The 54851-nt window shown below is 63.4% G+C and carries 61 protein-coding genes (2 of these 61 running past the window's edge); 32 read left to right on the plus strand and 29 right to left on the minus strand.

The window, feature by feature from the left end; translation table 11 throughout:
- Positions 1 to 2182, plus strand: partial view of a DNA gyrase subunit A gene (gene gyrA / locus SKP52_RS09125; protein ID WP_267128056.1) — the 3' portion only. The gene continues 482 nt to the left of window position 1, outside the view; the window shows 2182 of its 2664 coding nt (coding positions 483-2664); its start codon lies beyond the left edge, outside the window; it ends in the stop codon at positions 2180 to 2182.
- Positions 2179 to 2487 (plus strand): DUF952 domain-containing protein, encoded by a 309-nt coding sequence (locus SKP52_RS09130; protein WP_039574168.1) that lies wholly within the window; start codon positions 2179 to 2181, stop codon positions 2485 to 2487. The genes gyrA and SKP52_RS09130 overlap by 4 nt, the downstream gene beginning before the upstream one ends.
- A gap of 430 nt (positions 2488 to 2917) precedes the next feature.
- Here the strand turns inward: SKP52_RS09130 and SKP52_RS09135 are convergent, their stop codons facing one another.
- Both SKP52_RS09135 and SKP52_RS09140 read right to left on the minus strand, forming a co-directional pair.
- Complete coding sequence (locus tag SKP52_RS09135) at positions 2918 to 3478, minus strand: peroxiredoxin (protein ID WP_039574171.1); 561 nt, start codon at positions 3476 to 3478, stop codon at positions 2918 to 2920.
- 180 nt (positions 3479 to 3658) lie between these two features.
- Positions 3659 to 4039: a glycine zipper 2TM domain-containing protein gene (locus SKP52_RS09140; protein ID WP_039574172.1), complete on the minus strand. Its 381-nt coding sequence runs from the start codon at positions 4037 to 4039 to the stop codon at positions 3659 to 3661.
- Positions 4040 to 4204: 165 nt separating this feature from the next.
- Here SKP52_RS09140 and SKP52_RS09145 point away from each other — a divergent pair, with 165 nt between their 5' ends.
- Both SKP52_RS09145 and SKP52_RS09150 read left to right on the plus strand, forming a co-directional pair.
- Positions 4205 to 5047: a TauD/TfdA dioxygenase family protein gene (locus SKP52_RS09145; RefSeq protein WP_039580445.1), complete on the plus strand. Its 843-nt coding sequence runs from the start codon at positions 4205 to 4207 to the stop codon at positions 5045 to 5047.
- 51 nt (positions 5048 to 5098) lie between these two features.
- The gene (locus SKP52_RS09150; protein WP_039574174.1) at positions 5099 to 5560 is read left to right on the plus strand and encodes a host attachment family protein; all 462 of its coding nucleotides are present in this window, start codon (positions 5099 to 5101) and stop codon (positions 5558 to 5560) included.
- On the opposite strand, the gene SKP52_RS09155 is transcribed toward SKP52_RS09150, so the two are convergent.
- Complete coding sequence (locus SKP52_RS09155) at positions 5561 to 6241, minus strand: lysoplasmalogenase family protein (RefSeq protein ID WP_228383878.1); 681 nt, start codon at positions 6239 to 6241, stop codon at positions 5561 to 5563.
- A gap of 58 nt (positions 6242 to 6299) precedes the next feature.
- Between SKP52_RS09155 and trmFO the strand changes: the two genes are divergently transcribed.
- A complete protein-coding gene (gene trmFO, locus SKP52_RS09160) occupies positions 6300 to 7646 on the plus strand; it encodes a methylenetetrahydrofolate--tRNA-(uracil(54)-C(5))-methyltransferase (FADH(2)-oxidizing) TrmFO (protein ID WP_039574175.1) in 1347 nt (448 codons plus the stop codon).
- Here trmFO and SKP52_RS09165 read toward each other — a convergent pair.
- Positions 7643 to 8110, minus strand: coding sequence for an EF-hand domain-containing protein (locus SKP52_RS09165; protein WP_039574181.1), 468 nt, complete (start codon positions 8108 to 8110; stop codon positions 7643 to 7645). The two genes, trmFO and SKP52_RS09165, sit on opposite strands and share 4 nt — an antisense overlap.
- 136 nt (positions 8111 to 8246) lie before the next feature.
- Between SKP52_RS09165 and SKP52_RS09170 the strand changes: the two genes are divergently transcribed.
- Positions 8247 to 9152: a hydrogen peroxide-inducible genes activator gene (locus SKP52_RS09170; RefSeq protein WP_039574184.1), complete on the plus strand. Its 906-nt coding sequence runs from the start codon at positions 8247 to 8249 to the stop codon at positions 9150 to 9152.
- Here SKP52_RS09170 and SKP52_RS09175 read toward each other — a convergent pair.
- The 3 genes from SKP52_RS09175 to pgsA are packed head-to-tail and all read right to left on the minus strand — an operon-like array spanning position 9149 to position 10426.
- Entirely contained in the window at positions 9149 to 9592 is a 444-nt protein-coding gene (locus SKP52_RS09175; protein ID WP_039574186.1) for a molybdenum cofactor biosynthesis protein MoaE, read from the minus strand. The two genes, SKP52_RS09170 and SKP52_RS09175, sit on opposite strands and share 4 nt — an antisense overlap.
- Positions 9589 to 9846: a molybdopterin converting factor subunit 1 gene (gene moaD / locus SKP52_RS09180; protein WP_039574189.1), complete on the minus strand. Its 258-nt coding sequence runs from the start codon at positions 9844 to 9846 to the stop codon at positions 9589 to 9591. Before moaD ends, SKP52_RS09175 begins: the two co-directional genes overlap by 4 nt.
- A gap of 7 nt (positions 9847 to 9853) precedes the next feature.
- Positions 9854 to 10426 (minus strand): CDP-diacylglycerol--glycerol-3-phosphate 3-phosphatidyltransferase, encoded by a 573-nt coding sequence (pgsA, locus tag SKP52_RS09185; RefSeq protein WP_039574191.1) that lies wholly within the window; start codon positions 10424 to 10426, stop codon positions 9854 to 9856.
- 144 nt (positions 10427 to 10570) lie between these two features.
- On the opposite strand from pgsA, the gene SKP52_RS09190 reads away from it, so the two are divergent.
- Positions 10571 to 11920 carry an MFS transporter gene (locus SKP52_RS09190; protein ID WP_039574192.1) on the plus strand — a complete coding sequence of 450 codons (1350 nt, stop codon included), beginning with the start codon at positions 10571 to 10573 and terminating at the stop codon, positions 11918 to 11920.
- Positions 11921 to 11927: 7 nt separating this feature from the next.
- Here SKP52_RS09190 and SKP52_RS09195 read toward each other — a convergent pair whose 3' ends face one another.
- The 3 genes from SKP52_RS09195 to nadC form a co-directional block, all read right to left on the minus strand.
- A complete protein-coding gene (locus tag SKP52_RS09195; RefSeq protein WP_039574198.1) occupies positions 11928 to 12152 on the minus strand; it encodes a hypothetical protein in 225 nt (74 codons plus the stop codon).
- Between the two features lie 93 nt (positions 12153 to 12245).
- Positions 12246 to 12968, minus strand: coding sequence for a ribonuclease T2 family protein (locus tag SKP52_RS09200; RefSeq protein ID WP_052208020.1), 723 nt, complete (start codon positions 12966 to 12968; stop codon positions 12246 to 12248).
- Positions 12955 to 13803 carry a carboxylating nicotinate-nucleotide diphosphorylase gene (gene nadC, locus SKP52_RS09205; RefSeq protein WP_039574207.1) on the minus strand — a complete coding sequence of 283 codons (849 nt, stop codon included), beginning with the start codon at positions 13801 to 13803 and terminating at the stop codon, positions 12955 to 12957. Before nadC ends, SKP52_RS09200 begins: the two co-directional genes overlap by 14 nt.
- A 95-nt stretch (positions 13804 to 13898) precedes the next feature.
- Between nadC and SKP52_RS09210 the strand changes: the two genes are divergently transcribed.
- Positions 13899 to 15032 carry an NAD(P)H-dependent flavin oxidoreductase gene (locus tag SKP52_RS09210; RefSeq protein WP_039574209.1) on the plus strand — a complete coding sequence of 378 codons (1134 nt, stop codon included), beginning with the start codon at positions 13899 to 13901 and terminating at the stop codon, positions 15030 to 15032.
- A 37-nt stretch (positions 15033 to 15069) separates the two neighbouring features.
- Here the strand turns inward: SKP52_RS09210 and SKP52_RS09215 are convergent, their stop codons facing one another.
- Positions 15070 to 15516 carry a peptidylprolyl isomerase gene (locus tag SKP52_RS09215; RefSeq protein WP_039574211.1) on the minus strand — a complete coding sequence of 149 codons (447 nt, stop codon included), beginning with the start codon at positions 15514 to 15516 and terminating at the stop codon, positions 15070 to 15072.
- A gap of 156 nt (positions 15517 to 15672) precedes the next feature.
- Between SKP52_RS09215 and mgtE the strand changes: the two genes are divergently transcribed.
- Entirely contained in the window at positions 15673 to 17124 is a 1452-nt protein-coding gene (gene mgtE / locus SKP52_RS09220; RefSeq protein ID WP_187337290.1) for a magnesium transporter, read from the plus strand.
- Between the two features lie 222 nt (positions 17125 to 17346).
- Positions 17347 to 17475 carry an entericidin A/B family lipoprotein gene (locus tag SKP52_RS09225; protein WP_039574212.1) on the plus strand — a complete coding sequence of 43 codons (129 nt, stop codon included), beginning with the start codon at positions 17347 to 17349 and terminating at the stop codon, positions 17473 to 17475.
- 21 nt (positions 17476 to 17496) lie between these two features.
- Here SKP52_RS09225 and tatC read toward each other — a convergent pair whose 3' ends face one another.
- From tatC to SKP52_RS09270, 9 genes are all read right to left on the minus strand, one after another.
- The gene (tatC, locus tag SKP52_RS09230) at positions 17497 to 18306 is read right to left on the minus strand and encodes a twin-arginine translocase subunit TatC (protein WP_039574213.1); all 810 of its coding nucleotides are present in this window, start codon (positions 18304 to 18306) and stop codon (positions 17497 to 17499) included.
- A complete protein-coding gene (gene tatB / locus SKP52_RS09235; RefSeq protein ID WP_039574218.1) occupies positions 18303 to 18692 on the minus strand; it encodes a Sec-independent protein translocase protein TatB in 390 nt (129 codons plus the stop codon). The genes tatC and tatB overlap by 4 nt, the downstream gene beginning before the upstream one ends.
- A 30-nt stretch (positions 18693 to 18722) precedes the next feature.
- Entirely contained in the window at positions 18723 to 18956 is a 234-nt protein-coding gene (locus SKP52_RS09240; protein ID WP_039574221.1) for a twin-arginine translocase TatA/TatE family subunit, read from the minus strand.
- 24 nt (positions 18957 to 18980) lie between these two features.
- On the minus strand, positions 18981 to 19574 hold the full coding sequence (scpB, locus tag SKP52_RS09245; protein ID WP_039574223.1) for an SMC-Scp complex subunit ScpB: 594 nt from the start codon (positions 19572 to 19574) through the stop codon (positions 18981 to 18983).
- Positions 19571 to 20344, minus strand: coding sequence for a segregation and condensation protein A (locus SKP52_RS09250; RefSeq protein WP_039574226.1), 774 nt, complete (start codon positions 20342 to 20344; stop codon positions 19571 to 19573). Before SKP52_RS09250 ends, scpB begins: the two co-directional genes overlap by 4 nt.
- 7 nt (positions 20345 to 20351) lie before the next feature.
- Positions 20352 to 21359 (minus strand): beta-N-acetylhexosaminidase, encoded by a 1008-nt coding sequence (nagZ, locus tag SKP52_RS09255; RefSeq protein ID WP_039574229.1) that lies wholly within the window; start codon positions 21357 to 21359, stop codon positions 20352 to 20354.
- A 107-nt stretch (positions 21360 to 21466) separates the two neighbouring features.
- Entirely contained in the window at positions 21467 to 22201 is a 735-nt protein-coding gene (locus SKP52_RS09260) for an SPOR domain-containing protein (protein ID WP_039574232.1), read from the minus strand.
- Positions 22201 to 23928 (minus strand): arginine--tRNA ligase, encoded by a 1728-nt coding sequence (gene argS / locus SKP52_RS09265; protein ID WP_039574234.1) that lies wholly within the window; start codon positions 23926 to 23928, stop codon positions 22201 to 22203. The genes SKP52_RS09260 and argS overlap by 1 nt, the downstream gene beginning before the upstream one ends.
- A gap of 131 nt (positions 23929 to 24059) precedes the next feature.
- Positions 24060 to 24731 carry a hypothetical protein gene (locus SKP52_RS09270; protein ID WP_039580454.1) on the minus strand — a complete coding sequence of 224 codons (672 nt, stop codon included), beginning with the start codon at positions 24729 to 24731 and terminating at the stop codon, positions 24060 to 24062.
- A gap of 163 nt (positions 24732 to 24894) precedes the next feature.
- Between SKP52_RS09270 and ispH the strand changes: the two genes are divergently transcribed.
- Genes ispH through rnhA form a run of 3 tightly spaced genes read left to right on the plus strand, consistent with a single transcriptional unit; the run spans position 24895 to position 27292 of the window.
- Complete coding sequence (gene ispH, locus SKP52_RS09275) at positions 24895 to 25875, plus strand: 4-hydroxy-3-methylbut-2-enyl diphosphate reductase (protein WP_228383879.1); 981 nt, start codon at positions 24895 to 24897, stop codon at positions 25873 to 25875.
- A complete protein-coding gene (thrB, locus tag SKP52_RS09280) occupies positions 25875 to 26837 on the plus strand; it encodes a homoserine kinase (RefSeq protein WP_039574237.1) in 963 nt (320 codons plus the stop codon). The genes ispH and thrB overlap by 1 nt, the downstream gene beginning before the upstream one ends.
- The gene (rnhA, locus tag SKP52_RS09285; protein WP_039574240.1) at positions 26834 to 27292 is read left to right on the plus strand and encodes a ribonuclease HI; all 459 of its coding nucleotides are present in this window, start codon (positions 26834 to 26836) and stop codon (positions 27290 to 27292) included. The genes thrB and rnhA overlap by 4 nt, the downstream gene beginning before the upstream one ends.
- A 15-nt stretch (positions 27293 to 27307) precedes the next feature.
- Here the strand turns inward: rnhA and SKP52_RS09290 are convergent, their stop codons facing one another.
- Positions 27308 to 28438 (minus strand): NAD(P)/FAD-dependent oxidoreductase, encoded by a 1131-nt coding sequence (locus SKP52_RS09290; RefSeq protein WP_039574242.1) that lies wholly within the window; start codon positions 28436 to 28438, stop codon positions 27308 to 27310.
- Between the two features lie 96 nt (positions 28439 to 28534).
- Here SKP52_RS09290 and SKP52_RS09295 point away from each other — a divergent pair, with 96 nt between their 5' ends.
- The 7 genes from SKP52_RS09295 to SKP52_RS09325 are packed head-to-tail and all read left to right on the plus strand — an operon-like array spanning position 28535 to position 35589.
- Complete coding sequence (locus SKP52_RS09295; RefSeq protein ID WP_039574244.1) at positions 28535 to 29017, plus strand: A24 family peptidase; 483 nt, start codon at positions 28535 to 28537, stop codon at positions 29015 to 29017.
- Positions 29018 to 29071: 54 nt separating this feature from the next.
- Entirely contained in the window at positions 29072 to 30106 is a 1035-nt protein-coding gene (gene cpaB, locus SKP52_RS09300; RefSeq protein ID WP_039574247.1) for a Flp pilus assembly protein CpaB, read from the plus strand.
- Position 30107: 1 nt separating this feature from the next.
- A complete protein-coding gene (locus SKP52_RS09305) occupies positions 30108 to 31574 on the plus strand; it encodes a type II and III secretion system protein family protein (RefSeq protein WP_039574249.1) in 1467 nt (488 codons plus the stop codon).
- A gap of 25 nt (positions 31575 to 31599) precedes the next feature.
- Positions 31600 to 32238, plus strand: coding sequence for a CpaD family pilus assembly protein (locus SKP52_RS09310; RefSeq protein ID WP_039574252.1), 639 nt, complete (start codon positions 31600 to 31602; stop codon positions 32236 to 32238).
- Complete coding sequence (locus SKP52_RS09315) at positions 32238 to 33509, plus strand: pilus assembly protein CpaE (protein ID WP_039574256.1); 1272 nt, start codon at positions 32238 to 32240, stop codon at positions 33507 to 33509. The genes SKP52_RS09310 and SKP52_RS09315 overlap by 1 nt, the downstream gene beginning before the upstream one ends.
- Positions 33510 to 33563: 54 nt before the next feature.
- Positions 33564 to 34535, plus strand: a complete 972-nt coding sequence (locus tag SKP52_RS09320) for a type II secretion system F family protein (protein WP_039574258.1) — start codon at positions 33564 to 33566, stop codon at positions 34533 to 34535.
- Between the two features lie 13 nt (positions 34536 to 34548).
- Complete coding sequence (locus SKP52_RS09325; RefSeq protein WP_052208022.1) at positions 34549 to 35589, plus strand: type II secretion system F family protein; 1041 nt, start codon at positions 34549 to 34551, stop codon at positions 35587 to 35589.
- Between the two features lie 59 nt (positions 35590 to 35648).
- Here SKP52_RS09325 and SKP52_RS09330 read toward each other — a convergent pair whose 3' ends face one another.
- Positions 35649 to 36650, minus strand: coding sequence for a fumarylacetoacetate hydrolase family protein (locus SKP52_RS09330; protein WP_039574261.1), 1002 nt, complete (start codon positions 36648 to 36650; stop codon positions 35649 to 35651).
- Between the two features lie 57 nt (positions 36651 to 36707).
- Positions 36708 to 37121 carry a hypothetical protein gene (locus tag SKP52_RS09335; protein WP_039580465.1) on the minus strand — a complete coding sequence of 138 codons (414 nt, stop codon included), beginning with the start codon at positions 37119 to 37121 and terminating at the stop codon, positions 36708 to 36710.
- A 149-nt stretch (positions 37122 to 37270) separates the two neighbouring features.
- On the opposite strand from SKP52_RS09335, the gene SKP52_RS09340 reads away from it, so the two are divergent.
- The 3 genes from SKP52_RS09340 (at position 37271) to infA (ending at position 39165) form a co-directional block, all read left to right on the plus strand.
- Positions 37271 to 38500, plus strand: coding sequence for a sensor histidine kinase (locus tag SKP52_RS09340; RefSeq protein ID WP_039574264.1), 1230 nt, complete (start codon positions 37271 to 37273; stop codon positions 38498 to 38500).
- Positions 38501 to 38690: 190 nt separating this feature from the next.
- Entirely contained in the window at positions 38691 to 38897 is a 207-nt protein-coding gene (locus SKP52_RS09345; RefSeq protein ID WP_039574267.1) for a cold-shock protein, read from the plus strand.
- Between the two features lie 4 nt (positions 38898 to 38901).
- The gene (infA, locus tag SKP52_RS09350; RefSeq protein ID WP_039574271.1) at positions 38902 to 39165 is read left to right on the plus strand and encodes a translation initiation factor IF-1; all 264 of its coding nucleotides are present in this window, start codon (positions 38902 to 38904) and stop codon (positions 39163 to 39165) included.
- Between the two features lie 25 nt (positions 39166 to 39190).
- Here the strand turns inward: infA and SKP52_RS26040 are convergent, their stop codons facing one another.
- Positions 39191 to 39403: a hypothetical protein gene (locus SKP52_RS26040; protein ID WP_148309066.1), complete on the minus strand. Its 213-nt coding sequence runs from the start codon at positions 39401 to 39403 to the stop codon at positions 39191 to 39193.
- On the opposite strand from SKP52_RS26040, the gene SKP52_RS09355 reads away from it, so the two are divergent.
- On the plus strand, positions 39393 to 39611 hold the full coding sequence (locus SKP52_RS09355; RefSeq protein WP_039574275.1) for a hypothetical protein: 219 nt from the start codon (positions 39393 to 39395) through the stop codon (positions 39609 to 39611). The two genes, SKP52_RS26040 and SKP52_RS09355, sit on opposite strands and share 11 nt — an antisense overlap.
- A 12-nt stretch (positions 39612 to 39623) precedes the next feature.
- Here the strand turns inward: SKP52_RS09355 and SKP52_RS09360 are convergent, their stop codons facing one another.
- Positions 39624 to 40973, minus strand: a complete 1350-nt coding sequence (locus tag SKP52_RS09360) for an aspartate aminotransferase family protein (RefSeq protein ID WP_052208025.1) — start codon at positions 40971 to 40973, stop codon at positions 39624 to 39626.
- Between the two features lie 128 nt (positions 40974 to 41101).
- Between SKP52_RS09360 and SKP52_RS09365 the strand changes: the two genes are divergently transcribed.
- The 8 genes from SKP52_RS09365 (at position 41102) to SKP52_RS09400 (ending at position 50712) form a co-directional block, all read left to right on the plus strand.
- A complete protein-coding gene (locus tag SKP52_RS09365; RefSeq protein ID WP_039574277.1) occupies positions 41102 to 42448 on the plus strand; it encodes a glutamine synthetase family protein in 1347 nt (448 codons plus the stop codon).
- 14 nt (positions 42449 to 42462) lie between these two features.
- Entirely contained in the window at positions 42463 to 43731 is a 1269-nt protein-coding gene (locus SKP52_RS09370; protein WP_039574278.1) for an NAD(P)/FAD-dependent oxidoreductase, read from the plus strand.
- Positions 43728 to 45071, plus strand: a complete 1344-nt coding sequence (locus SKP52_RS09375; RefSeq protein ID WP_148309067.1) for an aspartate aminotransferase family protein — start codon at positions 43728 to 43730, stop codon at positions 45069 to 45071. The genes SKP52_RS09370 and SKP52_RS09375 overlap by 4 nt, the downstream gene beginning before the upstream one ends.
- Before the next feature lie 7 nt (positions 45072 to 45078).
- Positions 45079 to 46470: a glutamine synthetase family protein gene (locus tag SKP52_RS09380; protein WP_039574280.1), complete on the plus strand. Its 1392-nt coding sequence runs from the start codon at positions 45079 to 45081 to the stop codon at positions 46468 to 46470.
- A 106-nt stretch (positions 46471 to 46576) separates the two neighbouring features.
- Positions 46577 to 47683, plus strand: a complete 1107-nt coding sequence (locus tag SKP52_RS09385; RefSeq protein WP_052208027.1) for an ABC transporter substrate-binding protein — start codon at positions 46577 to 46579, stop codon at positions 47681 to 47683.
- A 23-nt stretch (positions 47684 to 47706) separates the two neighbouring features.
- Positions 47707 to 48612, plus strand: coding sequence for an ABC transporter permease (locus SKP52_RS09390; protein WP_039574282.1), 906 nt, complete (start codon positions 47707 to 47709; stop codon positions 48610 to 48612).
- Positions 48612 to 49454: an ABC transporter permease gene (locus SKP52_RS09395; protein ID WP_039574284.1), complete on the plus strand. Its 843-nt coding sequence runs from the start codon at positions 48612 to 48614 to the stop codon at positions 49452 to 49454. The genes SKP52_RS09390 and SKP52_RS09395 overlap by 1 nt, the downstream gene beginning before the upstream one ends.
- Positions 49455 to 49581: 127 nt before the next feature.
- The gene (locus SKP52_RS09400) at positions 49582 to 50712 is read left to right on the plus strand and encodes an ABC transporter ATP-binding protein (RefSeq protein WP_039574286.1); all 1131 of its coding nucleotides are present in this window, start codon (positions 49582 to 49584) and stop codon (positions 50710 to 50712) included.
- A gap of 325 nt (positions 50713 to 51037) precedes the next feature.
- Here SKP52_RS09400 and SKP52_RS09405 read toward each other — a convergent pair whose 3' ends face one another.
- From SKP52_RS09405 to SKP52_RS09420, 4 genes are all read right to left on the minus strand, one after another.
- Positions 51038 to 51976: a DUF808 domain-containing protein gene (locus tag SKP52_RS09405; RefSeq protein ID WP_039574288.1), complete on the minus strand. Its 939-nt coding sequence runs from the start codon at positions 51974 to 51976 to the stop codon at positions 51038 to 51040.
- A gap of 20 nt (positions 51977 to 51996) precedes the next feature.
- Positions 51997 to 53370, minus strand: a complete 1374-nt coding sequence (locus SKP52_RS09410; protein WP_039574291.1) for an aspartate aminotransferase family protein — start codon at positions 53368 to 53370, stop codon at positions 51997 to 51999.
- A gap of 104 nt (positions 53371 to 53474) precedes the next feature.
- Positions 53475 to 54215, minus strand: coding sequence for a gamma-glutamyl-gamma-aminobutyrate hydrolase family protein (locus SKP52_RS09415; RefSeq protein ID WP_039574293.1), 741 nt, complete (start codon positions 54213 to 54215; stop codon positions 53475 to 53477).
- Between the two features lie 42 nt (positions 54216 to 54257).
- Positions 54258 to 54851, minus strand: the 3' portion of a protein-coding gene (locus SKP52_RS09420) for a glucokinase (protein WP_039574295.1). The gene runs 378 nt beyond the window's last position; the window shows 594 of its 972 coding nt (coding positions 379-972); its start codon lies off the right edge, out of view — the gene reads right to left on this strand; it ends in the stop codon at positions 54258 to 54260.

Genomic DNA, 54851 nt, shown 5'->3' on the forward strand with positions numbered 1-54851 from the left:
CATGGCGACCAATATTCCGCCGCATAACCTTGGCGAAGTGATCAACGCGACGCTGGCGACGATCGACAATCCCGAAATCAGCCTCGACGACCTGATGACGATCATTCCCGGCCCCGATTTCCCGACCGGCGCGATGATGCTGGGCCAGGGCGGCGCGCGCCTCGCTTACGCCACCGGCCGCGGCTCGATCATGATGCGCTCGACCTATGTCATCGAGGAAGGGCGTAACGATCGCCAGTCGATCGTCCTCACCGCCATCCCCTTCCAGGTCGGCAAGTCCGGCCTCGTCGAGAAGATCGCCGAGGCCGCGCGCGACAAGCGGATCGAAGGCGTCGCCGATATCCGCGACGAATCGAACCGTGAGGGCGTCCGCGTCGTCATCGAATTGAAGCGCGACGCGACCGCCGAGGTCGTGCTCAACCAGCTATGGCGGCACACCCCCGCGCAGTCGAGCTTCCCCGCCAACATGCTCGCGATCCGCGGCGGACGCCCCGAAATGATGGGGCTGAAGACGATCCTCGAGGCGTTCATCGCCTTCCGCGAGGAAGTCATCACCCGCCGCTGCAAGTTCGAACTCGCGAAAGCGCGCGACCGGGCGCACATCTTGCTCGGTCTCGTCGTCGCGGTCAGCAATCTCGACGAAGTTGTCCGCATCATCCGCGGATCGTCGAGCCCCGCCGCAGCGCGCGACGCGCTGCTGGCGCGCGAATGGCCGATCGGTGATATCGCGCCCTATATCCGTCTCGTCGAAGCCATCGATGGCGAGATGGACGAAAGTTCGAGCTATCGCCTGTCCGAAATCCAGGTGAAGGCGATCCTCGACCTTCGCCTGCATCGCCTGACGGCGCTTGGTCGCGACGATATCGGTAACGAACTCAAAGAGCTGGCAAGCGAGATTGAGGGCCTGCTTGAAATCCTCGCCGACCGCGAAAAACTCTATGTCGTGATGCGCGAAGAGCTGATCGCGGTGCGCGACGAATTCGCCAAGCCGCGCCGGACTGTGCTTGCCCCCGCCGCCGACGGTATCGACGACGAGGATCTGATCGAGCGCGAGGAGATGGTCGTCACCGTCACCCTCGACGGCTATATCAAGCGCACCCCGCTCGAGACGTTCCGCGCGCAGCGCCGCGGCGGCAAGGGCCGCGCGGGCATGGCGACGAAGGACGAGGATGTCGTCACAAATTTGTTCGTCACCTCGACGCACACGCCGGTGCTCTTCTTCTCGACCCTTGGCAAAGTCTACCGCATGAAAGTATGGCGCCTGCCCGAGGGCGGGCCCGCAACGCGCGGCCGTCCGATGATCAATCTGCTGCCGCTTGGGCCCGGTGAGACGATCTCGACCGTGCTGCCGCTGCCCGAGGACGAGGCCGAATGGGGCAAGCTGCACGTCATGTTCGCAACCGCGAAGGGCAATGTGCGTCGCAACAGCATGGACGCCTTCACCAACGTGCCGTCGAACGGCAAGATCGCAATGAAATTCGAGGGCGAGGACGAGGACGACCGGCTGATCGGCGTCGCATTGCTCGACGAAAGCGACGATGTCCTGCTCGCGACGCGCCAGGGTAAGGCGATCCGCTTTGCCGGCGACGATGTCCGCGAATTCCAGAGCCGCAATTCGACCGGCGTGCGCGGCATGCGGCTGGCAGGCGGCGACGAGGTCATCTCGCTCTCGATCCTCCACCGCGTCGGCACAACGATGGAGGAACGCGAAGCCTATCTGCGCGCCGCGCCGTGGAAGGATAATGAGAATGCGCCGACCCTCGACGGCGATCGCATGGCCGAATTGGCGGCGAGCGAGCAGTTCATCCTGACCGTTTGCGCCAATGGCTATGGCAAGCTGTCGTCGGCCTATGAATATCGCCGCACCGGTCGCGGCGGCCAGGGGATCACCAACATCGACAATATCGCGCGCAACGGCCCGGTCGTCGCGAGCTTCCCCGCCACGAAGATACATCAGCTGATGCTGGTGACCGATCAGGCAAAGCTGATCCGGATGGGCCTCGATTCGATGCGCGTCATCGGCCGCGGCTCGGCGGGCGTGCGCCTATTCGACGTCGCCAAGGACGAACATGTCGTCTCGGCGGCGCTGATCGAGGAAAGCGACGAGGAAGACGTCGACGGCATCGAAGGCGAAGCGCCCTCGCCCGAAGCCGCGCCGACGGCGGAAACGCCCTCCGAATGACCGCGTCGACCGCCTTCAAGGTGCTCACTGCACAACAATGGGCCGATTTCGAACGCGAGCGCGTGTTCCGGGGCGCGCCGGTGGATATTGCCGACGGCTATATCCACCTGTCGACCGCGGAGCAGCTCGAGACGACGATCGCCAAATATTTCGCGGACCAATCGGGCCTGATGATCGCCGAGGTTGACCTTGCCTGCCTTGGCGACGCGGTGCGCTGGGAACCGGCACGCGGCGGCGATCTGTTCCCGCATATTTATGCCGAACTGCCGATCCAAGCCGTGATAAGCCTGCAAAAGCGCGACTAGCCCTTAACGTCTATAGGATCCCAGACCTTTACCGCGATGACTGCGTTGGGGTGGTGAGCTGCCGTTAATTCTCCCTGTGGCGAAGCCATGGGGAGGGGGACCGCCGCCGCAGGCGGTTATGGAGGGGCCGCGACGCCGGTGTCATTGCCCCTCCGTCAGCGCTTCGCGCTGCCACCTCCCCATGGCTACGCCACAGGGAGGATATTATTTCCGCTTCCGGTCGTTTCCTGCCATGGCAACCGGATCGGCGATCAATGACACAAATGGGATGGCGAGCTGTTATTCTTTCCCTCTCCCCCGTGGATCCCGGATTTGATCCGGGATCCACGGGGGAACTGAGGTTATAGTCTCCAGATCAGGTCCGGGGGACGATGATTGAGAGGTCAGCAATCGGTCGCTGACCGCCCTTTATCAAGCGGTTCACACAAGCTCAGCGTTGCCCGGCTTTCCACGCGCGCACCGCCGTTATCGTCTTTTCGATATGCGCCTGCGGTTTGCTATCGGTGTAGCTGAGCAGGATCGTCCCGTTCGGCGCGATGACGAACGACGTCCGGTTGGAAATCGCCGGCTGGTTCGGGCGCCGGAGCATGGTGTCATATTTCGCCGCGACCTTCGCACCTGGATCGGCCGCGACGGCAAATTTGTCGCGGCATTCCGATTTGGAGAATTCGGCGACGCGCTCGATGTTGCCGGCGGTGACGCCGACGACGCGCGCGCCCAGTCGGTTGAAATCATCGCTCGATTCGGCAAACAGATGGGCTTCGATCGTGCAGCCCGGGGTAAAGGCGGCGGGAAAGAAATAGAGGACGACCGGCCCCTTCTTCAGCGTCTGCTTCAGCGACAGGCTGAACGGTTTGCCGCCCTGTGCGGCGTTCAGCGTAAAGTCGGGGGCTTTGGCACCCTGCTTGAGCGCCGCGACGCCCTGCGCCGGAAGCACCGCGAGCGACAGGCCGAGACCCAATGATACGGCAAATTTCATCAGCATCTTCATCTGGGTCTCCAACTCGAGCAGCGGAAAGCACCTCCGCCTTGACGACCTCTACGCCCAAATTCGTCAGGAAGCAGGAAAAAGTTCGTCAGGCAAAACCACCCGCCGCGATGTCGCGGAGCACCTTGGCCGCGGCGCGCAAGCAAACGACGGCCAAAGTGCACCCGGACGGCCAGCGCCCGACTAGCAGCGACGACCGCCGCGATCGACCTCGCGACCGATCAGCGCGCCGGCAGCGCCGCCGATGATCGTGCCCGGCAGCCGGTCGCGGTAGCGATCGACCTCCCGGCCCAGCAAGGCGCCCGCGGCACCCCCGACGATCAGGCCCGTCGTTCCGCTGCCGCGCCGGCAATAATAGTTGCGGTCGCGATAATGGCTGCGCCGATAATCGCGACGGTAATCACGCCGGTCGTAGCGCCGATAATCGCGATAGCGATCATTGTCGCGGTGACCATAATAGCCGTGGCGGTGGTGCCGGTCGCGCGCGTCGGCTTCGACCGGCAATGCTGCAAGGGCGCTGGCGCCGATCAACGCGGTCAACGCCAGTCTCTTTAACAGGAACATCTTTCTTCTCCGTTTTGACCCCCGCAGATCAGATTAGGGATGCAAAGATGGCGCCTCGCTGAATTGCCGACGCTCCCGCGCCCTCGCCGCATCGGCTCGGCGAAGGTTCGGGGCGGTCTGCCGCTCCCCATTGACCCCGTGCCGCAATCGACGCAGCATCGCGCCATGACGCTCACCATCACCCCGAGTGGCCAATCCTGCGGCGCCCGCATCACCGGCGTCGACTTGGCGCATCCGCTCACCCCCGAAACCGTCGCCGAAATCCGCGCGGCGTGGCTCGACCATCATGTCCTGTCCTTCCCCGACCAGAAAATGAACGAAGACGATCTCGAACGTTTCACCGGCTATTTCGGCGGCTTCGGCGAAGATCCCTTCATTCGCCCGATCCCTGGCCACGACCATATCATCGCGGTAAAGCGGAAGGCCGACGAGACCGCGCCGCTGTTCGCCGAAAACTGGCACAGCGACTGGAGTTTTCAGGCGCGCCCGCCTGCGGGCACCTGCCTCTTCGGCATCACCATCCCCCCCGTCGGCGGCAACACCGAATTTTCGAACCAGCACGCCGCGCTCGACGCCATGCCCGCCGATCTGCGCGCGCGCGTCGAGGGGCTACAAGCCATCCACAGTGCCCGCAACGGCTATGCGCCCACCGGCCTGTACGGCGCGAACGATCGGGGGCGCAGCATGGACATCCGCTCGGACGACGAGGCGCTCGAGACGCAACGCCACCCCTTCGTCCGCGCGCACCCCGAAACCGGCCGCAAGGGCCTGTTCGGCTGCGCGGGCTATATCATCGGTTTCGATGGCCTCGACGATAGCGAGGGTCTGCCCTTGCTCTACGAATTGATCCAATGGCAGGGGCGCGAAGAGTTCCGATACAGCCACGCGTGGGAACCCGACATGCTCATCATGTGGGACAACCGTTCGCTGCTCCATCGCGCGACGGGCGGTTACGACGGCCATGACCGCCTGCTTCACCGCACGACGATCGCCGCGTGGGAGGGATAGCGAAACTTAGGCGGTAGCCCATGCGTTGCTTCGGGCAGAAGGAGCAACATCATGACTCTCGCCCCCAACACACTCGTCCTCGTCGCCGACGGCCGCAAAGCGCTGTTTCTGCGCAATCAGGGCGACGCACGTCAGATAGACCTGCGCACGACCTCTCATCAAGAACGCGAAGACCGCAAGGACAGCGACATCAAGACCGACGCGTCGGGCCAGTCGCCCGCTCCCGCCGGCACCGGCCTGCCCGGCGGCACGATGGGCGAACCGGATTTCCATCAACAGGAGGAAGACCGCTTCGCCCGCGACCTCGCCGAAAAAATCAACGCGATGGCGCTTGCCGGCAAGTTCGACGCGCTCGTCGTCGTCGCTCCCGCGCGGACGATGGGCGAGCTCCGCCCGCTCTGGCACAAAGAAGTGAGCACCCGCCTCGTCGGCGAACATGTCAAGGAAATGACCGACCGCCCGGTCGCCGACATCGAGGCGCTGCTCGTTGGAGAAGCCGGACCGCCGTCCTGATTAGCCGCGCGCTTCCTTGGCCAGCGTGCCGACGACGCCCCACGCGATCAGCGCCTGCCCCGTAAAATAGAGCGGCCAGACGAGCCACATCGTGATGTCTTTGGACAGCACATCCCCCTCGCCCGCAAAGATGAAGAGATCGCTCGCGAGGAACAGCATCGCGCCGATCCCGGTGCGATAGCGCGGAAAGCGGCTCGTCCATGCGGCGGCCGCCATCGCGGCGACGAACAGCGAATAGACCGCGGCGTGCCACCAGCCCGCCGCAGGGCTCAGCATCGCCCAGACGATGATCAGCGTCGCGGGCATCGTCAGCCAGCCGAGCAAGCGCTGCGACGGCGTCGTCGTGGCGCGCCGGTTAGTCAGATACAGGATGATCGCGATCACATGCCCCGCCGCGAAAGCCGCCGCGCCCACGACAAGCCCTTTCGCATCGAGCAGCCAGTCGCCGAGTGCTCCGAAACCGAGGACGGCCGCGATCAGCCAGCCATTCTTCTTGCGCGCATTCGTTGCCGCCCAAAGCGCCAGCAAGCCGACGCCGCTCGTCTTCCACGCCCAGATCGCCGGACCATCGAGCCGCAGATACACCGCAACGAAAAAGCTGATCCCGCCAAGCAACGCCAGCCACCACAACCATCGCGCCCTGTCCCAGCCCGCTTCGCTCATCATCACCCCCCTTTGCATCTTCTCTCCAACCGGCCTAGTGCGCGGCGCACGCAGGGTAAGTCAACGGATACGATAAATGAGCTACGACATTCACATCATCGGCGGTGGCCTCGCCGGATCCGAAGCCGCGTGGCAGCTCGCCGAGGCGGGGTTTCGCGTCCGCCTTTCGGAGATGCGCGGCGGCGGTGACATGACCCCGGCGCATCAGGGCGACGCGCTCGCCGAAATGGTATGCTCGAACAGCTTTCGCAGCGACGATGGCGACAGCAACGCGGTCGGCCTGCTTCACCGCGAAATGCGCACCCTCGGCTCGATCATCATGCGCGAGGCCGACGTCTACAAGGTGCCCGCGGGCTCCGCGCTCGCGGTCGACCGCGACCTCTTCTCGGGCGGCGTCACCCATGCGCTCGAAAATCACCCGAACATCGCTATCGTCCGCGAGCGCGTCGATGTGTTGCCCAGCGAGGGGCTGACAATCGTCGCGACCGGCCCGCTCACCGCCGCCGGCCTCGCCGCGAGCATCGGCACCGCAACGGGCAAGGATGCCCTCGCCTTCTTCGACGCGATCGCCCCCATCGTCTACCGTGAGAGCATCGACATGGACATCGCGTGGATGGCGAGCCGCTGGGACAAGGTCGGGCCGATCGGCGACGGCAAGGATTATATCAACTGCCCGATGGACAAGGATCAGTATCACGCCTTCGTCCAGGGGCTCGTCGACGGCGACAAGACCGATTTCAAACAGTGGGAAAAGGACACTCCTTACTTTGAGGGCTGCATGCCGATCGAGGTGATGGCCGAGCGCGGCACCGAAACACTGCGCTTCGGCCCGATGAAAGGCGTCGGCCTCGACAATCCGCGCACCGGGCGCTGGCCCTATGCGGTCGTCCAGCTGCGCCAGGACAATGCTCTCGGCACGCTGTGGAACATGGTCGGCTTCCAGACCAAGTTGAAGCACGCAGCACAGGTCGAACTATTCCGTACCATCCCCGGGCTTGAAAAGGCCGAGTTCGCGCGCCTCGGCGGGCTCCACCGCAACAGCTTCATTCGCTCGCCTGAACTACTCGACCGACAACTCCGCCTCAAATCGGCGCCGCATATCCGCTTCGCCGGCCAGATCACCGGCTGCGAAGGTTATGTGGAAAGCGCCGCGATCGGGCTGATCGCCGCGCGCTTCGCCGCTGCCGAACTCGCGGGCCGCGACCTCGCACCCCCGCCCCCCGACACCGCGCTGGGCGCACTGCTCGGCCATATCACCGGCGGCGCCGATGCCGCGAGCTACCAGCCGATGAACGTCAACTTCGGCCTGTTCCCGCCGCTCGCAGAGGACGTCCGTAAGAAGGACCGCAAGCTCGGCTATACTGCGCGCGCCCGCGCGTCGCTCGCCGAATGGATCAAGCAAGCCGACGGGATCGCGGGCTAACAGCTACACTTTGGCTTTGCCGCCTGCTTCGGCGCCGTTGTCGCAAACTCCGCGCGCGTCAAATCGCCCGACTTGTCCCCGTCGGCGCCGGCAAAACGCTGCCCGGTCGCCGCGGCCCATTCCTCGAAGGTCAGCAGATTATTGCCATCCTTGTCGAGCTTGCGGAACGCTGCGGTGCGCGACGACATCAGTTCGACCCGGCTGATCCGGTCGTTACGATCACGGTCGAAGCGGTTGAAGCGGCGTTCCTCTCGCGACGCCTCCTTCGCAGCGGGCAACGCTGGCGGCGACGGCCCACGCTTGGGCGCCCCCACCGCCGCGACCGGGATCGCGGGCAGCGCCGGCGGTGGGTCGGGCACCACTTCTTCCTCGGAGATCTGCGTATAGCCCTTCCACATGAACAGGCCGCCGGTCAGCATCAGCGCGCTCGCGACGCCGCCAATCAGAAAACGGGAAACTGCCATACGCCCCTCCGCGCCATTTGATCGGCGATAGTTATCATGGCGGTCCGGAAATCGGCAACAGACGCCGCCATTATGGCCACGAATTTTAATCGGAAAACTTGTTCAAAACCCTCCCAATAATTGCTATACCCGATCAATGCACAATTACCTGCCCTCGCTGAAACAGATGCAATATCTCGTCGCGCTCCACGAGCACGGCCATTTCGGCCGCGCCGCCGACGCGTGCAACGTCACCCAATCTACCCTGTCGGCGGGAATCCGCGAGCTCGAAACCCTTCTCGGCCAGACGCTCGTCGAACGCACCCGCCGCGTCGTCCGCTTCACCGGGCTCGGCAATGCGATCGTCGAAAAGGCGCACCGCGTGCTGCGCGAGGCCGAGGAATTAGCCGACATGGCCGCCGCGGCCGCCGCGCCGCTCGTCGGCGACCTCCGGATGAGCGTCATCCCGACGATCGCACCCTTCCTGCTACCCGGGATGCTGCGGCTGCTCCGCAAGGAGCGCCCCGCGCTCAAGCTGTTTCTGCGGGAGGAGCCGAGCGCCCAGGCCTGCGAATCGCTGCATCACGGAACAGTCGACTGCGTGCTCCTCGCGCTCCCGTACGCATGCGGCGACGTCGAAAGCGAAGCACTTTTCGACGACGCGCTGTTCGTGGCCTTCCCCGGCGATCAATCGGAAGACCTGCCCGCGATGGTCAGCGCCGACCAGCTCGACCCCGCACAGATGCTGATGCTCGAGGATGGCCACTGCCTGAAGGACCATGTCCTTGCTGCGTGCAACCGCCCTGAACTCCGTTCCGGCGCGCGGATGATGGGGACGTCGCTGCACACACTCGTCCAGATGGTCGACAATGGTCTTGGCATCACGATGCTGCCGCAAATGGCGATCGAGGCCGGGATCCTTGATCACACCGACATCGACACGCGCCCGCTCGATTCGGATCACGACTGGCGCACGATCGCGCTGGTGTGGCGCAAGGGCAGCCCGCGCGCCGAAGAATTCAAAATGCTCGCCGATATTTTCCGCAAGCATAAGGGCGATTAGGCGCCCCATTTCCCCGCCCGCGCCTGGTCGCCCTCGCGCGGTTCGACCCACCCGACGCGCCCGTCGGCGAAGGTTTCACGTTTCCACAGCATCACGTCGGTTTTCAACCGATCGATCAGAAACTCGCACGCCGCCAGCGCCTCGGCGCGGTGCGCGCTGCTCGTGAGGACAAATACGATCGTCTCGCCCGGCGCCATCGGACCGATGCGGTGGATCAGGGTCAGCGCTGACAGGTGCCAACGATCGGCCGCTGCATGCGCGAGATCGGCAAGCCCCGCCTCGGTCATCGCCGGATGATGGTCGAGGAACAGCTCGGTCAGCCCGGCGTCGCCGCGCACGCGCCCGATGAAACTCGCGCTCGCCCCATGCCCCCCCGCATCGTGCAGATCGAGTTCCGTGGCTACATCGATTGCCTCCTGCTGGACGGCAACGCGGATCATCCGCCCGTCACCGGCGGAAACAGGGCAACCTCGCGGGCACCGAGAAGCGGCGCATCGGGGCCCATCATCACCCCGTCGATCGCCGCGCGGATGCGGTGTGGTTCGGCAAAGGCGATTTGTCCTCGTGCATCACGCGCGGCAAGCCATGCGACCAGGGCGCCGACATCGGCGACGCCCGCCGGAAGGTCGACCGTCTCGTCGGCGACCCCCATGCGTTCGCGCACCCAGGCGAAATAGGCGATATTCAGCGCCATCGAACGCTCAATCCATATGCTTCAGGCCGACGCGCAGATAATCCCAGCCGGTAATCAGCGTCAGCACCGCAGCGCCCCACAGCGAAATAAGCCCGACGGTCTTGATCCAGGCAAGCGCGGGCAGCGCGCCCGCAAGGATCAGCGCGCCGAAAGCGACCAGCTGGAACGTCGTTTTCCATTTGGCGAGCTGCGTCACCGGCATCGACACCTGCAACGTCGCGAGAAATTCGCGGAGCCCCGACACGATGATCTCGCGGAGCAGGATCATCAGCGCGGCGATGACATGATAGCCGGTGATATCGCGCGTGAAGACCAGCAGCAGGATGACCGCCGCGATCATGATCTTGTCGGCGATCGGGTCGAGGAAGGCGCCCAGCCGCGATACGATCCCGCGCGACCGCGCAACATAACCGTCAAAATAATCGGTAATGCCCATCAGGCAATAGAGGCCAAAGGCTAACGCATAGTCGATCGGCTTTGGCTGGTGCGACCCTTCGACCACCCCCGGCCACAGCAGGAACAGCAGGATGGGCACCGCCAGAATACGCGACAATGTCAGGATGTTCGGAAGACTGAGCATGATCCGTGATTCTCGCCCCGATAGTGCGCTTATAACAAAATGACCTTTGACCGCATCCGCCCTAGCCGATAAGTCCCCCGGGCGACAACCGAATTGCCCGCAAATCGCGTGGGATCGAACGATGCTGAAGAGATTGGACCCCGCATGACCGGCACCTTTGCGCTGTTGAAGCAACGCCGGTTCCTGCCCCTTTTCGTCACCCAACTGCTCGGCGCGTTCAACGACAATCTGTTCAAGAACGCGATGGTTCTGTTCGTCGTCTATGGGGTGTTCAACGACGAAGCATCTGAAACGGCATTCAGCGCCATTGCGACCGGCCTGTTCATCCTTCCCTTCTTCCTGCTCTCTGCGCTGTCGGGGCAGCTTGCCGACACGCGCGACAAGGCGCGGATCATCCGCATCGTCAAATTCTGCGAAATCCTCATCATGCTCGTCGGCGCGATCGGGCTGGTCCTCGCGTGGTTGGGCTGGGCAGTGCATCTGGTCGCGATCCCGCTGATGCTGCTTGCGCTGTTCGCGATGGGGATCCACTCGACCTTCTTCGGCCCGATCAAATATGCGATCCTGCCGCAACATCTGAAAAGTGATGAAGTGCTGGCGGGGACCGGGCTGGTGGAGGCTGGCACCTATATCGCGATCCTCGCCGGGACCATTTTGGCCGGCGTGATCGACGTTGAATGGGCCGCGATCGGCGTTGTCGTCGTCGCCGCCCTTGGTTATTGGACGGGGACCAAGGTGCCGCCGGCGCCGCCGGAGCATGAAGAAACCGGCATCGACTGGCACATCGTCCGCTCGTCGATCGCGCTCGTCCGCGGCACGATGCACATACCGCGCCTCTATCTCGCGATCCTGTCGATCAGCTTTTTCTGGACCATCGGGGCGGTACTGTTCATCCAGTTCCCGCCGCTGGTAAAGAATATTCTCCACGCCGACAAAAGCGTCGCCAGCCTGTTCCTTGCGGTCTTCTCGATCGGCATCGCGATCGGCTCGGTCGCGGTCAACCGCCTGCTCAAGGGACAGGTTTCGGCACGCTACAGCCCCGCCAGCGTCATCGTCATGGGCGTGTTCGTCCTCGCCTTTTACTGGGTCTGCCGCGACTGGGGGGCGAACGCGGAAGGGCTGCTTTATGACATCTATTCGTGGTCATCGAGGGTGTGGAGCACACCTCCGGCGCGACTCTATGACATCCAAGGTTTCCTCGCACATGACGGGGTCATCCCGCTGCTCGCCAGCCTGCTCGGCATCGCGATCAGCGGCGGCATGTTCGTCGTGCCGCTCTATGCCTTCCTCACGACCACCGTCCCCAAGGATCAGACGGCGCGCACGGTCGCGGCGAACAATATCGTCAATTCCGGCGCGATGGTCGCGGGATCGCTGCTCGCGATCGGACTGGGTTTCGCCGGGGTCGGTGTGGTCGATCAACTGCTGATGAGCGCGATCATGTGCCTGGTTTCAGCCTGGCTCGCGCAAAAGCTGCACCGCGCCTGCGATTGATCGGTTCCTAGATCAAAAACATCATCGCCGCGGTAAAGAAGATCGCGAAGCTTTGAAGAAACAAGCGGAAGTCATTGTTCGAAAAGATCGTTGCGGGTTCGCGATGGGCCGCCAGCGCGGTTCGCAATTCCCGCTGCCAATCCGTCGGAGCGTTCAGCCGGGCGATAACCAGCCGCCGCGAACCATAGTCGCGAACGCGCGTCCGAATGTCGATATGATCCTTCGAGTCCATGCACCCGAAGCTAGGGCGATGTTAACGAGTCGATAAGGTTAAAAGAGTGTTAACGCGGCGTCGTCCCGTCATGGCACGCTTTGCGCAATTGCTTTAACGTGGGGACGTTGCCCGAACGCGGATCTGGCGCCCGTCTTTCGCGCCGCTTTGAAAGGGCTGACATTTGGTGGGCTTCATGCGCGGCCCCAGGCAAAACCGCACTTCGTCCAGCCATCCCTGCTTGTCGGCCGACACCGCGATCATCGGCGCCGTCACCCCCGGATTGACCGACGCAAAGGCCCGGCGGACGCTTCCCGCCGTTTGCGGTTTCGACGCCAGCTTTTTCATGTCAGGAAAGCGGACCGCACGAAACAACAGTTCGGCCGAACGAAAATAGGCTGCCGGGTGCGGACTCATGCACGTCCCATGCTTCGCCCATTCGTGCTGCAACAGCTGCACCGACGGCGTCATGCACAGATGTTTGCGAAGCACCGGCTGCGGCACGATCTTTGCCGGGCGGCACCATTGCGGATAGCCGGCGCTATCCGTCTCCGGCCACAATCCGTGGAGTATCCAACCGAAACGACCGCTCTCGCCCGAACATTGAAAGCGGTCGCGTGCATCCTTCGGATTGCGCACCTCGGCGCAATGCTGCGGCGACCAGCTCATGGCTAACAGATAGCCGGTGATCGCCGGATTACGGACGGGTTCGCCGCGCTTCGGCTGTTTGAGCCGCGGGACCGCGATGCGGTCCGGGATATTGCACCCCAGTGCCTGCGCCTGCGCCACCATCGGCGCGAACGCAAGCCCGACGGCTGCAACGCTAAGCCAGCGCAAAATCGAGCCCGATATCCGCCGCGGGTGCCGACTGGGTCAGCCGCCCGACCGACACATAGGTCACGCCCGTCTCGCCGATCGCGCGGATCGTATCGAGCCTCACGCCGCCCGACGCCTCGGTCGGCACCTTGCCGGCCACCAGCGCCACGCATTCGCGCAGTTCCGCAAGGTCCATATTGTCGAGCAACAGATGCGTCGCCCCAGCGATTAGTGCCGACTCGACCTGCGCCACGCGGTCGACCTCGACGATGATGCTCTCGATCCCGGCAGCCACCGCGCGGCGTACCGCTTCCTCGACCGATCCTGCCACCGCGACATGATTGTCCTTGATCATCGCCGCATCCCAAAGCCCCATGCGGTGATTCTTCGCGCCGCCCATCCGCGTCGCATATTTCTCCAGCACGCGCAGCCCCGGGATCGTCTTGCGCGTATCGAGCAACGTCGCGCCGGTTCCGGCGAGCGCATCGACATATTGGCGCGTCATTGTCGCGATTCCCGACAGATGCTGCACCGTGTTGAGCGCCGAACGCTCGGCGGTCAGCATCGCGCGCGCGTTGCCCGACAGCCGCATCAGGTCGCTGCCCGACGCAACCTGCGCGCCCTCCTCGACCAATATCTCGATCTCCATGGCAGGTTCGAGCGCGCGAAAGAATCGCTCGGCGATCGGCAGCCCCGCGACGGTGATGGCGTCGCGGCTGTCCATCACCCCGCCAAACCGGGCGTCAGCGGGAATCGTCGCCATCGACGTGATATCACCCCCCGCCCCCAGATCTTCCGCCAGCGTGGCGCGAACGAAGGCATCGAGGTCGAAATCGGGCAGGGAAAATTGGCTCATGCACCCAGCGATAATCAGCCAGCCGAGCAAATCAACTTGACGTTTACGTCAACTGGGGCTGACATAGATGCAAATGGACAAATGGAGAGGTCCCCATGCAATCCCCCATCTGCGCGATGCTCGGCATCGAATTCCCGCTGCTCGCCTTCTCGCACTGCCGCGACGTCGTCGTCGCGGTGTCGAAAGCCGGCGGCATGGGCGTGTTCGGCGCCGCCTCGCTGCCGCCCGAACGGCTCGAGGAAGAACTCGCGTGGATCGACGAACATATCGGCGGGCGCCCCTACGGCGTCGACCTGATCGTTCCCAACAGCTTTGCCGGCAAAGGGGAGGTTCAGCGCGAAGCCCCGTCGATACCCGCCGAGCATAAAGCGTTTATCGCCGGCCTTCTGGAAAGGCATGGCGTCGACGGTAGCGACCTCTCGCTTCCGGGCGCGGTACGCAGCAGCCTCGGGGACAATATGAGCGACGATGGCGCCGCGCGCTTGCTCGAAGTCGCCTTCCGCCACCCGATCGGCCTCATCGCCAATGCGCTGGGCGTCCCGCCGCCCTTGATGCTCGAACTGGGCAAAAGGCACAATGTCCCCGTCGCCGCGCTCGTCGGCACCCGCGACCACGCGCTCGCGCAGGTGCGGGCAGGCGTCGACATTCTCGTCGTCGCGGGCGGCGAAGCGGGCGGCCATTGCGGCGAGGTCGCGACGATGGTGCTGGTACCCGAGGTTGCCGCAGCGGTCGAAGCCGTCGGCGCGAACACACCGATCCTCGCCGCCGGCGGTATCGTCACCGGGCGCCAAATGGCGGCGGCAATGGCAATGGGCGCGCATGGCGCATGGACCGGATCGGTGTGGCTGACCACCGCGGAGGCCGAAACCAATCCCGTGGTGAAGCAAAAGATGCTCGCCGCATCATCGCGCGATACGGTGCGGTCGAAGAGCCGCACCGGCAAGCCATCGCGTCAGTTGCGCTCGCCATGGACCGATGCGTGGGAGGCCGAGGGTGCACCCAGACCGCTGCCGATGCCGCTCCAGTCTCTGGTCAGCGAACCCGCACTGCGCAAGGTCGATAAATTGTCCGAGGGCGGCCACGAAGGCGCCAAGGCGCTTGCCACCTATTGGGTCGGCCAGGGCGTCGGTCTGATGAACGATGCGATGGGCGCAGGGCAGGTCGTTCAGGACTTCAAGACCGACTGGATCGCTGCATGCGAGCGGCTGAACGGTTTTATAGGCGACTAGGCAAAAAAATCCCCGCCGAAGCGGGGATTTTCTTGTGTCAGCTAACGGTCGCTTTGACAATCTTGCCGGGTTCGCGCGGCGGCTCGCCCTTCGGCAGCGCGTCGACATTTTCCATGCCTTCGATCACTTCGCCCCACACGGTATACTGCTTGTCGAGGAAACGCGCGTCGTCGAAACAGATGAAAAACTGGCTGTTGGCGCTGTTCGGGTTCTGCGCGCGTGCCATCGAGCAAACGCCGCGGACATGCGGTTCGCTGCTGAACTCCTGCGGCAGGTCGGGAAGCTGGCTGCCGCCCATGCCGGTGCCCGTCGGGTCGCCGCCCTGCGCCATGAAGCCCGGGATCACGCGGTGGAACACGACATCGTCGTAGAAACCTTCACTGGCGAGGCCGGTGATGCGCTCGACATGCTGCGGCGCAAGATCGGGGCGGAGGCGAATAACAACATCGCCGGTCGACAGCGAAAGGGTGAGAGTGTCGGACATGGTAGAACTCCTGTGGTCTATGTTGGCGGTCCCATAGCGGGGCGAGCCGCCAAAGCCACGCATTAAATCGCGAAAAGGCGCGCGCGGCGTTGCCATCGACGGACGGCAGCACTAGTGGAAGGCTCGTACGCCGCAGTAGTCAGGGAGCACCGCGCGATGGACAAACGCGAAGATTCCCTGCCGTCGGAAGATGTTGTCATCACCGACGACCGCGACCGCGAACAACCGGCCCGCGAAACCGACACCGAACTCGACGAGGACGACCGGCTGAAACCCGAATTCGTGCGCGACGTGATTGAGCTGGCCGAAGCCGGTGAAGGCGAAGCAGCGCGCGAGCGGATCGGCCGCCTCCACCCCGCCGACATCGCCGACCTGTTCGAACTCGCGCGTGCCGACGAGCGGCCGATGCTCGCCGCGGTGCTCGGGAACATGCTTTCCGCCGACGTGCTGGCGGAAATGAACGATTATGTTCGCGAGGAGCTGATCGACCTGCTCGCACCCGAGCAAGTGGCCGAACTCGCCGCCGAACTCGATACCGACGACGCTGTTGCGATCATCGAGGATATGGAGGCGGACGAGCAGCAGGCCGTTCTCCAGGCGATGGAACCCGAAGATCGCGCGGCGATCGAGGACGCCCTGTCCTTCCCCGAGGAATCCGCCGGGCGCCTGATGCAGCGCGACCTCGTCGCGGTGCCCGAGCATGTGACCGTCGGCGACGTGATCGACCGGTTGCGCGAAGATACCGACCTCACCAGCGATTTCTGGGAAATTTACGTCGTCGACCCGATGCACCGTCCGGTCGGCACCTGTCAGCTAAGCTGGATCCTTCGTACCCCGCGCGACATCGCGATCAGCGACGTGATGAAGCGCGAGCAGACGCTGATCCCGGTCGATATGGATCAGGAAGAGGTCGCGCTGCGCTTCCAGAAATACGCGCTGATCTCGGCGGCGGTTATCGACAGGAGCGGACGGCTCGTCGGCATGATCACGGTCGATGACGTCGTCCACATCATCCAGGAAGAAGCGGGCGAGGATATCCTCCGCCTGTCGGGCGCCGGCGACGGTGACATCAACGAACCGATCCGCGAAACTTACAGCGCGCGCGTGCGCTGGCTGATCGCCAATCTCGGTACGGCATTGCTCGCTTCATCGATCGTCGGTTTTTTCGGGGGCGCGATCGAACATATGGTCGCACTGGCGGCGCTAATGCCGATCGTCGCGGGCGTCGGCGGCAATGCAGGGACGCAGACGCTGGCGGTCACTGTGCGCGCGCTCGCGATGAACCAGCTCACCGATTCGAACAGCTGGCGCGCGATTTGGCGCGAAATGAAGATTGCGCTGCTCAACGGCGGCACGATCGCGCTGCTTGCAGGGACCGCAACCGCACTTTGGTTCGGCAGTCCGCAGCTCGGCGCAGTCATCGCCGCGGCTATGGTCGTGAATATCTTTGTGGCGGGCGTCGCCGGGGTCGCGATTCCCCTGCTCCTCGACCGGCTCGATCAGGATCCTGCGGTTGCGAGTTCGATTTTCGTTACAATGACGACCGATTCTATGGGTTTTCTCGCCTTCCTGGGCCTCGCGGTGATCAGCGGACTGACCACTCTTTGAAGACAAGCCCTTGAAATTCAAGCGATTCGAAAAACCTCGAAAAAAATTCATCATCGCGATTTTTTTTGGGAACTTATCGAACATTTCGGTCGTTTCCCATTCGAGCAGCGGTCATCGCCCCCCCGCAGCGCTGCTCAGCAACATTGGCCCGGCCCGCATTCCCTCCCCCCCCTCGAAGCGTGCCGGGCCATTTTGCGTCCAGTTTCTAAGAGGATCAGAAATATGACCAGTTTTCGAGTAATCGTCCTCGCCCTTCTGGCCAGCGTCGTCGTGACCGGCTGCAATACCGTCAAGGGAGCAGGCCGCGACATCGAATCGGTTGGTCAAGCTGGCAGCGATGCCATCGACTAATCGCGGCTGATACGAACTACCCTAAGCCTCTTCGAGAGGCTCGACAGGCGCCTCTTCGGCGCCTGTTTTGCGTCGGCGCTGGGTAAACCAGATTGCGAGCAACGACATTTCGTACAGGAACACCAGCGGCACGGCGAGCAACAGCTGGCTCAGGATGTCGGGCGGTGTGAACACCGCGGCGATCGCGAAGGCCGCCACGATCATATAACGCCGGGCCGAAACCAACTGCTCGCGCGTTACCAGTCCCGACCGTTCGATCAGCATCAGCAGGATCGGCAGCAGAAAGGCGATGCCGAACGCCATGATGAACTGCATCGTGAAACTGAGGTAGTTTCCGACTGAAGGCAGTGCTTCCTGCGTGATCCCACCGATATCGCCCTGATAGCCGAGCAGGAATTTGAGCGCGATCGGGATCGTGATGAAATAGGCAAAGCTGGCACCGATTGCGAACAGGATCGGCGTTGCGAGCAGGAACGGCAGCAGTGCGCGCTTTTCCTGCTTGAACAGCCCCGGCGCGACGAATTTCCACAACTGGTTCGCTATTACCGGAAAGGCGATCATCATCGCCGCGAACAGCGCCACCTTGATCTCGACAAAAAATGCCTCGAACAACTGCGTATATATGAGCTTGCCCTGCCCCGCCTTTACAAGCGGCTGAACCAAAACACCAAAGATCGGCTTGGCGTAATAAAGGCACACACCAAAGGCTGCACCGATCGCCAGCAGCGACTTCAGTAGACGCGAACGCAACTCGATCAGATGGTCGAGCAGCGGCATCTTGCCGCCAGCGCCATCCTCGTCGGAGGTTAGAAGCGGTGTTTCCTCGGTCATGGCAGCGGACCGTCCTTTGGAGGAATCGCATGCGTTTCAGGCGAGGTGGCGGCCGCGGCCTGGTCGACATCGGCTTCGGTCACCGGTTCGGCCGCTGTTGCGGGGGCTGTCGTCGTCGCGGGCGCCGACGATGCGTTCACATCGTCGATCCGCGGAAATTCACGCATGATCGCGTCATTCTGCTCGCGCCATTGCTTCTCGAGTTCTTCCAACTCGGCCTCGCGCATCATCGTGTCGAGCCCCGACCGGAAATGGCGCGCCATGCCGCGCGCCTTTGCCATCCATTTGCCGACAAAGCGCATCGCCTTGGGCAGGTCCTTGGGGCCAATAACCACCAAGGCCACCAACACCACGAGCAGCAACTCGGTGGGCGCAACGTCAAACATGCTTTAGCCCAATCCCGCAGACGGCCGAAATCAGCGGTTTTCGGTTTCCGCGGTGGGGGTCGGCGTCGCGCTCAGGTCGGGCGCGCGCTGGCCCTCGATATGCTTCGGCGCGGCGGGCGGCACATCATCTTCCGACATGCCCTTTTTGAAGCTCTTGATGCCCTTGGCGACATCGCCCATCATGTCCGAAAACCGGCCCTTGCCAAACAGCAGCAGGACAAGAATCCCGACCACGAGCCAATGCCAGATGCTGAAGCTACCCATTTATCGTCTCCTTGAAGCGCCCATCTAGGCCTCTTCGCCGTCTTTTACTAGGTCCAGTTCGCCGACCGCCTCCTCAAAAGCGAGGTCGACGGGGTCGAGCAGGCCGGCTGCGCGGAGATCGTCGATTCCCGGCAGGTCCTTGCGGCTGTTGAGGCCGAAATGTTGCAGGAAAGCGTCGGTCGTCTTGTAGATCAGCGGCCGTCCCGGCACCTCGCGTCGCCCCGCGGGTGCGACCCACTCGGCCTCCATCAGCACATCTAGCGTTCCCTTCGACGTCTGGACTCCGCGGATCGCTTCAATTTCCGCGCGACTCACCGGCTCATGATAGGCAATGATCGCAAGCACCTCGGCCGCCGCGCGCGACAGCTTGCGCGGATCGTCGCGCTCGCGGCGAAGCAGATGAGCCAGATCAGATGGGGTCTGGAAATGCCAATGCCCGCCGCGCTCGACAAGTTCGATCCCGCTGCCGTTATGGCGCGCCGCAATCCTGACGATGATCGACCGCACCTCACCCGGCGTCATTTCATCGCCCAGCCTGTTCGCGACCTGGCGCGCGTCGAGCGCTTCGTCGCTGGCGAACAGCATCGCCTCGATTGCGCGCTCCAGGTCGTCGATCATGCTTGTGCAGCCTTAAGATAAAGCGGTTCGAATGCGCCGTCTTGTTTCAGGTCGACCCGGCCCTGCCGCGCGAGTTCGAGCGCGGCGACAAAGCTCGACGCGATCGCCGAACGGCGCAGTGGCCCGTCATAGTCCGCCGGCAGGAAATCCGACAGCTCGGCCCAGTCTAGTTTCGCGCCGATCATCCGCTGCAGATGGTGAAGCGCCGCGTCGAGCGTAACCACCGGACGGCGGGAAACCATATGAACAACGGGTTCGGAGCGCAGCTTGACCTGCCCATAAGCCGAAAGAATATCGTAAAGACTGGCATCCCAGCGCCGCAGCTTGATGTCGCGCAGCCCTTCGGGCTTCGCACGCAGGAAGACATCGCGGCCGACGCGGTCGCGCGCGAGTAGCCGTGCCGCCGCCTCACGCATCGCCGCCAGTCGCTGCAGGCGTAGTTGCAACCGCAACGCGAGTTCATCGGGCGACGGATCCTCGAGCGGGTCCTTCGGGAGCAGAAGTGCCGATTTGAGATAGGCGAGCCATGCCGCCATGACGAGATAGTCGGCGGCGACCTCCAGCTTGAGTTCGCGCGCCTCGGCGATGAATGTCAGATATTGCTCGACCAGCGCCAGGATCGAAATCTGCTTGAGGTCGACCTTTTGACTACGCGCGAGCGTCAGCAAAAGGTCGAGCGGCCCTTCCCAGCTTTCGAACGTCAGCTGGAATGCGTCGTCGCGTTCAGGCGCTGCCGGCGCGATTTCAAAATCGAGCGGCAGGTCCTCCATCAGCGGATCAAGCGATCGCGAGCAGCGCGTCGCGCTGATCCACCAGGGTTGCGAAGGGCCGTTCGTCGCCGTCGCCCAAAATGCGGTCCATCGCACCTTCGAGCCGCGCGCGCGACACGGTGCTGATCGGATCGAGCGCATTGGCGATGCCGACCATATCGTCCATCTTTGCCCAGCAGTTGAGCGCGATGTCGCATCCCGCGGCGATCGCATCGGCCGCGCGCGAGGGCACGTCGCCCGACAAGGCCTTCATGTCGAGATCGTCGGTCATCAGCAGGCCGTGAAAACCGATGCGCTGCCGAATGATGCTGTCGATGACGATCGGCGAAAGCGTCGCGGGGCGGTCGGGATCCCATGCCTCGAAAATGACATGGCACGTCATCGCCATCGCCGCATCGCGCAGCGCGGCAAAGGGGGCAAGGTCGGTTTGTAGGTCGCGGTCGGACGCATCGACCGTCGGCAAGGCTTCATGCGTATCGACCAGCGCGCGGCCGTGGCCCGGGATATGCTTGACGATGCCGACGACGCCGCCCGACTGCAATCCGCCCAGGATCGCACGGCCCAGCGCGGCGACGCGCATCGGCTCACTGCCGAGCGCGCGGTCGCCGATCACATCGCTTGCTCCCGGCTGGCGCACGTCGAGCAGCGGCAGGCAATCGACGGTGATCCCGACCTCGGCCAGCATCACTGCGAGCGCCATCGCATTGAGCCGCGCCGCCTCGATCGCGCTGGCCGGCGCGCGATCGTAGAGCTCATCGAACGCCGCCCCGCTCGGGAAGTTCGGCCATTCGGGCGATCGCATCCGCGCGACGCGTCCACCCTCCTGATCGATCAGGATCGGTAGATTGGTCCGTCCGTCGAGGCTGCGCAACTCGTCCGTCAGCCGCCGCAATTGCTCGCGGTTTTCGATGTTGCGCCCGAAAAGAATATAGCCCGCGGGGTCGCTATCGCGAAAGAAGGCCCGCTCGTCGTCGGTGAGGGTCAGGCCCGACAGGCCGAAAATTGCCGGTATCATCGTGCGTCAAACTCCATCGATCACCGCCCCCTCAGACGGCAACCACAACAGGAGCATGCCATGACAGGGGTTTTGCACCAACAGAGTCTGCGGCCAAACGGGCCGAATCAGCGGACGACGACGCAATTTTCACCCGCGACGCGCAATTTTCCGCACAAATTCGTGGCGTTGGCCGTCGTTCCTGCCGAAACGCGCAAGCGATAGACGGTTCCACTGCCTACTTTCGCCGGCGAAACCGATTTGTTGAGTTCGGCCAGATAGGCAAAACGCTTCGACAGGCTGGTCCACGCCTTCGCCGCTGCCGCATCGCTGCTGAACGCGCCAAGCTGGATCATCGCCGATCCCGAACCCATCGGTGCCGCCTTCGTTTCTGCATCGGGCGTCTTGGCCGAAGTGGCCGCGGGTTTGGCTTTCGCCTTGTCCGCAGGAGCCGCCTTGGTAACCGCGGCCTCGCGATCCTGCGGTGTCACCGCGGGCTCCTCGGGCATGCGGCTCGGATCGACCTTGCCGGCGGGTTCGGCGCCTTCACTGGCCGAGAAGCTGGCATCGCCCTCGCCCTCGAACGCCTTGGCTCCGTCGTTCTTGGGCGCGACCTTAAAGTCGCCCTGCTGCGCGGCGATCAGTTCGCCGTTGCCGCGCGCGCCGCCATTCTGGATCCACCACAGGCCGCCCAGTACCGCACCGATCAGCAGCAAGCCGCCGAGCACCATGACGAGCAGGCGCGCGGGCGACACTTCGCCATCTTCCTCGAACCCATCGGCGGCTTCGAGCCAGGGCAAACGATCCTCGTCTTCGAGACCGAGACCCGCATCCCCCTGCTCTGCATTCCTGTCGCCCGCCATCAAACCATCTCCTCGAGCGCCTCAACCCCCATAAGGGACAGCCCGTTGCGGATGACTTGCCCGATTCCGTCAGCCAAATAAAGCCGCGTCGCGGTCAATTCGGGATCATTGTCGAGAACGATACGAAGCCCCGGATCATCATTGCCCAGATTATACCAGGCATGGAACGCCGCGGCGACGTCGGCGAGATAGAAGGCGATCCGGTGCGGTTCGCGCGCCGAGGCGGCCGCCTCGACGATCCGCGGGAATTGCGCGAGCAATTTCACGAGGCCCAGTTCATGCGCGTTGAGACGCGCCGGAGCGGGCGCTGGCAGCGTGATCCCGGCGTCAGCGGCCTTTTTGCGCAGCCGCGAAATGCGCGCGTTGGCATATTGCAGATACCAGACGGGGTTGTCGCGCGACGCCTCGATCACCTTGGCGAAGTCGAAATCCATCTGCGCGTCGGCCTTACGCGTCAGCATCGTGAAGCGCACCGCGTCCTTGCCGACTTCGTCAACGACATCGGCGAGCGTCACGAAATTTCCCGCGCGCTTCGACATTTTGAACGGCTCGCCATTCTTGAGCAACCGCACCATCTGCACCAGTTTGACGTCGAAACGCGTCTTGCCGCCCGTTAGTGCGGCAACCGCGGCCTTGATCCGCTTGACCGTCCCGGCATGGTCGGCGCCCCAGATGTCGATCAATTCGTCGGCATTCTGGCTTTTCTGGAAATGATAGGCGAGGTCGGCGCCGAAATAGGTCCAGCTGCCGTCCGACTTCTTGATCGGGCGGTCCTGATCGTCGCCGAACTGCGTCGAGCGGAACAGCGGCAGTTCGACGGGTTCCCAATCCTCGGGCGTCTCACCCTTCGGCGCTTCGAGCTGGCCGTCGTAGACCAGATCGTGATCGCGCAGCCATTGCTCGGCGGCGGCGGGTTTGCCCTCGGCCTGTAATTCGGCTTCCGACGAGAAGAGGTCGTGGTGGATACCCAGCTTGGCGAGGTCGGCGCGGATCATGTCCATCATCGCGCTGACCGCCTCGGCGCGGAACAGGCCGAGCCACGCGCTTTCGGGCGCGCCGACGAAGCGGTCGCCATATTCGACCGCAAGCTTGTCTCCCACCGGCATCAGATAGTCGCCCGGATATAGGCCTTCGGGGATTGCGCCGATATCTTCGCCGAGCGCTTCGCGGTAACGCATATGCACCGAGCGCGCGAGCACGTCGACTTGTCCGCCCGCGTCGTTGACATAATATTCGCGGATCACGTCGTGGCCTGCAAATTCGAGCAGCGCAGCAAGCGCATCGCCAACGACCGCGCCGCGGCAATGGCCGACGTGCATCGGTCCGGTGGGATTGGCCGAGACATATTCGACATTGACGCGCCGTCCCTGCCCCATCGTCGAGCGGCCATAATCGCCGCCCTCGCTAAAGATCAGCGCAAGTTCGTCGCGCCAGCTGTCATCGGCAAGGCGCAGGTTGATGAAGCCGGGGCCGGCTACATTCGCCTCCGTCACCTCATCGAGCGCGCCGAGTTCGGCGACGAGCAGGTCGGCGAGCGCGCGCGGGTTCATGCCCGCGGGCTTCGCGAGCACCATCGCGGCGTTGGTCGCGACATCGCCATGCGCGGGATCGCGCGGCGGCTCGACGCTGATTGCGCTCCGGTCGAGACCAGCAGGCAAGGCATCGCGGGCGACCAGCGCATCGAGCGCAGCGTCGATATGGTCGGAAAAGCGGCTGAACAGGGTCACGGGCTGGGCCTATCTTCGGTCAGAAAAGTCTTGCGCGCCCTATCTTAGCTGGGCGGGCGCGAAAAGCCCCGCGTCACCGATCGGTGCGCGGGGCGAAACGAGGCGAGCGGCGCAGAAGCGCCGCCGCGGGCTTATCGTCGGACGTTATATTCGAGCTGGTCCTGCGTCAGTTGGAAGCCGATGAGCAGTTCGAAGCTGGAGCGCTGCACCGCGGCGCGCACTTCGGGAAGGCTGAGCGGATCGACCGCCGCGTCCTGGTCGCCCGCCTTGCGCTTGCGCGTGATGCGTTCCTGAATGTCAGCGGGCAACGTCGCGGCGGCGCGGTCGACATAGGCCGACGCCTGCGCCCGGCCCGTGCCGCGTACCTGGCCTTCGGCAAAAGTCACGGCGACATTGCCAAGCCGTTTTGCAACGACCGCGGTCCCGCCCTGCAAGACGGTGGCGTAATAGGGCAAGGTCACGGTGCGCGCGGGGCCCGCATCGCGGCGGGTCGCGACGACGTCGAAGCTGGCAAGCTGATAGACCTTCTCGGCGGCGTCATTACAAACCGGCACCACATTGGTGATCGCCGCGACCACGTCGACGGCGCGCGCGTCGCGGCTCGTCGCGGGGTCGAACAGCGTGACGTCGCCGGTGTGCAGCGGCACCGCCACCGCGGGACAGGTGCTGCGCGTCGCGGTGATGCCGACGCCGCCGGCGATGTCGATTTCATTGTCCTTTGCGCAGCCCGCAACCGTCGCCATGGCTGCCGTGCCGCACAGCACGGTCAGGAACTTACGCGACGGAAACGAAATGGGCATCATGATAATCGGGCTTTCCAAACAGGTACGATGACAGGCGTCGGGACGGTTGATCCCGCGTCATGCGCGCCGCTTCTTATCGGTGCGATGAACGCGGCGCAACAAAGAGAACGAAAGATGAAGCGGCTTTACCCCATATGGCTTGCTGCGCTAGAGCGCGCGCATCATGAATGCTCCCCATCCGATGACGCACCCTGGCAGCAGCGAAGCGGCAGAACTCAAGGTTTTGATCGCGGCGCCGCGCGGGTTCTGCGCCGGCGTCGATCGTGCGATCCGCATCGTCGAACTGGCGCTGCTGAAATATGGCGCGCCAGTCTATGTCCGGCATGAAATTGTCCACAACCGCTATGTCGTCGACTCCCTGAAGGCAAAGGGCGCGATTTTCGTCGAATCGCTCGATCAGGTTCCCGACGGTGTGCCCGTGGTATTCAGCGCGCATGGCGTGCCCAAAGCGGTGCCGGCGAAGGCCGAAATGCGTGGGCTCGACTATATCGACGCGACGTGCCCGCTGGTGTCGAAAGTGCACCGCCAGGCCGAGCGCGTATATGATGCGGGGCGGCATATCATCTTCGTTGGCCACGCCGGCCACCCCGAAGTCGTCGGGACGCTGGGTCAGCTTCCCGAAGGCGCGATGACATTGGTCGAATCGGTCGACGATGTGTCGGCCATGGCGCCCGCCGATCCCGAAATGCTGTCCTACCTGACGCAGACGACGCTGTCGGTCGATGATACACGCGATATCATCGCCGCGCTCCAGCACCGCTTTCCCGCGATCACCGGCCCGCGCGGCGAGGATATTTGTTACGCGACGTCGAACCGTCAGGATGCAGTGAAGGCGATTGCCGGGCAGTGCGATCGCATGATCGTGATCGGCGCGCCGAACAGTTCGAACAGCCTGCGCCTTGTCGAAGTCGCCGAGCGGCTGGGCACCCCCGCGCATCTCGTTCAGCGCGGCACCGACATCGATCCAGCCTGGCTGACAAACATCGGCACGCTGGGCATCACCGCGGGTGCCAGCGCGCCCGAGACGCTGGTCCGCGAAGTGATCGACGCCGTCGCCTCGGTCCGCCCCATCACCGAGGACGTGGTCGTCACCGCCGAAGAGAATATGATCTTCAAACTGCCGCGCGGGCTCGAACCCGCCTGATGGCCGTCTATACCCACGTCGAACCCGACGATCTTGCCGCCCTTGTCGCCAAGTACGACATTGGGACCGTTGTGTCGTGCAAGGGGATTGCCGAGGGCGTCGAGAACAGCAACTTCCTGCTGGAAACGACCGGCGGTCGCTTCATTCTGACGCTCTACGAAAAACGTGTCAGCGAAGGCGACCTGCCCTTCTTTGTCGATCTGCTGAACCATCTCGCCAGCCAGAGCTGCCCGGTCCCGGCGATGATCCGCGATCGGTCGGGCGTCGCGATCCAGCAGATTTCGGGCCGCGCGGCGTGCGTGATCCAGTTCCTGCCCGGCATCTCGCTGACCCAGCCGACACCCGCTCAATGCGAAGCCGCCGGCGCCGCGCTGGGTACCATGCACCGTGCGCTCGAAGCCTATGCGGGTGCGCGCGCGAACAGCATGGGTCATGATCACTGGCGCGGCGTTGCGGAGGCGACCGGCGACCTCGACGTGGTGTTGCCGGGGCTTCAATCGATCGTCGACGACGAACTGGCGTATCTCGACACGCATTGGCCCACCGATTTGCCCGCGCATGTCATCCACGCCGACCTCTTCCCCGACAATGTCCTGATGCTCGGCGACCGGGTCACCGGCCTCATCGACTTCTATTTCGCCGCGAGCGATTTCCGCGCCTATGACCTCGTGATTACGCACGCATCCTGGGCCTTTTCAGCCGACGGCAAGCATTGCGATCCCGCACGCGCCGGGGCTTTGATGCGCGGATATGCGCGCGAAATCACGCTGTCGGACGCCGAAGTCGCCGCACTGCCGCTGCTCGCGCGCGGCGCATCACTGCGCTTCCTGCTCACCCGCGCCCACGACTGGGTGCATACCCCCGCCGACGCGCTCGTCACGCGCAAGGACCCGTCGCCCTTTCTTGCCCGCCTGCAACGCTATAGCGCCGCCGACGCGGCCAGTCTGTTCGCCGCCCGATGAGCGAAAGCACCGGTAAGACCGTGATCGTCGCCACCGACGGCGCGTGCAAGGGCAATCCCGGCCCCGGCGGCTGGGGTGCCGTGCTACGCTGGGGCGACGTTGTAAAGAAACTGTCGGGCGGCGAACCCGACACGACGAACAACCGCATGGAATTAATGGCCGCGATCGAGGCGCTCGCCGCGCTTAAGCGCAGTTGCAACGTCGAACTGTCGACCGACAGCGTCTATGTTCGCGACGGGATCACCAAGTGGGTTTTCGGCTGGCAAAAGAACGGTTGGAAAACCGCGGCGAAAAAGCCGGTCGCGAACGCCGACCTGTGGCAGCGCCTGGTCAAGGAAAACGCGCGGCACAGGGTCGAGTGGATCTGGGTCAAGGGCCATGCAGGCCACGGCGACAATGAACTCGCCGACCAACTGGCCAGCGATGCCGCACTGGAAATCGCTCGGGCGCGCTGAACGCGCGCATTTGCGTCAGGCGAAGCGCGCGGGCGCGTATAGCGCCGCATCGACGCGCCCCATCATCCCCGCGGGTTCGGGCGCGCCGAGTTGCGCCGCGAGCAGTCTGGCGATCGCTGGCGCAGTCTGAATCCCGAAACCACCCTGCCCCGCGCACCAGATGAAGGCGGGCTCGTGCGGGTCGGCGCCAAAAACCGGCATGCGGTCGGGGGCGAAGCTGCGCAGTCCCGCCCATTTGCGCTCGACCGCCACGACCGGCCAGTCGACGACCGACTGTAAGCGGTCGATCGCAAGCGCGACATCCATTTCCTCCGGCGCCGCGTCATGCGGCACGGCCGGGGTCTCGTCATGCGGCGTCAGCCAGATGCGCCCCTCGCTCTGCCCTTTGAAGTAAAATTCGCCGCCGACGTGGACGACCAACGGCAGGTCCGCGGGAACCGGAACGCCCAGCCGGACTTGCATCACCGTGCGGCGATACGGCTGGATGCCGACCGGCTTGATCCCACATGCGCCCGCGACCTCGTCCGCCCATGCTCCGGCGGCGTTGACGATCAATGCGGCGCGGACCCGTCCGTCGCTCAGTTCGACATCCCAACCCTCGCCGACGCGCCGCGCCCGCCGCAACGGCGCACGCGTGATCAGTGTCGCACCTTCGCGTTTTGCGGCGCGAAGATAGGCCGCATGCAAGCCGCCGACGTCAATGTCGCGGCACGCCGCTTCATAGGCGGCCTCCCGCCATTCATCCCGAAGGCCCGGAACCATATCGGCGACCGGCGCGCCCGACATCCGGTCGATATCGACGCCCCGCGCCGCAAATTCGGCGGTAAAGGCGTCGACCGCCGCCGCCTCGGATCGTTGCCCCAGCGTCAATGCGCCGCGCGGCGACAAGAAGCCGTGATCGGAAAATCCGGGGGACGGGCTGTTCAACGTCTCCAGCGATGCGCGTGTCAGGGGCTGAACCCCTACCCCGCCATAGCTTTCGTGCCAGAAGGCGGCCGATCGACCGGTCGCGTGATAACCCGGTGCATCCTCGCCCTCGATCAGCATGACGCGACGCCACGGCGCGAGGGCAGCCGCCAGGCTTGCCCCGGCGATCCCCGCGCCGACAATCAGCACGTCGGTGGCAGAAGGCGGCGCGGCGGTCATGCACCGCCGCATATCGGTTGGCCCACGGAATGCAAGCCGGGCGTTCGGCGCAGCATGGTTACGCTTTAGTAAGCCATGTTGCGTAGAAGAAAACCGATGGAAGGCAGCATGATCTCGCTTGGCTTGATGGCCGTTCTCGGCCTGATGATGATTGCCGCGGCAATCAGCGACCTGAGGTCGCGCACCATTTCCAACGAGCTCAACGCCGCGATCGCGCTGCTCGCTATTCCTTTCTGGATCGCGACGGGCCTCGCGCTCTGGCCCGACGTTCCGGTCCAGTTCGGCGCCGCGTTCGGCGTCTTCCTGATCTTTGCCGGGCTGTTCGCAGTCGGCGGGATGGGCGGCGGCGATGTCAAAATGATTGGTGCGGTGATGCTCTGGATCCCCGTACCGCTGTTTCTACCCATGCTCACGGTCATGGCCATTGCCGGCGGCATCCTGTCGGCCGTGATGCTTATCCATATGAAATTGCGTCCGTCGGACAAACCGGTCGAGGTTCCCTATGGCGTTGCCATCGCCGCAGCGGGCCTTTGGGCGCTTCACCAACAATATCTTAACCAGTTTCAGGTTATCGGATGACCTGAGGGAAAAGCACGACCGTCTCTGGTGGGTGCAGGAGGGCGACAAATCGTCATGGATACGCGAAAGATTATGCTGATCGTCGGCGCGCTGGTGATTGCCATCGCCGCAGCGTTCGGGGTCAACCAGATGATGCGCGGCGCTGCCGCTCCGCAAGCACGCGCCGCCGCGGCACCGGATATCACCGGTCCGACGATCCTTGTGGCAACGCGGCAGCTGCCCGTCGGCACGATTATCGGTCCGGACAGCTTCCGCTTTCAGCCCTGGCCGAAGGAACTGGTCGAGAAGGCCTATTTCCTGAAGGACAAAACCGACGTGAACACGTTGGTCGGCACCGTCGTGCGCTATCCGATCACCGCAGGCCAGCCGTTGACGCAAGGCGCGCTGGTCCATCCCGACGATCGCGGCTTCCTCGCTGCGGCGCTTGGCCCGGGCATGCGTGCCATCACGGTCAAGGTGTCGCAGGAACAGGGCGTCGCCGGTTTCGTCTTTCCGGGCGACCGCGTCGATGTGGTGCTGACCCAGACCATTTCGGTCGAAGAAGGCAGCAGCTTTCCCGACAAACAGATCGTCACGGCTGAAACGATTATCCGCAACGTCCGCATTTTGGCGACCGACCAGCGCTATGATGCCGAGGATGAAACCGGCAAGACCCCGGTTCGCACCTTCGGCTCGGTGACGCTCGAAACCACGCCGGAAATCGCCGAGAAGATCGCTGTCGCGCAGGACATGGGCAAGTTGTCGCTCGCCCTGCGTCCGCTGGCCGAAAGCGCTGGCGAACTTGATGCGGCGATCGCATCGGGCGACGTCAATGTTCCGGCCAAGGGCGGCTCCGCGGCAGAAAAGCGGATGCTGGCCGAAGTCGCTGCGCGTCCTGTCGCCAGCCGCTCTTCGGTGACCACGGGCGGCGACGTGTCGCGCTTCTGGATCCCGGTGCGCGGCCGCGTGTCGGCCCCGCCGCGGGCAGCGCAAAGTTCGATGGGTGGCGGCGGCTCCACGCCGTCTGTGGGGGGAGGCTCCGTCTCCGGTCCGATCGTGCGCGTGACCCGCGGCGACAAGATGACCGAAGTTCCGGTTGGGGGTAAGTAAGATGAACAGCACAGCCAAATTCAAGGCGGCGGCCTTGGCCCGCACCCTGGCCATCGGCCTCGTGGCGGCCACGCTGATCGCGGCGCCTACGCAGCCCGCTGTTGCCCAGGCCGTTCAGAACGCCAGCAGCAGCATCGAGCTTTCGGTGGGCCGCGGCCGCCTGATCAGCCTTCCCAGCTCGATGTCCGACGTCTTCGTTGCCGACGACGCCGTCGCCGACGTCCAGGTGCGGTCGAACCGCCAGCTCTATATCTTTGGCAAAAAGCCGGGTGAAACCAGCATCTACGCCACCGATGCCAGCGGCCGGGTGGTCTTTTCGACCGTCGCCCGCGTCGGCAACAATATCGAGACGATCGACCAGATGCTGTCGCTGGCGATGCCCGAAGCGAGCATTTCGGCCAACCCGATGAACGGCTTTGTGCTGCTTACCGGGACGGTCCAGTCGCCCGACGATGCGGCCGAAGCCGAACGGCTGGTGCAGGCGTTCGTCGGCGAGCAGACGAAGGTCTTGTCGCGGCTGCGCACGGCGACGCCGCTGCAGGTCAATCTGCAGGTCCGCATTGCCGAAGTGAACCGTTCGCTGGTCAAGGAAATCAGCGGCAACCTGCTGACGCAGGATCGCACGGGCGGCTTCCTGAGCGGGATATTCCGCGGTCGCCAGGCGGGGACGATTACCACCAATCCGGACGGCAGCACTTCTTATACTTTCAATACGATTCCGGGAACGAACACCCTCGCCGGTGCGGGCCGCCTGTTTGGTCTGGACCTGATCGCCTCGCTCGACGTGGGCGAACGGTCGGGCATGGTCGCTACGCTGGCCCAGCCCAACCTGACCGCCATTTCGGGTGAGACCGCCGACTTCCTGGCGGGCGGTGAATTCCCGGTCCCGATCCCGGGCAACTTCGCCGGGACGACGATCGAGTACCGCAAATATGGCGTCAGCCTCTCCTATACGCCGACAGTCCTGTCGAATGGCCGGATCAGCCTGCGCGTTCGGCCCGAAGTATCGGAACTGTCGACCGAAGGCGCGATCGAACTGCAGGGCTTCCAGGTTCCCGCGCTGACGGTCCGCCGCGCCGAAACGACCGTCGAACTCGGTTCGGGCGAAAGCTTCATGATCGCCGGCCTGATGAACAATCGTTCGATCGGCGCGATCGACAAGATCCCGGGTCTCGGCGACGTGCCCGTGCTCGGTATGTTGTTCAAATCGGACAGCTTCCGTCGCGGCGAAACCGAACTGGTCATTGTCGTGACCCCCTATCTGGTTCAGCCGGTGTCGGCGAACGAGATCAAGCTCCCGACCGACGGCTATCAGGACGCGAACGATTTGCAGCGTTTGTTGCTCAACCAGACGAGCAATGGCGTAACCGGCGGCGACCGCCCCAAACCGCGGCTCGACACCAATGTCGGCGACGCCGACCGCCCGCGGAGCAGCGGCGACGCGTCGCCCGGCTTCAGCATCAAGTGACGCGCTGGATTTCAGGAGCAAAGTGATGAAGAAAATCGCAACTTGGACGGTCCTGGCCCTGGCCACGTCGCTCGCCGGCTGTACCGGCGCCGCGTACAGCAACCACAGCCTCGAATCGGTGCACCAGCCCGTCGTGCGCAACGCCATCTATCAATTCGATGTGGCAGCAACGAACGGCGAACTCCCGCCCAGCGAACAGGGCCGTCTGCAAGGCTGGCTCGACGCAATGGGCGTCCGATACGGGGATCGCGTCGCGATCGAGGACACGTCGGTTTATGGCGCCAGCTCGGCGCAGGCGACCGTCCGTTCGATGGTCGAACGCCGGGGATTGCTGCTCAGCACCGATGTGCCGGTGACGACGGGCGCCGTACCTGAAGGGCATATGCGCGTCGTCGTGACACGCGCTTCGGCCTCGGTTCCGGGCTGTCCCAACTGGGAGAGCAAGTTCACGCTCAATCCGACCAATGCGACGTCGGCGAACTATGGCTGCGCGACGAACGGCAACCTTGCCGCGATGATCGCCGATCCGAACGATCTGATCAAGGGCGCCAGCAACACCCGCAGTGACCCGACGGCAGCGACACGGGCGATCCAGACCTATCGTACGAAACCCCAGACCGGTGCCGGCGAATTGACCAAAGCACCCACCAGCGGAGGCAACTAATGAACGCTCCTTTCAAATCGTCAGGACTGCGTGACCCCTTCAATGCCTTCGTCTGCGACGACGATACGCTGGAGCTGATCCGCGCCGCGGCCAACGACATGGGCTGGCCGATCGAAAAATGTAACAAGGGTGGCCTGCGCAATGCGGTGCAATCGCTGTCGGTTTCCGCCAGCCCGAATATCCTGTTCGTCGACATGTCGGAATCGGGCGACCCGATCAACGACATCAACGCGCTCGCCGAAGTTTGCGAACCCGGTACGGTCGTGATTGCCGCCGGCCAGGTGAACGACGTTCGCCTCTACCGCGACCTTCTGTCGAGCGGCATCCAGGACTATCTGCTGAAACCGCTGTCGCTCGAACAGGTCCGCGAATCGCTCACCATGGCGCAGGCCATGCTGTCGGCACCTAAACATGCCGATATGCACGACGACAAGCCCCACCACATGATGGGCGTCGTCGGCGTGCGCGGCGGTGTCGGGGCGTCGCTGGTCGCGACATCGCTCGCCTGGGCGATCAGCGACCAAGCGGGGCGCCAGACCGCGCTGCTCGATCTCGACGTCCATTTCGGTACGGGTGCGTTGACGCTCGACCTCGAACCGGGACGCGGCCTGATCGACGCGATCGACAACCCCAGCCGCATCGACGGTCTGTTTATCGAACGCGCCATGGTGCGTGCGTCGGACAAACTCAGCCTGCTGTCGGCAGAAGCGCCGATCCATCAGCCGGTGATGACCGACGGTTCGGCCTTTTTCCAGCTGGAAGAGGAACTGCGCTCCGCCTTCGAGATGACGATCGTCGACATCCCGCGGCAAGTCCTGATCCCCTTCCCGCACCTGGTTTCCGAAGCGGGCACGATCCTGCTCGTCAGCGATGTCACGCTCGCCGCGGCGCGCGACACGATCCGCCTCCTGTCCTGGTTCAAACAGAATGTCCCCGGCGCACGCGTCCTGCTCGTCGCGAACAAATATCAGACGGCAGTCGGCGAATTGTCGCGCAAGGAATTTGAATCGTCGATCGAACGCCAGATCGACATCGTCATTCCGTTCGACCCGAAACTGGTCACCCAGTCTGCAAAGCTCGGCAAATCCTACGCCGAAACCTGCAAGGGCACGAAATCGGCGCTGGTGTGGAGCAATCTGATGCGCCTGATCCTCGACGGCGCCGACGTCGAAGCCGAGGAAGCGCAGATCGCCGCAGCAAAGAGCAAATCGGGCAGCTCGCTGCTCGGCAAGCTGGGCCTGACCAAAAAGGGCGTGAAACAGGCGGCATGACGGCCCGTCTGACGGGCCGTCACCCTCCAGCGATAGAAGCGGACATCAGCTGACATGAATCTGCCAGTCATCCTTATCGTCGCCGGGGCTTTCCTGGCCTTCGCGATCCTCGTGATCCTGCTTGGCGGGCCTTCGGCCAGCAAGGCGAAGACACGCCGGTTGGCGATGGTCAAGGACCGCCACGCGGCCTCGACCGAAGCGGTGGTCGCGGCGCAGATGCGAAAGACGATCCAGTCGGGGGGGCGCAAGAGCGACTCGTCGCTGGTCGCCCTGATGCCGCGCCGGGACGAGCTGGAACTGCGCATCCGGCGGACCGGGAAAAACTGGACGCTTACGCAATATATGTTCGCTTCGATGATGCTGTTCGTCGTCGCGACTGGCGGCATGCTGATCGTGCGCGCACCGTTCCTGATGGCCGGACTGATCGGGTTGTTCATTGGGCTTGGCCTGCCATATCTCGTCGTCAGCGTGCTGATCAAAAGGCGTGTGACGCAGTTCAACGCCCGCTTCCCCGACGCGATCGACCTGCTGGTGCGCGGCCTGAAATCGGGCTTGCCGGTCACCGAAACCTTTCAGATCGTGAGCCAGGAACTCCCAGGTCCCGTCGGCGAGGAATTCAAGGGCATCATCGAACGCATCCGTATCGGCAACACAATGGAAGCCGCGCTGCAGGAATCGGCGAACATGCTCGGCACGCCCGAATTCCAGTTCTTCTGCATCACGATCCAGATTCAGCGTGAGACGGGCGGCAACCTGGCGGAAACGCTGGCCAATCTGTCGGACGTGCTGCGCAAGCGCGCCCAGATGAAGCTCAAGATTCGCGCGATGTCGTCCGAAGCGAAAGCATCGGCCTATATCGTCGGTTCCTTGCCCTTTTTTGTGTTCGGCGTCGTATGGTCGGTGAACCCCAGCTATCTTGCGGGCTTCTTCCATGAAGAACGGCTCATCATTGCGGGACTGGGCGGGCTCGTGTGGATGAGCATCGGCGCCGGCATCATGGCCAAAATGGTCAACTTCGAAATCTGAAGGGGCAGACATAGTGAACAGCAGCCTCCTTCTCTCCGCCTTCACCGGCGCGCAAAGCGGTCCGAAGATACTCGGTATCGACGTCATATGGGTCGGCACCCTGCTGGCGGCAGTGGGCGTGTTCGCCGTGCTGCTCGCCATCTACAGCGCGCTGACCGTTCGCAATCCGATGGCCAAGCGCGTAAAGGCGCTGAACGAACGCCGCGAGCAATTGAAGGCGGGCATCACGGCCTCGACGGCCAAACGCCGCGCGCGGCTGGTCCGCAAGAACCACACCGCCGACAAAATGCGGACCTTTCTTGGCCGGCTCCAGGTGCTGCAAGAAGGCCAGGTCAAGGAGGTCCAGCAAAAGCTGGCACAAGCGGGTATCCGGTCGAAGGATTTGGCCGTGGCGGTCATTTTCGGTCGCATGGTCCTGCCGATCCTGTTCGGCGGCACCGCCCTCTTCCTGATCTATTGGGTCGATATGTGGCCCGATCTCACCACCACAAAACGGGCGCTTTATTCGATGATCGCCTTGGTGCTCGGTTACAAGGCACCCGACCTCTTTGTCGACAATATGCGCCAAAAGCGCACCGACAAGATCCGCAAAGGCCTGCCCGACGCGCTCGACCTGCTCGTCATCTGCGCCGAAGCCGGTTTGACCGTCGACTCCGCCTTTTCGCGCGTGTCGAAGGAACTGGGCCGCGCCTATCCCGAACTTGGCGAAGAATTCGCGCTGACGTCGATCGAACTGGGCTTTTTGACCGAGCGTCGTCAGGCGTTCGAGAACTTCTCCTATCGCGTGAATCTGGAATCGGTGAAGGGCGTGGTCACGACCATGATCCAGACCGAAAGATACGGTACCCCGCTCGCCAGCGCGCTGCGCGTGCTATCGGCAGAATTCCGCAACGAACGCATGATGCGCGCCGAGGAAAAGGCCGCGCGTCTGCCCGCGATCATGACGGTGCCGTTGATCCTGTTCATTCTGCCGGTGCTGTTCATCGTCATTCTCGGCCCGGCGGCCTGTTCGTTGAGCGACGCGATGTCCGGCGGCAGCCTCGGCGCCAAATAGCCGGCACCGCCGACGCAAAAATGAAAGAGGGCGGAAGCAATTCCGCCCTCTCTTTTTTGTCAGCCGACGCGCTGTTCGATCGCGCCGAAAATGCTGTGGTGGCGCTCGTCGTCCATCCAGATGCGAACGGTATCGCCCTTTTGCATGAACGGCGTCTTGGGCTCGCCCTGCTGGATCGTTTCGACCGTTCGCACTTCGGCAAGGCAGCAATAACCGAGCCCGCCCGCCGCGATCGGCTTTCCGGGGCCGCCGTCGGCGTCGCGGTTCGACACCGTTCCCGACCCGATGATCGTCCCGGCACCCAGATCGCGCGTTTTTGCCGCATGCGCGATCAGCGCGCCGAAATCGAACGTCATGTCGACGCCCGCGTCGGCGCGCCCGAGCGGCTCGCCGTTGAGGTCGACCGACAATGTGCCGTGCAGCTTCCCGTCTTTCCAGCGATCACCGAGCGCGTCGGGCGTGACAAACACGGGCGACATCGCGCTCGACGGTTTCGACTGGAAAAAGCCGAAGCCTTTGGCGAGTTCCGCCGGGATCAGGCCGCGCAGCGATACATCGTTGGTCAGCCCGACGAGCAGGATCGTCTCGCGCGCCGCGACCGCATCGATCCCCTTCGGCACGTCGCCCGTCACGACGACCACTTCGGCCTCCATATCGCAGCCCCAGGCTGGATCGCCGAGCGGGATCGGGTCGCGCGGGGCCAGGAAGGCATCGCTGCCGCCCTGGTACATCAACGGATCGTGCCAGAAACTGTCGGGCATCTCGGCGCCGCGCGCCTGCCGCACCAGCGCGACATGGTTCACATAGGCGCTGCCGTCGGCCCACTGATAGGCGCGCGGCAATGGCGACGCGGCATCATGTTCGTGAAAGCGGTCCTTCGGAATCGCGTCATGGTTGAGATCCTCGGCCAGCGCCGCGAGGCGCGGGGCGGCATAGGCCCAATTGTCGAGCGCCGCCTGCATCGTCGGGGCGATCTGGCCGGCGTCGGCATACCAGGCGAGGTCGTCCGAGACGACGACCAGGCGTCCGTCGCGGCCCTGTTTGAGCGAAGCTAGTTTCACGAAAACTCCTTTGGCTGACGATGCGGCTGAACCGACATCGCCTCAAAGGAACGAAAATCAGCGCGGCGTCGTGATCGATGCGAAACAGGTAAAGCCGCTCTGCCCTGCCTGCAAGCGCCGGATATATTGAAGATAGGCCTGAGACTGGTTGTAGGTCGTGCCGGGCAGCGTCTGTCCGCGGAACGCCCGCTTCACTTCCTCGCCCGTGAAGGGCCGCGGCGAGCCTGGAAACGCGCCCTTCGTGCCGGGCGGAACCAGCTTGCCCGCGGTATCGATATATTTGCCCGCCCCCGTCGCCCCCGGAATCGGAATCTGGCAATTCATCACCGACACGGCGGTTTGCGCGAACGCGGGTCGGATCGTGAGCGCGGCAGACACGCCGACGGCACCCAACGCCAGCATCCGGCGGCGCGAAGGGATCGTTTCTTCCGTCTCCACGGCGTTTCCGGCGGGAATGTCGCTATTTTCCATGTCGCGCGCATAACCGAATGAAGCGCCAAGGAAAAGCAAAAGACAGGCCTTCCTTTTGCCGTTCCCGCTTTGAGACATTCGCCGATCGAGTGTTAATTACCGTAAACATCCTTGCGCACCATCATCGCTTCGTGCGAGGCGCAGCGACGATGTTCGATCGCCTTTCCAGCCTGGTCATCGCTTTGACGCTGGTCGCCATCGCGGCAATTTTTGCCACGCTGGCAGGGGGCGATCCCTTGTCGATCGCGATCATGGTGATCGCCGGCTTCCTTGCCGCGGCGGTGGTCTACAGCGCCCTTCCCGCCTTGTCCGACGCGAAGAGCACCGGGCCCGCGCCTGTGGCCGCCCCGCCGGTCTCCTTGCTCCGGCACCCCGATTTTGCCCATTGGGTCGATCAGGAAAAGGAGCCCTTGATCGGCGCCGCCGACAATATTGTCACCATCGCCAACGACGCAGCCATCCGGCTGCTCGGCCGGCATATTGTCGGCGCCGATGTCCGCACGGCGATCCGTCATCCAGCCGCGACCGACTGGCTGTCGCAAATTGGCGAGAATGCCCAACTCGACACGATCAACCTGATTGATTTTCCTCGCCCCGGCCAGCGCTGGACGATGCGCATCGCCGCATTGTCGGGCCGCGAACAGATCATCTTCCTGTCCGACCGCTCGGCGATCGACGCCGCGGACCGGATGCGGTCGGACTTCGTCGCCAATGCAAGCCACGAACTGCGCACGCCGCTCGCCGCGATCCTCGGCTATGTCGAAACGCTGCAGGACATGAACGGCGAGACCGATGGGCCGACGCGCCATCGCTTTCTGTCGATCATCGAACGCGAGGCGCGGCGGATGCAACAATTGGTGATCGATCTTCTGTCGATCTCGCGCGTCGAGGCCGACCGCTTTCGCCGCCCCACCACTCCGATCGACCTTGCCGCCATCGTCCAGACGACGATCGCGCAGTTGCGCGATAGCGAGCATCCGCGCGCGAAGGACGTCGTCGCGAAGCTAGGCGACAACCCGCAACCGATGCTCGGCGACGAGGCGCAGTTGGCTCAACTCGCACACAACATCATCTCGAACGCGATGAAATATGGCCATGCCGGCACCCCGGTGACGGTCGAACTGGCGCGCGAAGGCAGCCGCGTGCGGCTGTCCGTAACTGATGAGGGTGATGGCATTGCGCCCGATCACCTGCCCCGCCTGACCGAGCGATTCTATCGCGTCGATGAAGCGCGCAGCCGGTCGGTCGGGGGCACGGGGCTTGGCCTCGCGATCGTCAAACATATCAGCGAGCGCCACCAAGGGCAGCTCGATATCGATAGCGAAGTCGGCAAAGGTACGCGCGTTTCGGTTACGTTCCCGCTTGCCGCGAAGGGCTAAACAGGCGCGGTCCAACGCGCGAATCCCGGCCTATCCTTGACTTTTCATGGTTCAAGGCCCATCTTCGGCAAGCTATCGTCGCCTACGACGGATTTTTTTGCCTGTTTGGCGGACACTTCCATCCTCACGCTACCTGGCGCCATCGGCACGTTGCCGGTGGTAACTCCGATTCCGTGAAAGGAACGACCCCATGCCCACCGGCACCGTAAAATTCTTCAACACCGAAAAAGGTTATGGCTTCATCGCGAACGAAGATGGTTCGGGCGATAATTTCGTCCATATCACCGCCCTCGAACGCGCCGGGATGACGACGCTGAACAAGGATCAGCGCGTTTCCTATGACTTGGAAACCGACCAGCGCGGCAAGACCGCCGCTGTCAACGTCCAGCCGGCCTGATCTTTTGGCCAAAGAGGAACTACTGACCCTCGACGGCCAGATCGATGAGATTCTTCCCGACGGGCGCTTTGGCGTCGTGCTGGAAAATGATCATCGGATCATCGCTTACACGGCCGGCCGGATGCGACGTTTTCGTATCCGGTCGGTTGTCGGCGATGCCGTCCGCGTCGAAATGACGCCGTACGACCTGACCAAAGGCCGCATCGTTTATCGTGATCGCGGCGCCGGTCCGGCCGGTGGCGGCCCTAAAAAGGGCAATCGACGCTGAATACCCAACCAGAACAAAACAATGATTACAGGATATTATGAACTTTAATTTGAATGCTTTTCCTTCCCTCCTTCGGCCCTTTGCCGCAATCGATGCGCCGGCCGAAAAGACAGCCCGGCGATCGCCGACCTTGACGCGACGCGAACTGCGCCGCCTGATCGCCCAAATGGTCGACTAACTCTTCAGCAAACCGACCTTCAACCAAACCAAACCAAGGATTTTCCGCCATGTCGAACACCAGCGATTTCTACCTGATCCAGGCGGACAAATGCGCGACCGACGCGGCGGAAAGCGCGCTGTCGCAGGTTCGCGACCGCAATCTGCGCGCCGAACAGGCTTGGCGGACCATGGCCGAGCGCCTGATCCAGACCGAAGCGACGCGTGCAAGGCAGGTCGCGGCTGCAGCCGCCAAGGCCGAAGCCAACGCTGAAGCGAACGCCGACTGACGGGATTTCCCTTCAGTCGATACGGCCCAGCAATTCCCCAACCTTCCCGAACATCTCATCGATCTGCGCCTTCTCGACGATCAGCGGCGGCGACAGCGCAATGATGTCGCCCGTCGCGCGCACGAGCAGGCCATTGTCGAAACAGGCATGGAACAGTTCCATCGCGCGCGCGGTCGGTGCTCCTGGGCGCGGTTCGAGTTCTATGCCGGCGACAAGACCGATGGTGCGGATGTCGATGACATGGCGCGCACCTTTCAGGCTGTGCGCCGCATCCTCCCAATAGGTGCCAAGTTCCGTGGCGCGGTCGAACAGCCCGTCGCGGGCATAAAGATCGAGCGTCGCCAGGCCCGCGGCGCTCGCGAGCGGATGCCCTGAATAGGTGTAGCCGTGGAACAGCTCGATGCCGCCCGGCACGCTGTCGATCACCGCATCATGGAGTTCGCGCTTGACCGCGACCGCGCCCATCGGCACCGCCGCGTTGGTCAGCCCCTTTGCCATGGTGATAATGTCGGGGGTCACGCCCCATTGCCCCGCCGCCGTCGCGCCGCCGACGCGGCCGAACGCGGTGATGACCTCATCGAATATCAGGATGATACCGTGCCTGTCGCAGATCTCGCGCAGCCGTTGGAGATAGCCGGTCGGCGGTATGAGTACGCCGGTCGACCCCGCCATCGGCTCGACGATCACCGCCGCGATCGTGTCGGCGCCGTGCAGGTCGACCAGGCGCTGCAGGTCGTCGGCTAGCTCGGCGCCATGCTGCGGAAAACCGCGCGTGAAGGCGTTGCGTTCGATGTCGTGCGTGTGGCGGATATGATCGACACCCGGCAGCCCGCCACCGAAAGCGCGCCGGTTGTTGACGAGCCCGCCGACGCTGATCCCACCAAAGCCGGTGCCATGATAACCGCGCTCGCGCCCGATCAACCGCGTGCGCGTCCCCTGACCTTTGGCGCGCTGGATGTTCAGCGCGATTTTGAGCGCCGTATCAACCGACTCGGACCCGCTGTTGGTAAAAAATATCCGGTCGAGACCCTCGGGCATCAGCGCCGCGATCCGCTGCGCCAGCTCGAACGGCAGTGGGTGCCCCAACTGAAACGTCGGCGCGAAATCGAGCGTTGCGGCCGCCTTCGCGATCGCTTCGGTGATTTCGGGACGGCAATGGCCCGCATTGCTGCACCACAGCCCCGATGTGCCGTCGAGAATCTGCCGCCCGTCGCCGGACTGGTAATGCATGCCGCTTGCCGAGACGAGCTGGCGCGGGTTCGCCTTGAACGCGCGATTGGCGGTAAAGGGCATCCAGAAGGACGCCAGCGGATCATTCTCACCCTTCACGGCCCACTCTCCCAGCCAGTCGAACGCGTGCATAGTGGCCGCGCCCCGCGATGCTGGCAATGTCGAAAATGGCCGATAACGGCCCCTCTGGCGCTTCGCTCCGACTCAGGATAGGCTGTCTGTGCACAAACGGGCCGGCTCCTCGGCCCAATCGGGGGCTCATGTCAGTCAATCTGGAACAATGGATCAGCGACCATAAAATCGACGAAGTCGAATGTATCGTCCCCGACATAAACGGGGTTCAGCGCGGCAAGGTCCTGCCGGCCAAGAAGTTCCTCTCCTCGGTGAAGGACAAGTCGCTGCGCATTCCCGGCAGCGTGTTCATCTGCACGATCGACGGTCATTATCCCGAGGATATCGACGACATCTGGGACAAGGATCCCGACAAGATTTTGATCGCCGATCCCGACACGATCTGCGTTGCGCCCGGCTTCACCTCGCCGACCGCCTTCGTGATCGCCGACGCCTATAATGGCGACGGCAGCGAGGTCGACATTGCGCCGCGCACGATCCTGAAAAAGGTGTTGAACCTCTACGCCGAAAAAGGCTGGAAACCGATTATCGCGCCCGAGGTCGAGTTCTATCTCGTGTCGCAGAATGCCGACCCCGATTTCCCGCTGACCCCGCCCGTCGGCCAGTCGGGGCGCAGCGAAACCGCGAGCCAGCCCTATGGGCTGGAGGCGATGAACGAATATGAGGATATCATCGATCATATCTATGACGATTGCGAGCTGATGGGGCTCGATATCGACACGATGATCCATGAAATGGGCGCCGCGCAGCTCGAAGTGAACTTCGAGCATGGCGATCCGCTGCGCCTCGCCGACGAAGTGTTCCTGTTCAAGCGCGTCGTGCGCAATGTCGCCAAACAGCACAGTGTCTATGCGACCTTCATGGCGAACCCGATGGCGGGCCAACCGGGCAGCGCGATGCATATCCACCAGTCGGTCGTCGATGCGGCGACGGGCAAGAACCTGTTTTCGACCGCAAACGGGCGCGATAGCGCGATGTTCCGCAGCTATATCGCCGGCCTCGTCCGCTACATGCCGCAAATCTCGCCCTTGTGGGCGCCCAACGTCAACAGCTTCCGCCGCATGCGTCCCGACAGCGCCGCGCCGATCAACGTCCAGTGGGGCGAAGACAATCGCTCGTGCGGCTTTCGCGTACCGATTTCCGACAAGAATAACCGCCGCGTCGAAAACCGCCTGCCCGGCGCTGACAGCAACCCCTATCTCGCCATCGCCGCCTCGCTGATCTGCGGCTATATCGGGATGGTCGACCGCATGGTGCCTGCCAAGCCGATCACCGGCAGCGCGTACAACCGCGCGCGTACCCTGCCGCGCACATTGGAAGCCGCGCTTGATCGTTTCAGCTCGTGCAAGAAGGTTCGAAACCTGCTCGGCGACGATTTCTTCGAAATCTTCTTTGCCGTGAAGGATTATGAGCTGTTCAACTACCAATCGGTCGTATCGAGCTGGGAACGCGAACATCTGTTGATGCGGGTCTGACCCGCAGCACGGCCATGACCGACCCGCTTGCCAACAGCTATTATGCCGCGACTGCGCATCCGTGGCGGTCCTCGTATGAAATGGGCGACGATCTGTCGTTCGACGTTGCTGTGATCGGTGGCGGTTTCACGGGATTATCTGCGGCGCTGGCCTGCGCCGAGCGCGGCTTTTCGGTGATTCTGATCGAACGCGAACATATCGGATTCGGCGCGTCGGGCCGCAACGGCGGACAGCTCATCCCCGGTCTGCGCTGGTCGGCCTCCGAACTGGAGACGGAATTCGGCCGCGGCCGCGCGGATGCGCTGTTCGACCTGTGCTGGCGCGCGAACCCGGTGAGAACCCGCATCGAAAAGCATGGCATCGATTGCGACCTCAAGACCGGTCACCTCGAGGCGGCATGGACGCCCAAGGACTTCGACGCGATGAAACGCGAGGCCGAGTTTCTGGCGACGCGTTTCGCTTATCAGAGCGACGTCGTCGCAAAGAGCGACATGGGCGCGCATATCGCAAGCCCGCTCTACCACGGCGGCATCCACGATCCGCAGGGCGGGCATTTCCACCCGCTGAACTATGCGATCGGCCTAGCGAGTGCTGCCGAAGCCGCTGGCGTCTGCATCTGGGAAGCCGAACGCGCCTACGAAATCACCGACGCGCCCAAGGGCCTCGGTATAATGACCGACCGCGCGCATATCGCCGCGCGCTATGTCATCGACGCGACTGACAGCTGGATCGGTCAGGTCGAACCCGACCTCGGCCGCTACACCGTGCCGATCATGAACTATAATATCGCGACCGCACCGCTCGTGAATGCCGATGCGCTACTGCCCAGCGACGCCGCGGTTGCCGACAGCCGGTTCGTGCTCAACTATTTCCGCCTCTCGGCCGACAAACGCCTTATCTTTGGCGGGGGCGAGCGCTATTCGCAGACCCCGCCGCGCGACATTGCGGCGTTCGTGCGGCCTTTCATGGCGCAGGTTTTCCCACAGATCGCCGATGCGAAGATCGATTTTGGATGGGGCGGCGCGGTCGCGGTGACGTTGAACCGGCTGCCGCATATCGGACGGCGCGGGAATGTCTTTTACGCGCATGGCTTCTCGGGCCACGGCGCGTTGGTCACGACACTCGCGGGCGAACTGATCGCCGAAGCGATGGCGGGAACCGCCGAACGCTTCGATGTCCTCGCAAACCTGCCGTCCAAACCATTTCCCGGCGGCAAATGGCTCCGCCAGCCGCTCGCGACGCTCGGGCTGCTCTATTATGCGATGAAGGACAAGCTCGGGTGATCTCGGCCGCCGCTATCACCCGCGTCGCCGAGCGCGAAGCCGACCGCTTCCGCTACGTTAATCCACGCGCTTTTGCACATCACGCGGCCGCGAAAGGCTGGTTCCAGTCGGTCCCGTTCCACTGGATGCGCGACTGGCCCAGCCCGGTTCCGATCGTGGCGGCATCGGCGAAGGACGCAACGCTGGCCAGTATCGATGGCCAGACCTACGATGACTTCTGCCTCGGGGACACCGCGAGCCTGTTCGGCCATTCGCCGCCCGCCCTCGCCGCGGCGCTGGCCAAGCAGGCCAGCGAAGGCCTGAGCTACATGCTCCCGACCGAACGCGGTGCCGAGCTGTCGCAGCGTCTCGCGGCAATGTTCGCCTTACCGCAATGGCAGGTCACGACGACCGCCAGCGAAGCCAATCGCGCGGTGGTCCGCTGGTGTCGCGGGATCAGCGGGCGCAACAAAATTCTCACCTTCAACGGCGCCTATCACGGCGCGGTCGACGACGCTTTCGTCGATCTGAAGGGCGGCGTACCGACGATGCGCGCCAGCCTGGTGGGCCAGGTCCACGACCTGCGCGGCACCACCGCGGTGATCGAGTTCAACGACGAAGCCGCACTCGCAAACGCCCTGCGTGGCGGCGATATCGCCTGCGTACTCGCCGAGCCGGTGATGACCAATGTCGGTATGGTCCGCGATGCGCCTGGCTTCCTCCAGACGCTGCGGAGGCTCTGCACCGAGACTGGCACCCTGCTCGTCTTCGACGAGACGCACACGATTTCGTCGGGCTATGGCGGGCACGGCGTCACACACGGCCTCGCGCCCGACCTGATGGTCGTCGGCAAGTCGATCGGTGGCGGCGTACCTTGCGCGATCTATGGTTTTAGCGCCGACGTTGCCGAACGCATGGCCGATCTCTACACGTCGCGTCCCCCGGGTCACAGCGGCATCGGGACGACGCTGTCGGCCAACGCGCTCGCGATCACCGCAATGGACGCGATGCTCATCGAGGTCATCACGCCCGCCGCCTATGATCTGATGCTGCGCGGCTCCGCACGCCTCGTCACCGGGCTCGAACAGGAAATCGCCACCGCCAACCTTGACTGGCATGTCACGCAGGTCGGCGCCCGCGTCGAATTTCTCACCTGCCCTACCCCGCCCCTGAGCGGCGGCGAGGCAAAGGCGGCGATGCATCCCGAACTCGAAGCCGCGATCCATCTGTTCCTCGCGAACCGCGGGATTTTGCTGGCGCCGTTTCACAATATGATGTTGGTGAGCCCGGTCACCGGCGATGATCAGATCGACCGGCTGGTCGGCGCCTTTGCCGACTGCGTGCGGGCATTGAAGGAGTAGAGGGGCGATGTCGAAGTCATCGGGCGTGATCGCGCCGCGTTCGGAGGCCGAAGCCTTTTTCAAAGCCAACCCAGACGTCGATTCGATCGAGATGATCTACACCGACTTCGGCGGCGTCCCGCGCGGCAAGCGGCTGCGGCAGCATGAGGTGATGGCGGTTTACGAAAGCGGCCGCATGTTCCCGGGTTCGATCACCGTCGTCGACATCACCGGGCAGGACACGGTCGAAACCGGTCTCGTCTGGGAGGATGGCGACGCCGACCGCTCGATGAAACCGATCCCCGGCACGCTCGTTCGCACCCCGTGGGGCGGCGAGACTGCCGCGCAGTTTCTCGTCGATTTCTACGAGCTCGACGGCACCCCGCACGACCTCGACCCGCGGCATGTGCTTGGCGGCGTGATCGACCGCTTCACCGCCGACGGACTGACCCCGGTGCTCGCGGTCGAGCTCGAATTTTACCTCGTCGATCCGCGCCGCGCCCGCGATGGCCGCGTGCGCCCTGCCCGCCCCGACTACAGCCGTGACACGTCGCGCAATGTCGAAGTCTATGGCCTGCGCGAACTCGACGATTTCCGCCCCTTCTTCGATGCCCTCTACGCCGCGACCGACGTACAGGACCTGCCGCTCGAAAGCGCGATTTCCGAATTCGCTCCCGGCCAGTTCGAACTCACCCTTCGCCACAAACCCGACGCACTCCGTGCCTGCGACGATGCAATCATGTACAAGCGCCTCGTCAAGGCGATCGCGCAGCAGCAGGGGCTCGAGGCGACTTTCATGGCCAAACCCTTCGCCGATCAAGCGGGTAGCGGCATGCACATCCATGTCTCGGTCAATGACGGCAGCGACACCAACATCTTCGCGAGCGACGATCCCGAAGGCACGCCCGCGCTCCGCCACGCGATCGGCGGCATGATCGGAACCGTCGGCGACGGGTTCGCGCTCTTCGCACCACATGCGAACAGCTATCGCCGCTTCAAGGCGAACAGCTATGCCCCTGTCGCGCCGACCTGGGGCGTCAACAACCGCACCGTATCCTTCCGCATTCCCGCCGGCCCGCCGCCGAGCCGCCATGTCGAACATCGCGCGTGCGGCGCCGACGCCAACCCCTATCTCGCGGTCGCCGCGGTCCTTGCTGGTATGCATCATGGCATGACGAACAAGGTCGATCCGGGCGCCGCGGTGGTCGGCAACGGCTATGACCGCGACAACAGCGGCGACGACAAGCCGCCGTCGAACTGGTTCGCCGCGGTCGATCGCTTTCATGGCTCCAAGCTGATGCGCGATTACCTTGGCGAGCGCTTCGTCGATATGTTCAGCATCGTGAAGCGCGTCGAACAGGACCGTTATTTTGGCGTCGTCCCCACGCTCGATTATGATTGGTATCTGCGCAACGCCTGACGATGCTTGGAACAAAGTTTCAAAGATTCTTGGTGCAGCGCAAAATAACCTCTTTCCAAGCCGACTTTAATGAGTCAGCTTGGCGTCACAAACAGGGAGGCTGCATATGGATCCGATTGAACTGATCAAGCAAACCCGGGGGCGCCGTTCGCTGCTGCAAGCGATGGGGGTCGCAGCAATCGGGATCAGCTTCGGCGGGCTCGCGGCGTGCAGCAAGGAGGGCGGCAAGAAGCTCGCCAATGGCGAGGAAGCCAAGCTCAACTTCTATAACTGGGACACTTATATCGGCGAGAATACGCTCGACAATTTCAAGGAATCGACGGGCGTCGACGTCACCATGGACCTGTTCGACAGCAACGATGTGCTGTTCGCGAAATTCAAGGCGGGCAATCCCGGTTACGACGTGATCGTGCCGTCGAATGACTTTGTCGAACGGATGAGCAAGGCGGACATGCTGCTCCCGCTCGACCACGCGCTGATCCCGAACAAGAAAAATATCGATCCGGCGTACATCAACGTCGAATATGACCTGCAGCGCAAATTTTCGATGCCCTACACTTGGCTCGCGCTCGGCATCGGCTATCGCAAGTCGAAGGTGTCTGCGACGCCCGACAGCTGGAAAATCCTGTTCGACAGCCCCGAATATGCGGGCCGCATCGCCTGGCTGTCGGAGGCCGGAGACATGTTCCGCCTTTACGGCAAATATCTCGGCAAATCGGTCAACGCGCTGACCCCCGCGGACATTGCGACGATCGAAAAGATGATGATCAAGCAAAAGCCCAATGTGAAAAAATTCCACGAGGATGACGGGCAGGATCTGTTGCTCAAGGGCGATGTCGACGTCGTGCTCGAATATAATGGCGATATCGCGCAGGCGATGACCGAAGACAAGGACATCGACTTTGTCGTGCCCAAGGAAGGCAGCCAGCTCAATTCGGACAATCTGTGTATCCCCAAGGGCGCGCCGCACCCGAAGAACGCCCACGCCTTCATCAACTATATCCTCGACGCCAACGTCGATAAGGAAATCACGGAGACGATCCTGTATCCTACGCCAAATGCGGCAGCGAAGGCACTGATGCCCGACAGCTACAAGAACAACCCGGTCATCTTCCCGCCCGCCGACGTTTTGGCAAAATGCGAATATGCGCGCTTCAATGCCGAGTTGCAGCCGCTTTACGAAGAAGCCTTCACCAGGGTCCGGGCAGCCTAGAAATCTGAAGGGGGCATCGGGGGGTGGCCGAACAGGACTGGAAAACGAACAAGAGGGTTTTTGCAGCGGTGTCGCTGCCCACGCTCTTCTGGGTCATCGTCTTCTTCCTGGTGCCCATGGCGATCGTCTGGCTCTACAGCTTTGGCGAGAATAAGGGTCTGACCGAAATCGAATTTTCGGGCACGCTCGACAATTACAAGCGCGCGACCGAGTGGCTGTACCTGACCATTTTCGGCAAGAGTTTCGCGGTCGCTGCGCTCGTCACCCTCATCTGCCTGATCATCGGTTTCCCGGTCGCCATGGCGATCACTTTCGCCAGCGAGAAATGGCGGCCGTGGCTACTGCTCGGTATCATGCTGCCCTTCTGGACGAACCTCCTCATCCGCACCTACGCACTGATGATGCTGCTCGGCACACAGGGCTTTGCGAACAAGGGGCTCGGCGCTTTGTGGGAAGGGACGAGCTGGATCAAGACCCTCGTCGGACTGCAGCCGCTCCCAACATGGGAGCCGGTGCAGCTGCTCTTCAACAATTTCGCGGTCGTCTTCGGGCTCGTCTATGTCCACCTGCCCTTCATGGTCCTGCCGCTCTACGCCGCGCTCGACCGGCTCGACCGCAGCCTGATCGAGGCGAGCCTCGACCTTGGCGCCGGGCATTTTCGCACGATCATGCGGATCGTCGTGCCGCTCGCCGCACCGGGGATCATTGCCGGGGTGATGATCACCTTGATCCCCGCATTGGGTGCCTATCTGACTCCCGATTTGATGGGCGGGACCGACAGCCAGATGATCGCCAACGTCATCGAGCGTCAGTTCAAGAAGGCCAATGACTGGCCCTTCGGCGCCGCCCTCTCCTTCCTGCTCATATACGCAATGTTCGCGCTGATCGCGATCCAGTCGATGCGCAAAAAAGTACCGGAGGTCCGCTGATGGCCCTCTTCGCCCGCACCCCGCGCGCGCCGCTCGAGTATAGCCGCACCCTCTGGATGCGGCTCTGGGTCGGCGCGGTGATGGTCTTCCTGTACGCGCCGCTCGTCGTGCTGATCATCTTCAGCTTCAACGACAGCAAGCGCAACGTCGTGTGGCGCGGCTTTACGACCAAATATTATGAAAAGGCGATGGGCAATGATCAGTTGGTCGAAGCGCTGCTCAACTCGCTGACGATCGCGGCGCTCGCCACAGTGGCCAGCCTCGTCATCGGCACGTTCGCGGCGGTGATGCTCTGGCGCTTCCGCTTTCCACTGAAGGGTGCGATCGACGGCACGATCTCGCTGCCGATCATCGTCCCCGAAATCTGCCTCGGCGTCGCTTTCCTGATGTTCTTCGCCGCGGTCGACTGGCCGACCGACCTGATCTGGCCGTTCAATCTTGGTGCGATCACCATCGCCCACATCACCTTCTGTTTCCCCTTCGTGACGATGGTCGTGCGCTCGCGCCTCGCGACCTTCAACCGCGAGCAGGAGGAGGCCGCCAAGGATCTCGGCGCAAGCGAGTGGGCGGTGTTCCGCGACGTGCTGATCCCGCACATCAAACCCGCGCTGGTTGCCGGCTCCCTGCTGTCCTTCACGCTCAGCCTCGACGATTTCGTCATTACCTATTTCACCAGCGGCCCCGACACGATCACCTTCCCGGTGAAGGTTTATTCGATGGTTCGCTTCTCGGTAACGCCCGAAGTAAACGCCGCCTCGACCCTGCTCATCATCCTTACCGTTGCCCTGACCTTCGTCGCGCTCAAACTTCAGGGCGTGAAGGCCATTGCGGAGACGCATTGATGCATCTCCCACTCTCAGTTCTCTCCCCTTCCCCGTTCGCATCGAGCGAAGTCGAGGTGCCCATCGTCCGTGCGCTGCCTCACGGTGTCTCGACTTCGCTCGACACGAACGGAACCAGGATTTTCCAATGACCGAACCTGCCAAGCCAATCATCCAGATCCAGAATGTCTCGAAACGCTTTGGCAAGGTGACCGCGGTCGACAATGTCAGCCTCGACATTCTCGCGGGCGAATTTTTCGTGCTGCTCGGCCCCTCGGGCTGCGGCAAGACCACTTTGCTCCGCATGATCGCAGGGTTCGAATTGCCTACCGAGGGCAGGATCTTGATCGACGGGCAGGATGTCACTGGCGTCCCGCCGAACAAGCGCCCGGTGAACATGGTGTTCCAGAGCTACGCCGTTTTCCCGCACATGAGCGTCGCCGAAAATGTCGCCTATGGGCTCAAGATCGCTGGCGTGAAGGGCGGCGAGGTCAAGGACCGCGTCGCCGAAGCGCTCGAACTGGTCAAGCTCGGCGGGTTCGAGACGCGCATGCCCGACCAGATGTCTGGCGGCCAGCGCCAGCGCGTCGCGCTCGCGCGCAGTCTTGTGATGCGGCCAAAAGTGCTGCTGCTCGACGAACCGCTCTCGGCGCTCGATGCCAAGCTCCGTGCACAGATGCAGTTCGAGCTTTCGGATCTTCAGGAAAAGGTCGGCATCACCTTTGTCACCGTCACCCATGATCAGGACGAAGCGCTGTCGATGGCGTGCCGCATCGGCGTGATCAACAAGGGCGAGGTCGCGCAGCTCGCGACGCCATCGGACCTCTACGAATATCCAGCCAACCGCTTCGTCGCCGATTTCGTCGGCTCGGTGAACATCTTCGAAGGCAAGCTGACACTCGACGACCCCGACAAGGCGGCGGTCGATTGCCCGGGGCTCGGCAAGGTCTATCTGAACCACGGCGTCACCGGTCCCCACGGCGCCGACGTGTGGATCGCGCTGCGCCCCGAGAAGATCTATCTTCACGTCCCCGGCGAGGGCAAGGCGGTCAAGGCGGCGGCGCAGGACGCGCCCGACGGCTATAATTTCGCGCGCGGCAAGATCAAAGGGATGAGCTATCTCGGCGACATCACTTTGTTCGAGATCGAGTTGGAATCGGGCGCATGCCTCCGCGTATCGCGCCCGAACCTGTCGCGACATGACCAGGAAGATTTCACCTGGGGCGACAAGGTGAGCATGCACTGGCGCGCGGATAGCCCGGTGGTGCTGCTGGGCTGACGCGCAGGAAAGCGCTTTCCTACATTCCAGCCGTGTGAGAGCCTTGCGCTTCGGCTCTTTCTACATGTTCAAATGCAGACCGCTTCGTCAGCTGACGCCGGCAGCCCTTAAAGCGACAAAGGAGACACGTTCGACACGCGCGTGCGAGTCCTTTGTCTCCTTAAGCTCGACGCAAGAAGCCGCTAAAGCCACAAAGGACACAAATTCGATGCCCGGATGCGAGGCTTCTGTGGCTTTAAGTCCCCATTTTCGTCACCCCGGACTTGATCCGGGGTCCATGACTTCGGCGCCGCAGTGGATCCCGGATCAAGTCCGGGATGACGAATTAATGCGCCGCCTTCTTGCCCGGAATGAGATGCAACACGCCGACGATCAACCCGCCAAGCAACAGCCCAAAGATGCCGTCGCCCGTCGCCTTGATCAGCCACGTCCACAGCCCTTCGAGCGGAAGTCCGCCCGCGATTGAGTGCGCTAGTGATTCCAGCGCTTCGGCAATGCCGCCGATGTGATATTCATGGAGCCCGTGGAGCACGATCTGGCCGCCGACCCACAGCATCGCCGCGGTGCCGATCAGCGCGAGCGCCGCCAACAGCTTCGGCATGAAAGCGACAAGCCCGCGCCCGATTGCTTTGCGCGCACTATTGCCTTCCTTCGCCATGTGCAGGCCGATATCGTCCATCTTCACGATCAGCCCCACGACACCATAGACCGCGATGGTGATCGCGACCGCGACCACCGCAAGCGTCGCCGCGCGCATCGCGAAATGCTCGTCGAGCACCTCGTTGAGCGCGATAACCATGATCTCGGCCGACAGGATGAAATCGGTACGCACCGCGCCCTTCACCATCAATTCTTCATGGTCCTTGTCGACGACGATCGCCGCGTCTTCGGCGAGGCTCGTCTTGTCCTTCTGCAACGAGTGCAGCACCTTTTCGGCGCCTTCGAAACAGAGATAGGCCCCGCCGACCATCAACAACGGCGTGATCGCCCATTGTGCAACCGCCGACAGGAGCAACAACACCGGCACGATAAAGACCAGCTTATTGCGCAAAGACCCCTTGGTGATCCGCCAGATGATCGGCAGCTCGCGGTCGGGGGTGAAGCCGGTGACGTAGCGCGGCGTCACCGCGGTATCGTCGACCACCACCCCCGCCGCCTTGACCCCGGCCTTCGATGCGGCGGCGCCAATATCGTCGATGCTCGCTGCGGCGACCTTAGCGATCGTCGCAATATCGTCGAGCAGGGCAAAAAGGCCGGAGGGCATAGGGGTTTGGTCTTTCCTGTTTAAAGGGCGCGAAGTTTCGGCATCACCTCATCGAGCGATTTGCGGATGATGGCAACCATCTCGTCGATCTGCTCGGTGGTGATGATCAGCGGCGGGCACATGACCAGGCTGTCGCGGATGCCGCGCACCATCAGCCCGTTCGCGATGCAGGCGTCACGCGCCATCGGCCCCGCGGTCCCCTCGGCGCCGCCGAAACGCGCACGGCTTTCCTTGTCCGCGACGATCTCGACCGCACCGAGCAGACCGATCGAGCGCGCTTCGCCGACGAGCGGATGATCGTTCAACGTCGCAAGCGCTTTCGCGAGATGCGGCCCGGTGACGCTCCCGGTGCGCTCGACGAGCCCTTCGCGCTCGATGATCTCGATATTCTTGAGCGCGACCGCGGCGGCAACCGGATGGCCCGAATAGGTGAACCCATGGACGAAATCGCCGCCCGTCTTCAGAACCTCGACGACATGCGCCGCGACCGCGGTCGCCGAGATCGGCAGGTAACCCGACGACAGCCCCTTCGCCATCGGCATCAGGTCGGGCGTGAAGCCCATCGTTTCGTGGCCCCACATCTTGCCGGTGCGCCCGAAACCGCAGATCACTTCGTCGGCAACGACGAGCAGGCCATATTTGCGCGCGACCGCCTCGACCTTCGGCCAATATCCCTTGGGCGGGATGATGACGCCGCCGGCGCCTTGCACCGGCTCGCCGATAAAGGCAGCGCAATTTTCAGGGCCAACCTCGAGAATCTTGTCCTCGATCGCCGCCACGCAGGCATCGCAGAATTCCTCCTCGCTCATCCCCTGCCCTTCATTATAGGCATAGGGCTGGCGGACATGCTCGACGCCGGGGATCGGCAAATCGCCTTGCGCGTGCATCGCCTTCATCCCGCCCAGCGACACGCCCGCGACAGTCGAGCCATGATAGGCATTCCAGCGGCTGATGAAGACCGTGCGCTTCGGCTCGCCCTTCAGCTTCCAATAATGGCGCACCATGCGGAACACCGTGTCGTTCGCCTCGCTGCCCGAGGCGTTGAAAAAAATGTGCGGCAGGCGGTTGCCGGTCAGGCTCGCGATCTTGGCCGCGAGCGTCACCGTCGGCGGCGTCGCGGTCTTGAAGAAGGTGTTGTAAAAAGGCAGTTCGCGCATCTGCGCCGCCGCCGCCTCGACCAGTTCTTCGCGGCCATAGCCGACATTGACGCACCACAGGCCCGCCATGCCGTCGAGGATGCGGTGGCCGTCGCCATCATGGATATAGCACCCTTCGGCATGGGTGATGATGCGGCTGCCGCCGAGCGCTTCGATCTCGGCCCAGTCGGCCTGCGCGGGCAAATGATGCGCGACGTCGAGGCGGCGCAGTTCGGTGATGTCGTGATTGCGAGGCATGAAAAAACTCCTGATTGTCTGGAAACCGAATGAACCGGGTCCGGAACATCAGGGCGAAAAGCTGATCCGCGCGAGATAGCGGTCATAACGGGCGACGCGGCGGTTCATAGCTTGCCTCTTAACGCGCGTCCGAGGAGGTGGAAATAGGTCTGGCTGTCGGCATCGCCGTCGGTGGCCCATTCGGGGTGCCACTGAACCGCGAGCAGCGGCGCGCCGTTCGGCCGCGCGCTAAACGCCTCGACCAGCCCGTCGGGCGCGCGCGCTTCGACCTTCAATCCCTCGGCCAGCGTTCCGACGCCCTGATAATGGACCGAATTCACGTCGAGCGAGGGCTTGCCATAAGCCGAGGCAAGCAAGCCGCCGCCGACCAGTTCGACAGGGTGATGATGATCGAACATGCCATCGAAGCTGGCACCGTCTGGGGCGTGATGGAGGAGCAGTTCGTCGCTCGCCGACGTGTCGCGCCGCAGCGTCCCGCCCAATGCGACATTGATTTCCTGAAAACCGCGACAGATGCCGAAAAGCGGCCGCTGCGCCGCGATCACCGCCTCGACCAGTTCGGTCATCATCCGGTCGCGGTCGGGATCGAAAGGCCCCTCGCCGTCCCCCGGGTCATCGTAAAGCGCGGGCGCCACATTCGACGGCGTCCCGGTCAGCAGCACGCCGTCGAGCCGCCCCACGACTTCGGCAGCCCGCATATGGTCGGGCAAGGATGGAATGATCAGCGCAGCGCAATCGGCATGCCGCATCGCCGCAGTCGCATAGCGATTCATCACCGCCTGCGCGAGTTGCGTGCCGACCATGCGGTTGCACGCGATAATGCCGAGGACGGGGCGCAAAGACATGCCCCTTGCTGCCGTTTTTAGCGTGACGGCGCCAGCGGAATCTTAGGCATATTGCCGCGCGAACGCCGCCGCCGCACCGAACAGCCCTGGCTGTGGGTGGGTGATGAGCTTGACCGGCAAGGCCGACATAAAGCCCTCAAAGCGCCCCTTTTCGATAAAACGTTCGGGAAAGCCCGAGCGCACGAGGCTGTCGCGGATGCGCAGCCCAAGGCCGCCCGCAATGACGACGCCGATCGCCCCCTGCGCCAGCGCCAGGTCGCCCGCGACGCTGCCCAGCGACAGGCAGAAACGATCGACCGCCGCCGCGGCGAGGCTGTCGCCTCCTTCCAGAGCCTTAGTCCAGATCGCCTTGTCGTCGAGCCGCGGGATCGCGCGTCCTTCGAGCGCCGCCAGCGTCTCATAAATGTCGACGATGCCCGGCCCCGAGACAATCCGCTCGATCGACACGCGCCGGTGCCGCTTGCGCAGCCGCGCGAGGATCGCATCCTCGATGCTGTCGAGCGGTGCGAAATCTATATGGCCGCCCTCGGTCGCCTGCACCCGATAATTGTCGTCATCGCGCCAGATATGCGCGACGCCGAGGCCGGTTCCGGGCCCGATGATCGTGATCGTACCCGTCGCGGGCAGCGGCTCGTC

This window comes from Sphingopyxis fribergensis, from assembly GCF_000803645.1.
Classification (GTDB): Bacteria; Pseudomonadota; Alphaproteobacteria; order Sphingomonadales; family Sphingomonadaceae; genus Sphingopyxis; species Sphingopyxis fribergensis.

What these genes read in the sequence shown, in the direction of transcription:
- SKP52_RS09145 (WP_039580445.1), top strand. Translation starts at nt 4,205, where the DNA reads ATGACGCTCACCATCACCCCGAGTGGCCAATCCTGCGGCGCCCGCATC.
- SKP52_RS09140 (WP_039574172.1), bottom strand. Translation starts at nt 4,039, where the DNA reads ATGTTCCTGTTAAAGAGACTGGCGTTGACCGCGTTGATCGGCGCCAGC.
- moaD (WP_039574189.1), bottom strand. Translation starts at nt 9,846, where the DNA reads ATGGCGCTGAATATCGCCTATTTCGCCTGGGTGCGCGAACGCATGGGG.
- SKP52_RS09340 (WP_039574264.1), top strand. Translation starts at nt 37,271, where the DNA reads ATGTTCGATCGCCTTTCCAGCCTGGTCATCGCTTTGACGCTGGTCGCC.
- SKP52_RS09150 (WP_039574174.1), top strand. Translation starts at nt 5,099, where the DNA reads ATGACTCTCGCCCCCAACACACTCGTCCTCGTCGCCGACGGCCGCAAA.
- SKP52_RS09405 (WP_039574288.1), bottom strand. Translation starts at nt 51,976, where the DNA reads ATGCCCTCCGGCCTTTTTGCCCTGCTCGACGATATTGCGACGATCGCT.
- SKP52_RS09360 (WP_052208025.1), bottom strand. Translation starts at nt 40,973, where the DNA reads ATGCACGCGTTCGACTGGCTGGGAGAGTGGGCCGTGAAGGGTGAGAAT.
- SKP52_RS09335 (WP_039580465.1), bottom strand. Translation starts at nt 37,121, where the DNA reads ATGGAAAATAGCGACATTCCCGCCGGAAACGCCGTGGAGACGGAAGAA.
- SKP52_RS09135 (WP_039574171.1), bottom strand. Translation starts at nt 3,478, where the DNA reads ATGAAGATGCTGATGAAATTTGCCGTATCATTGGGTCTCGGCCTGTCG.
- rnhA (WP_039574240.1), top strand. Translation starts at nt 26,834, where the DNA reads ATGAGCGAAAGCACCGGTAAGACCGTGATCGTCGCCACCGACGGCGCG.
- scpB (WP_039574223.1), bottom strand. Translation starts at nt 19,574, where the DNA reads ATGATCGACGACCTGGAGCGCGCAATCGAGGCGATGCTGTTCGCCAGC.
- SKP52_RS09225 (WP_039574212.1), top strand. Translation starts at nt 17,347, where the DNA reads ATGACCAGTTTTCGAGTAATCGTCCTCGCCCTTCTGGCCAGCGTCGTC.
- SKP52_RS09410 (WP_039574291.1), bottom strand. Translation starts at nt 53,370, where the DNA reads ATGCCTCGCAATCACGACATCACCGAACTGCGCCGCCTCGACGTCGCG.
- SKP52_RS09415 (WP_039574293.1), bottom strand. Translation starts at nt 54,215, where the DNA reads ATGTCTTTGCGCCCCGTCCTCGGCATTATCGCGTGCAACCGCATGGTC.
- SKP52_RS09395 (WP_039574284.1), top strand. Translation starts at nt 48,612, where the DNA reads ATGGCCCTCTTCGCCCGCACCCCGCGCGCGCCGCTCGAGTATAGCCGC.
- SKP52_RS09130 (WP_039574168.1), top strand. Translation starts at nt 2,179, where the DNA reads ATGACCGCGTCGACCGCCTTCAAGGTGCTCACTGCACAACAATGGGCC.
- SKP52_RS09260 (WP_039574232.1), bottom strand. Translation starts at nt 22,201, where the DNA reads ATGGCGGGCGACAGGAATGCAGAGCAGGGGGATGCGGGTCTCGGTCTC.
- nagZ (WP_039574229.1), bottom strand. Translation starts at nt 21,359, where the DNA reads ATGATACCGGCAATTTTCGGCCTGTCGGGCCTGACCCTCACCGACGAC.
- SKP52_RS09400 (WP_039574286.1), top strand. Translation starts at nt 49,582, where the DNA reads ATGACCGAACCTGCCAAGCCAATCATCCAGATCCAGAATGTCTCGAAA.
- SKP52_RS09175 (WP_039574186.1), bottom strand. Translation starts at nt 9,592, where the DNA reads ATGATCCGCGTTGCCGTCCAGCAGGAGGCAATCGATGTAGCCACGGAA.
- SKP52_RS09270 (WP_039580454.1), bottom strand. Translation starts at nt 24,731, where the DNA reads ATGATGCCCATTTCGTTTCCGTCGCGTAAGTTCCTGACCGTGCTGTGC.
- ispH (WP_228383879.1), top strand. Translation starts at nt 24,895, where the DNA reads ATGAATGCTCCCCATCCGATGACGCACCCTGGCAGCAGCGAAGCGGCA.
- SKP52_RS09370 (WP_039574278.1), top strand. Translation starts at nt 42,463, where the DNA reads ATGACCGACCCGCTTGCCAACAGCTATTATGCCGCGACTGCGCATCCG.
- tatB (WP_039574218.1), bottom strand. Translation starts at nt 18,692, where the DNA reads ATGTTTGACGTTGCGCCCACCGAGTTGCTGCTCGTGGTGTTGGTGGCC.
- SKP52_RS09190 (WP_039574192.1), top strand. Translation starts at nt 10,571, where the DNA reads ATGACCGGCACCTTTGCGCTGTTGAAGCAACGCCGGTTCCTGCCCCTT.
- SKP52_RS09310 (WP_039574252.1), top strand. Translation starts at nt 31,600, where the DNA reads ATGAAGAAAATCGCAACTTGGACGGTCCTGGCCCTGGCCACGTCGCTC.
- mgtE (WP_187337290.1), top strand. Translation starts at nt 15,673, where the DNA reads ATGGACAAACGCGAAGATTCCCTGCCGTCGGAAGATGTTGTCATCACC.
- SKP52_RS09170 (WP_039574184.1), top strand. Translation starts at nt 8,247, where the DNA reads ATGCACAATTACCTGCCCTCGCTGAAACAGATGCAATATCTCGTCGCG.
- SKP52_RS09345 (WP_039574267.1), top strand. Translation starts at nt 38,691, where the DNA reads ATGCCCACCGGCACCGTAAAATTCTTCAACACCGAAAAAGGTTATGGC.
- SKP52_RS09365 (WP_039574277.1), top strand. Translation starts at nt 41,102, where the DNA reads ATGTCAGTCAATCTGGAACAATGGATCAGCGACCATAAAATCGACGAA.
- SKP52_RS09165 (WP_039574181.1), bottom strand. Translation starts at nt 8,110, where the DNA reads ATGGCAGTTTCCCGTTTTCTGATTGGCGGCGTCGCGAGCGCGCTGATG.
- pgsA (WP_039574191.1), bottom strand. Translation starts at nt 10,426, where the DNA reads ATGCTCAGTCTTCCGAACATCCTGACATTGTCGCGTATTCTGGCGGTG.
- SKP52_RS09250 (WP_039574226.1), bottom strand. Translation starts at nt 20,344, where the DNA reads ATGGAGGACCTGCCGCTCGATTTTGAAATCGCGCCGGCAGCGCCTGAA.
- SKP52_RS09295 (WP_039574244.1), top strand. Translation starts at nt 28,535, where the DNA reads ATGGAAGGCAGCATGATCTCGCTTGGCTTGATGGCCGTTCTCGGCCTG.
- thrB (WP_039574237.1), top strand. Translation starts at nt 25,875, where the DNA reads ATGGCCGTCTATACCCACGTCGAACCCGACGATCTTGCCGCCCTTGTC.
- trmFO (WP_039574175.1), top strand. Translation starts at nt 6,300, where the DNA reads ATGAGCTACGACATTCACATCATCGGCGGTGGCCTCGCCGGATCCGAA.
- nadC (WP_039574207.1), bottom strand. Translation starts at nt 13,803, where the DNA reads ATGAGCCAATTTTCCCTGCCCGATTTCGACCTCGATGCCTTCGTTCGC.
- SKP52_RS09195 (WP_039574198.1), bottom strand. Translation starts at nt 12,152, where the DNA reads ATGGACTCGAAGGATCATATCGACATTCGGACGCGCGTTCGCGACTAT.
- SKP52_RS09290 (WP_039574242.1), bottom strand. Translation starts at nt 28,438, where the DNA reads ATGACCGCCGCGCCGCCTTCTGCCACCGACGTGCTGATTGTCGGCGCG.
- SKP52_RS09320 (WP_039574258.1), top strand. Translation starts at nt 33,564, where the DNA reads ATGAATCTGCCAGTCATCCTTATCGTCGCCGGGGCTTTCCTGGCCTTC.
- SKP52_RS09305 (WP_039574249.1), top strand. Translation starts at nt 30,108, where the DNA reads ATGAACAGCACAGCCAAATTCAAGGCGGCGGCCTTGGCCCGCACCCTG.
- SKP52_RS09380 (WP_039574280.1), top strand. Translation starts at nt 45,079, where the DNA reads ATGTCGAAGTCATCGGGCGTGATCGCGCCGCGTTCGGAGGCCGAAGCC.
- SKP52_RS09315 (WP_039574256.1), top strand. Translation starts at nt 32,238, where the DNA reads ATGAACGCTCCTTTCAAATCGTCAGGACTGCGTGACCCCTTCAATGCC.
- cpaB (WP_039574247.1), top strand. Translation starts at nt 29,072, where the DNA reads ATGGATACGCGAAAGATTATGCTGATCGTCGGCGCGCTGGTGATTGCC.
- SKP52_RS09215 (WP_039574211.1), bottom strand. Translation starts at nt 15,516, where the DNA reads ATGTCCGACACTCTCACCCTTTCGCTGTCGACCGGCGATGTTGTTATT.
- SKP52_RS09355 (WP_039574275.1), top strand. Translation starts at nt 39,393, where the DNA reads ATGTCGAACACCAGCGATTTCTACCTGATCCAGGCGGACAAATGCGCG.
- SKP52_RS09385 (WP_052208027.1), top strand. Translation starts at nt 46,577, where the DNA reads ATGGATCCGATTGAACTGATCAAGCAAACCCGGGGGCGCCGTTCGCTG.
- SKP52_RS09240 (WP_039574221.1), bottom strand. Translation starts at nt 18,956, where the DNA reads ATGGGTAGCTTCAGCATCTGGCATTGGCTCGTGGTCGGGATTCTTGTC.
- SKP52_RS09155 (WP_228383878.1), bottom strand. Translation starts at nt 6,241, where the DNA reads ATGCAAAGGGGGGTGATGATGAGCGAAGCGGGCTGGGACAGGGCGCGA.
- SKP52_RS09210 (WP_039574209.1), top strand. Translation starts at nt 13,899, where the DNA reads ATGCAATCCCCCATCTGCGCGATGCTCGGCATCGAATTCCCGCTGCTC.
- tatC (WP_039574213.1), bottom strand. Translation starts at nt 18,306, where the DNA reads ATGACCGAGGAAACACCGCTTCTAACCTCCGACGAGGATGGCGCTGGC.